The sequence below is a fragment of the Candidatus Chryseobacterium colombiense genome, from assembly GCA_029203185.1.
Lineage (GTDB): Bacteria > Bacteroidota > Bacteroidia > Flavobacteriales > Weeksellaceae > Chryseobacterium > Chryseobacterium colombiense.
The window spans coordinates 1-57,671 of sequence record CP119310.1; the positions used below are offsets into that span (position 1 = coordinate 1).

Annotated in this window: 48 protein-coding genes, 2 tRNA genes and 3 rRNA genes (1 of these 53 running past the window's edge); 23 read left to right on the top strand and 30 right to left on the bottom strand. The window is 35.7% G+C overall.

What is annotated here, in order from left to right; translation table 11 throughout:
• Positions 1 to 466: 466 nt before the first annotated feature.
• The 6 genes from P0Y62_00005 to P0Y62_00030 all read left to right on the top strand — a co-directional run bounded on the left by P0Y62_00005 (position 467) and on the right by P0Y62_00030 (position 7,491).
• A 16S ribosomal RNA gene (locus tag P0Y62_00005) occupies positions 467 to 1,983 on the top strand.
• A 271-nt stretch (positions 1,984 to 2,254) separates the two neighbouring features.
• Positions 2,255 to 2,328: transfer RNA gene (locus tag P0Y62_00010), tRNA-Ile, on the top strand.
• A gap of 83 nt (positions 2,329 to 2,411) precedes the next feature.
• Positions 2,412 to 2,485 (top strand) — tRNA-Ala (locus P0Y62_00015).
• A 158-nt stretch (positions 2,486 to 2,643) separates the two neighbouring features.
• Positions 2,644 to 5,396: ribosomal RNA gene (locus P0Y62_00020) — 23S ribosomal RNA — on the top strand.
• A 125-nt stretch (positions 5,397 to 5,521) separates the two neighbouring features.
• Positions 5,522 to 5,630, top strand: a 5S ribosomal RNA gene (gene rrf / locus P0Y62_00025).
• Together the 16S, 23S and 5S rRNA genes with 2 tRNA genes alongside form the textbook arrangement of a ribosomal RNA operon.
• 520 nt (positions 5,631 to 6,150) lie before the next feature.
• A complete protein-coding gene (locus P0Y62_00030; GenBank protein ID WEK69940.1) occupies positions 6,151 to 7,491 on the top strand; it encodes a T9SS type A sorting domain-containing protein in 1,341 nt (446 codons plus the stop codon).
• 74 nt (positions 7,492 to 7,565) lie between these two features.
• On the opposite strand, the gene P0Y62_00035 is transcribed toward P0Y62_00030, so the two are convergent.
• From P0Y62_00035 to P0Y62_00070, 8 genes are all read right to left on the bottom strand, one after another.
• Positions 7,566 to 9,842 carry a cation:proton antiporter gene (locus tag P0Y62_00035; GenBank protein ID WEK71764.1) on the bottom strand — a complete coding sequence of 759 codons (2,277 nt, stop codon included), beginning with the start codon at positions 9,840 to 9,842 and terminating at the stop codon, positions 7,566 to 7,568.
• 103 nt (positions 9,843 to 9,945) lie between these two features.
• Complete coding sequence (locus P0Y62_00040; GenBank protein ID WEK69941.1) at positions 9,946 to 10,335, bottom strand: hypothetical protein; 390 nt, start codon at positions 10,333 to 10,335, stop codon at positions 9,946 to 9,948.
• Positions 10,336 to 10,443: 108 nt separating this feature from the next.
• Entirely contained in the window at positions 10,444 to 11,154 is a 711-nt protein-coding gene (locus P0Y62_00045) for a response regulator transcription factor (GenBank protein ID WEK69942.1), read from the bottom strand.
• Positions 11,132 to 11,902: a histidine kinase gene (locus P0Y62_00050; protein ID WEK69943.1), complete on the bottom strand. Its 771-nt coding sequence runs from the start codon at positions 11,900 to 11,902 to the stop codon at positions 11,132 to 11,134. Before P0Y62_00050 ends, P0Y62_00045 begins: the two co-directional genes overlap by 23 nt.
• Positions 11,903 to 12,107: 205 nt before the next feature.
• Positions 12,108 to 12,479 (bottom strand): hypothetical protein, encoded by a 372-nt coding sequence (locus P0Y62_00055; GenBank protein WEK69944.1) that lies wholly within the window; start codon positions 12,477 to 12,479, stop codon positions 12,108 to 12,110.
• On the bottom strand, positions 12,479 to 13,672 hold the full coding sequence (locus tag P0Y62_00060; protein WEK69945.1) for an alanine dehydrogenase: 1,194 nt from the start codon (positions 13,670 to 13,672) through the stop codon (positions 12,479 to 12,481). Before P0Y62_00060 ends, P0Y62_00055 begins: the two co-directional genes overlap by 1 nt.
• A gap of 64 nt (positions 13,673 to 13,736) precedes the next feature.
• The gene (gene tsaE / locus P0Y62_00065; GenBank protein WEK69946.1) at positions 13,737 to 14,144 is read right to left on the bottom strand and encodes a tRNA (adenosine(37)-N6)-threonylcarbamoyltransferase complex ATPase subunit type 1 TsaE; all 408 of its coding nucleotides are present in this window, start codon (positions 14,142 to 14,144) and stop codon (positions 13,737 to 13,739) included.
• The gene (locus P0Y62_00070) at positions 14,144 to 14,755 is read right to left on the bottom strand and encodes a transglycosylase domain-containing protein (protein WEK69947.1); all 612 of its coding nucleotides are present in this window, start codon (positions 14,753 to 14,755) and stop codon (positions 14,144 to 14,146) included. Before P0Y62_00070 ends, tsaE begins: the two co-directional genes overlap by 1 nt.
• A 121-nt stretch (positions 14,756 to 14,876) precedes the next feature.
• Between P0Y62_00070 and dnaG the strand changes: the two genes are divergently transcribed.
• From dnaG to P0Y62_00085, 3 genes are all read left to right on the top strand, one after another.
• Positions 14,877 to 16,862: a DNA primase gene (gene dnaG / locus P0Y62_00075; protein WEK69948.1), complete on the top strand. Its 1,986-nt coding sequence runs from the start codon at positions 14,877 to 14,879 to the stop codon at positions 16,860 to 16,862.
• A 115-nt stretch (positions 16,863 to 16,977) separates the two neighbouring features.
• Positions 16,978 to 17,664, top strand: coding sequence for an ATP-dependent Clp endopeptidase proteolytic subunit ClpP (gene clpP / locus P0Y62_00080; GenBank protein WEK69949.1), 687 nt, complete (start codon positions 16,978 to 16,980; stop codon positions 17,662 to 17,664).
• Between the two features lie 153 nt (positions 17,665 to 17,817).
• Positions 17,818 to 19,080 (top strand): esterase-like activity of phytase family protein, encoded by a 1,263-nt coding sequence (locus P0Y62_00085; GenBank protein WEK69950.1) that lies wholly within the window; start codon positions 17,818 to 17,820, stop codon positions 19,078 to 19,080.
• A 44-nt stretch (positions 19,081 to 19,124) separates the two neighbouring features.
• Here P0Y62_00085 and P0Y62_00090 read toward each other — a convergent pair whose 3' ends face one another.
• The 5 genes from P0Y62_00090 to P0Y62_00110 all read right to left on the bottom strand — a co-directional run bounded on the left by P0Y62_00090 (position 19,125) and on the right by P0Y62_00110 (position 22,372).
• The gene (locus P0Y62_00090; GenBank protein ID WEK69951.1) at positions 19,125 to 19,421 is read right to left on the bottom strand and encodes a hypothetical protein; all 297 of its coding nucleotides are present in this window, start codon (positions 19,419 to 19,421) and stop codon (positions 19,125 to 19,127) included.
• Positions 19,422 to 19,447: 26 nt separating this feature from the next.
• On the bottom strand, positions 19,448 to 20,206 hold the full coding sequence (tpiA, locus tag P0Y62_00095) for a triose-phosphate isomerase (protein WEK69952.1): 759 nt from the start codon (positions 20,204 to 20,206) through the stop codon (positions 19,448 to 19,450).
• A gap of 84 nt (positions 20,207 to 20,290) precedes the next feature.
• On the bottom strand, positions 20,291 to 20,641 hold the full coding sequence (locus tag P0Y62_00100; protein ID WEK69953.1) for a TerB family tellurite resistance protein: 351 nt from the start codon (positions 20,639 to 20,641) through the stop codon (positions 20,291 to 20,293).
• Positions 20,642 to 20,694: 53 nt separating this feature from the next.
• Positions 20,695 to 21,804 carry a DoxX family protein gene (locus P0Y62_00105; protein ID WEK69954.1) on the bottom strand — a complete coding sequence of 370 codons (1,110 nt, stop codon included), beginning with the start codon at positions 21,802 to 21,804 and terminating at the stop codon, positions 20,695 to 20,697.
• A 1-nt stretch (position 21,805) separates the two neighbouring features.
• Complete coding sequence (locus tag P0Y62_00110; protein ID WEK69955.1) at positions 21,806 to 22,372, bottom strand: DUF1599 domain-containing protein; 567 nt, start codon at positions 22,370 to 22,372, stop codon at positions 21,806 to 21,808.
• Between the two features lie 112 nt (positions 22,373 to 22,484).
• Here P0Y62_00110 and folP point away from each other — a divergent pair, with 112 nt between their 5' ends.
• Complete coding sequence (gene folP / locus P0Y62_00115) at positions 22,485 to 23,330, top strand: dihydropteroate synthase (protein WEK69956.1); 846 nt, start codon at positions 22,485 to 22,487, stop codon at positions 23,328 to 23,330.
• A gap of 109 nt (positions 23,331 to 23,439) precedes the next feature.
• Here folP and P0Y62_00120 read toward each other — a convergent pair whose 3' ends face one another.
• The 5 genes from P0Y62_00120 to P0Y62_00140 form a co-directional block, all read right to left on the bottom strand.
• Positions 23,440 to 23,676, bottom strand: a complete 237-nt coding sequence (locus P0Y62_00120; protein ID WEK69957.1) for a hypothetical protein — start codon at positions 23,674 to 23,676, stop codon at positions 23,440 to 23,442.
• A 9-nt stretch (positions 23,677 to 23,685) separates the two neighbouring features.
• Positions 23,686 to 25,875 (bottom strand): hypothetical protein, encoded by a 2,190-nt coding sequence (locus P0Y62_00125; GenBank protein WEK69958.1) that lies wholly within the window; start codon positions 25,873 to 25,875, stop codon positions 23,686 to 23,688.
• Between the two features lie 123 nt (positions 25,876 to 25,998).
• Positions 25,999 to 26,670, bottom strand: coding sequence for a hypothetical protein (locus P0Y62_00130; protein ID WEK69959.1), 672 nt, complete (start codon positions 26,668 to 26,670; stop codon positions 25,999 to 26,001).
• The gene (locus P0Y62_00135) at positions 26,670 to 27,422 is read right to left on the bottom strand and encodes a hypothetical protein (protein WEK69960.1); all 753 of its coding nucleotides are present in this window, start codon (positions 27,420 to 27,422) and stop codon (positions 26,670 to 26,672) included. Before P0Y62_00135 ends, P0Y62_00130 begins: the two co-directional genes overlap by 1 nt.
• An 80-nt stretch (positions 27,423 to 27,502) precedes the next feature.
• Entirely contained in the window at positions 27,503 to 29,959 is a 2,457-nt protein-coding gene (locus tag P0Y62_00140; GenBank protein ID WEK69961.1) for a DUF5686 family protein, read from the bottom strand.
• Between the two features lie 337 nt (positions 29,960 to 30,296).
• Between P0Y62_00140 and P0Y62_00145 the strand changes: the two genes are divergently transcribed.
• Positions 30,297 to 31,058 carry a hypothetical protein gene (locus tag P0Y62_00145; GenBank protein WEK69962.1) on the top strand — a complete coding sequence of 254 codons (762 nt, stop codon included), beginning with the start codon at positions 30,297 to 30,299 and terminating at the stop codon, positions 31,056 to 31,058.
• A 227-nt stretch (positions 31,059 to 31,285) separates the two neighbouring features.
• Here P0Y62_00145 and alaS read toward each other — a convergent pair whose 3' ends face one another.
• A complete protein-coding gene (alaS, locus tag P0Y62_00150; GenBank protein WEK69963.1) occupies positions 31,286 to 33,889 on the bottom strand; it encodes an alanine--tRNA ligase in 2,604 nt (867 codons plus the stop codon).
• Positions 33,890 to 34,311: 422 nt separating this feature from the next.
• Between alaS and P0Y62_00155 the strand changes: the two genes are divergently transcribed.
• The 4 genes from P0Y62_00155 to msrB all read left to right on the top strand — a co-directional run bounded on the left by P0Y62_00155 (position 34,312) and on the right by msrB (position 36,811).
• Positions 34,312 to 34,866 carry a sigma-70 family RNA polymerase sigma factor gene (locus tag P0Y62_00155; protein WEK69964.1) on the top strand — a complete coding sequence of 185 codons (555 nt, stop codon included), beginning with the start codon at positions 34,312 to 34,314 and terminating at the stop codon, positions 34,864 to 34,866.
• Between the two features lie 33 nt (positions 34,867 to 34,899).
• Positions 34,900 to 35,154 (top strand): hypothetical protein, encoded by a 255-nt coding sequence (locus tag P0Y62_00160; GenBank protein WEK69965.1) that lies wholly within the window; start codon positions 34,900 to 34,902, stop codon positions 35,152 to 35,154.
• 78 nt (positions 35,155 to 35,232) lie between these two features.
• Entirely contained in the window at positions 35,233 to 35,691 is a 459-nt protein-coding gene (locus P0Y62_00165) for a DUF417 family protein (GenBank protein WEK69966.1), read from the top strand.
• A gap of 10 nt (positions 35,692 to 35,701) precedes the next feature.
• Positions 35,702 to 36,811 carry a peptide-methionine (R)-S-oxide reductase MsrB gene (msrB, locus tag P0Y62_00170; GenBank protein WEK69967.1) on the top strand — a complete coding sequence of 370 codons (1,110 nt, stop codon included), beginning with the start codon at positions 35,702 to 35,704 and terminating at the stop codon, positions 36,809 to 36,811.
• Between the two features lie 220 nt (positions 36,812 to 37,031).
• Here msrB and P0Y62_00175 read toward each other — a convergent pair whose 3' ends face one another.
• Complete coding sequence (locus P0Y62_00175; protein WEK69968.1) at positions 37,032 to 37,877, bottom strand: ABC transporter permease subunit; 846 nt, start codon at positions 37,875 to 37,877, stop codon at positions 37,032 to 37,034.
• A 2-nt stretch (positions 37,878 to 37,879) separates the two neighbouring features.
• Entirely contained in the window at positions 37,880 to 38,782 is a 903-nt protein-coding gene (locus tag P0Y62_00180) for an ABC transporter ATP-binding protein (protein WEK69969.1), read from the bottom strand.
• Between the two features lie 116 nt (positions 38,783 to 38,898).
• Between P0Y62_00180 and P0Y62_00185 the strand changes: the two genes are divergently transcribed.
• The 4 genes from P0Y62_00185 to P0Y62_00200 all read left to right on the top strand — a co-directional run bounded on the left by P0Y62_00185 (position 38,899) and on the right by P0Y62_00200 (position 43,615).
• Positions 38,899 to 40,260, top strand: a complete 1,362-nt coding sequence (locus P0Y62_00185) for an AAA family ATPase (GenBank protein WEK69970.1) — start codon at positions 38,899 to 38,901, stop codon at positions 40,258 to 40,260.
• 85 nt (positions 40,261 to 40,345) lie between these two features.
• Positions 40,346 to 41,515, top strand: coding sequence for an FAD-dependent oxidoreductase (locus P0Y62_00190; GenBank protein ID WEK69971.1), 1,170 nt, complete (start codon positions 40,346 to 40,348; stop codon positions 41,513 to 41,515).
• Between the two features lie 195 nt (positions 41,516 to 41,710).
• Positions 41,711 to 42,823 carry a peptide chain release factor 2 gene (gene prfB, locus P0Y62_00195; GenBank protein ID WEK69972.1) on the top strand — a complete coding sequence of 371 codons (1,113 nt, stop codon included), beginning with the start codon at positions 41,711 to 41,713 and terminating at the stop codon, positions 42,821 to 42,823.
• Positions 42,824 to 42,907: 84 nt separating this feature from the next.
• On the top strand, positions 42,908 to 43,615 hold the full coding sequence (locus P0Y62_00200; GenBank protein ID WEK69973.1) for a VTT domain-containing protein: 708 nt from the start codon (positions 42,908 to 42,910) through the stop codon (positions 43,613 to 43,615).
• A 196-nt stretch (positions 43,616 to 43,811) separates the two neighbouring features.
• Here the strand turns inward: P0Y62_00200 and P0Y62_00205 are convergent, their stop codons facing one another.
• Together P0Y62_00205 and P0Y62_00210 are read right to left on the bottom strand one after the other, a co-directional pair.
• Positions 43,812 to 44,684 (bottom strand): alpha/beta hydrolase, encoded by an 873-nt coding sequence (locus tag P0Y62_00205; GenBank protein WEK69974.1) that lies wholly within the window; start codon positions 44,682 to 44,684, stop codon positions 43,812 to 43,814.
• Between the two features lie 52 nt (positions 44,685 to 44,736).
• On the bottom strand, positions 44,737 to 45,099 hold the full coding sequence (locus P0Y62_00210; GenBank protein ID WEK69975.1) for a hypothetical protein: 363 nt from the start codon (positions 45,097 to 45,099) through the stop codon (positions 44,737 to 44,739).
• A 235-nt stretch (positions 45,100 to 45,334) separates the two neighbouring features.
• Here P0Y62_00210 and P0Y62_00215 point away from each other — a divergent pair, with 235 nt between their 5' ends.
• The gene (locus P0Y62_00215) at positions 45,335 to 46,222 is read left to right on the top strand and encodes a DUF808 domain-containing protein (GenBank protein ID WEK69976.1); all 888 of its coding nucleotides are present in this window, start codon (positions 45,335 to 45,337) and stop codon (positions 46,220 to 46,222) included.
• Between the two features lie 126 nt (positions 46,223 to 46,348).
• Here the strand turns inward: P0Y62_00215 and dnaJ are convergent, their stop codons facing one another.
• The 5 genes from dnaJ to proS all read right to left on the bottom strand — a co-directional run bounded on the left by dnaJ (position 46,349) and on the right by proS (position 52,544).
• Complete coding sequence (dnaJ, locus tag P0Y62_00220) at positions 46,349 to 47,464, bottom strand: molecular chaperone DnaJ (protein ID WEK69977.1); 1,116 nt, start codon at positions 47,462 to 47,464, stop codon at positions 46,349 to 46,351.
• A gap of 77 nt (positions 47,465 to 47,541) precedes the next feature.
• A complete protein-coding gene (locus P0Y62_00225; protein ID WEK69978.1) occupies positions 47,542 to 48,078 on the bottom strand; it encodes a nucleotide exchange factor GrpE in 537 nt (178 codons plus the stop codon).
• 129 nt (positions 48,079 to 48,207) lie between these two features.
• Positions 48,208 to 49,542 carry an Nramp family divalent metal transporter gene (locus P0Y62_00230; GenBank protein WEK69979.1) on the bottom strand — a complete coding sequence of 445 codons (1,335 nt, stop codon included), beginning with the start codon at positions 49,540 to 49,542 and terminating at the stop codon, positions 48,208 to 48,210.
• Positions 49,543 to 49,658: 116 nt separating this feature from the next.
• On the bottom strand, positions 49,659 to 50,942 hold the full coding sequence (locus P0Y62_00235) for an OmpA family protein (protein ID WEK69980.1): 1,284 nt from the start codon (positions 50,940 to 50,942) through the stop codon (positions 49,659 to 49,661).
• Positions 50,943 to 51,068: 126 nt separating this feature from the next.
• Positions 51,069 to 52,544 (bottom strand): proline--tRNA ligase, encoded by a 1,476-nt coding sequence (gene proS, locus P0Y62_00240; GenBank protein WEK69981.1) that lies wholly within the window; start codon positions 52,542 to 52,544, stop codon positions 51,069 to 51,071.
• A 178-nt stretch (positions 52,545 to 52,722) separates the two neighbouring features.
• On the opposite strand from proS, the gene P0Y62_00245 reads away from it, so the two are divergent.
• On the top strand, positions 52,723 to 53,724 hold the full coding sequence (locus tag P0Y62_00245) for a prolyl-tRNA synthetase (protein WEK69982.1): 1,002 nt from the start codon (positions 52,723 to 52,725) through the stop codon (positions 53,722 to 53,724).
• A gap of 52 nt (positions 53,725 to 53,776) precedes the next feature.
• Complete coding sequence (locus P0Y62_00250) at positions 53,777 to 55,195, top strand: hemin receptor (protein ID WEK69983.1); 1,419 nt, start codon at positions 53,777 to 53,779, stop codon at positions 55,193 to 55,195.
• 146 nt (positions 55,196 to 55,341) lie between these two features.
• On the opposite strand, the gene P0Y62_00255 is transcribed toward P0Y62_00250, so the two are convergent.
• Together P0Y62_00255 and P0Y62_00260 are read right to left on the bottom strand one after the other, a co-directional pair.
• Complete coding sequence (locus tag P0Y62_00255) at positions 55,342 to 56,067, bottom strand: ZIP family metal transporter (protein WEK69984.1); 726 nt, start codon at positions 56,065 to 56,067, stop codon at positions 55,342 to 55,344.
• 271 nt (positions 56,068 to 56,338) lie between these two features.
• Positions 56,339 to 57,064: a class I SAM-dependent methyltransferase gene (locus P0Y62_00260; protein ID WEK69985.1), complete on the bottom strand. Its 726-nt coding sequence runs from the start codon at positions 57,062 to 57,064 to the stop codon at positions 56,339 to 56,341.
• Between the two features lie 122 nt (positions 57,065 to 57,186).
• Here P0Y62_00260 and P0Y62_00265 point away from each other — a divergent pair, with 122 nt between their 5' ends.
• A protein-coding gene (locus P0Y62_00265) for a THUMP domain-containing protein (protein ID WEK69986.1) crosses the window boundary here: on the top strand, positions 57,187 to 57,671 show its beginning. It continues 682 nt past the right edge of the window; the window shows 485 of its 1,167 coding nt (coding positions 1-485); the start codon lies at positions 57,187 to 57,189; the stop codon falls past the right edge of the window.

Genomic DNA, 57,671 nt, shown 5'->3' on the forward strand with positions numbered 1-57,671 from the left:
TTTAATTTTATGTTAAGTAAGTTTGGAAGTGTAGGGTTAAAGTCTTTATCTTTGCCCCACTGAAAACGAGAGTATATCAGTAAGCGCAGAAGAGCCTTTAGATGGGCAAAAAGATTAAGAAAATCACTTTAGGATACGAAGAGAAACAATCAAAAATTTTTAGAAATAAAAGTTGCGGGAGTTAAAAATTTTTGTATCTTTGCAGTCCGGTAAAACGGGAAGCGCAGGAGTGGGATTGAATGGTAAATAAAGAAATTAAGGTCATCAAAAAACTTTAAAAAATTCTCAAAAAACATTTGGTCATAAAGAAATAATTTTTTACTTTTGCACTCGCAAATACGGAGCGCCACTGACAGAGAGAGTGCTTCGGAAAAAGCGAAAGATTGGAAGATCATTGACATACAATATAACAACCAAGTAAGGAAAAACTAAAGCGTTAAAAACTTTGAGTGAGTCAGACAAACATACAATGGAGAGTTTGATCCTGGCTCAGGATGAACGCTAGCGGGAGGCCTAACACATGCAAGCCGAGCGGTATTTGTTCTTCGGAACAGAGAGAGCGGCGTACGGGTGCGGAACACGTGTGCAACCTGCCTTTATCAGGGGGATAGCCTTTCGAAAGGAAGATTAATACCCCATAATATATTAAGTGGCATCATTTGATATTGAAAACTCCGGTGGATAAAGATGGGCACGCGCAAGATTAGATAGTTGGTAGGGTAACGGCCTACCAAGTCAGTGATCTTTAGGGGGCCTGAGAGGGTGATCCCCCACACTGGTACTGAGACACGGACCAGACTCCTACGGGAGGCAGCAGTGAGGAATATTGGACAATGGGTGAGAGCCTGATCCAGCCATCCCGCGTGAAGGACGACGGCCCTATGGGTTGTAAACTTCTTTTGTATAGGGATAAACCTTTCCACGTGTGGAAAGCTGAAGGTACTATACGAATAAGCACCGGCTAACTCCGTGCCAGCAGCCGCGGTAATACGGAGGGTGCAAGCGTTATCCGGATTTATTGGGTTTAAAGGGTCCGTAGGCGGATCTGTAAGTCAGTGGTGAAATCTCACAGCTTAACTGTGAAACTGCCATTGATACTGCAGGTCTTGAGTAAGGTAGAAGTGGCTGGAATAAGTAGTGTAGCGGTGAAATGCATAGATATTACTTAGAACACCAATTGCGAAGGCAGGTCACTATGTCTTAACTGACGCTGATGGACGAAAGCGTGGGGAGCGAACAGGATTAGATACCCTGGTAGTCCACGCCGTAAACGATGCTAACTCGTTTTTGGGGCTTCGGCTTCAGAGACTAAGCGAAAGTGATAAGTTAGCCACCTGGGGAGTACGTTCGCAAGAATGAAACTCAAAGGAATTGACGGGGGCCCGCACAAGCGGTGGATTATGTGGTTTAATTCGATGATACGCGAGGAACCTTACCAAGGCTTAAATGGGAATTGATCGGTTTAGAAATAGACCTTCCTTCGGGCAATTTTCAAGGTGCTGCATGGTTGTCGTCAGCTCGTGCCGTGAGGTGTTAGGTTAAGTCCTGCAACGAGCGCAACCCCTGTCACTAGTTGCCATCATTCAGTTGGGGACTCTAGTGAGACTGCCTACGCAAGTAGAGAGGAAGGTGGGGATGACGTCAAATCATCACGGCCCTTACGCCTTGGGCCACACACGTAATACAATGGCCGGTACAGAGGGCAGCTACACAGCGATGTGATGCAAATCTCGAAAGCCGGTCTCAGTTCGGATTGGAGTCTGCAACTCGACTCTATGAAGCTGGAATCGCTAGTAATCGCGCATCAGCCATGGCGCGGTGAATACGTTCCCGGGCCTTGTACACACCGCCCGTCAAGCCATGGAAGTCTGGGGTACCTGAAGTCGGTGACCGTAAAAGGAGCTGCCTAGGGTAAAACAGGTAACTAGGGCTAAGTCGTAACAAGGTAGCCGTACCGGAAGGTGCGGCTGGAACATCTCATTTTAGAGCGTCTTTAGACGTAAAACAAAATTAGTGTCCTAGACACAAAGTACTTATTCAAAGTAAAGCTTTAGTTTTTTGTTTGGTTGGTTTATAAGTAAAAAGATAAAAGTAAAAAGAGCCAAGTAATTGGATCGTAAAAAATTACTCATTACTAATTACTTATAAATATATAAAAAATAAAACCCACTAGAAATTAGTAAAAGGGAAAGAGATTGAGAAATGGACAGGAGGAAAAGGATTACTTATTACTCATCACCCATTGCTCATACAAAGTCTCGTAGCTCAGCTGGTTAGAGCGCTACACTGATAATGTAGAGGTCGGCAGTTCGAGCCTGCCCGAGACTACTAATTAAGGCGGCTGGCAAATGGCTTATAGCTTATGGCAAAAAAGCCCGAAGCAATTAGCAATAAGCCAACAGCAACTAGAGGGGGAATTAGCTCAGCTGGCTAGAGCGCCTGCCTTGCACGCAGGAGGTCAAGGGTTCGACTCCCTTATTCTCCACAGTTTTGGAAGACTGATTTAAAAGTTACGGATGGAGCCAAAAACAACATCTGTTCATCAGTCGGAAAAGAAGAAATTAAGATCATTGACATTAACGGTAAAGACATCACAAAGAGAAAACCGAGCACTTATAAGTGCTTGAGTAACCTAAAAATAGGAAAGAAATCGTTAAGGGCGTATGGCGGATGCCTAGGCTTTCAGAGGCGAAGAAGGACGTGGTAAGCTGCGAAAAGCTCGGGGGATTGGCACACACGAATTGATCCCGAGATGTCCGAATGGGGCAACCCGGCTAGTTGAAGACTAGTCACCTCGTAAGAGGAGCAAACCCGGAGAACTGAAACATCTAAGTACCCGGAGGAAAAGAAATCGAAGAGATTCCGTAAGTAGTGGCGAGCGAAAGCGGATTAGCCCAAAAGCTTTTATATGTTTAATAGAATGTTCTGGAAAGAACAGCCATAGAGGGTGATAGCCCCGTATATGAAAGGCATATTTGAGTGATAAATGAGTAGGGCGGGACACGTGAAATCCTGTCTGAATATGGGGGGACCATCCTCCAAGGCTAAATACTCCTGAAAGACCGATAGTGAACAAGTACTGTGAAGGAAAGGTGAAAAGCACTTCGAATAGAAGGGTGAAATAGAACCTGAAACCGTACGCCTACAAGCGGTCGGAGCCCACAAGTTGGGTGACGGCGTGCCTTTTGCATAATGAGCCTACGAGTTAATTTTACTAGCGAGGTTAAGGACTTCAGGTCCGGAGCCGGAGCGAAAGCGAGTCTGAATAGGGCGCATAGTTAGTAGGATTAGACGCGAAACCTTGTGATCTACCCATGGGCAGGTTGAAGCTCTGGTAACACAGAGTGGAGGACCGAACCGGTTGACGTTGAAAAGTCTTCGGATGACCTGTGGGTAGGGGTGAAAGGCCAATCAAACTGGGAGATAGCTCGTACTCTCCGAAATGCATTTAGGTGCAGCGTCGCAAATGAGTTTATTAGAGGTAGAGCTACTGATTGGATGCGGGGGTTTCACCGCCTACCAATTCCTGACAAACTCCGAATGCTAATAAATGTTCTGCGGCAGTGAGGGCATGGGTGCTAAGGTCCATGTCCGAGAGGGAAAGAACCCAGACCAACAGCTAAGGTCCCCAAATATATGTTAAGTTGAAGCAACGCGGTTGGACTGCATTGACAGCTAGGATGTTGGCTTGGAAGCAGCCATTCATTTAAAGAGTGCGTAACAGCTCACTAGTCGAGCGGTCCGGCATGGATAATAATCGGGCATAAACATATTACCGAAGCTATGGATTTGTATTAATACATCTGGTAGGAGAGCATTCTGTTTGCGCCGAAGCAGTATCGTGAGGTATTGTGGAGCGGACAGAAAAGAAAATGTAGGCATAAGTAACGATAAAGGGGGCGAGAAACCCCCTCACCGAAAGACTAAGGTTTCCTCAGCCATGCTAATCAGCTGAGGGTTAGTCGGGACCTAACGCGAACCCGAAAGGGGTAGTGGATGGACAATGGGTTAATATTCCCATACTTGCTCACACTAAAAAGGGGACGGTTCGACGTAGCTATTGAAGACGGACGGAAGTGTCAAGGCCTAGCCTTCGGGCGAAGCTGTTATAGTGAAATCGGATCCAAGAAAAGCCGAAGTGAAGCAACCCGTACCAAAACCGACACAGGTGGTCGAGGAGAGAATCCTAAGGTGCTCGAGTGAGTCGTGGCTAAGGAACTAGGCAAAATAGTCTCGTAACTTCGGAAGAAGAGACGCCAGCAGCAATGCTGGCCGCAGTGAAGAGGCCCAGGCGACTGTTTATCAAAAACACAGGACTCTGCTAAATCGAAAGATGCTGTATAGGGTCTGACACCTGCCCGGTGCTGGAAGGTTAAGGAAGGGCGTTAGCGTAAGCGAAGCGTTTGACTGAAGCCCCAGTAAACGGCGGCCGTAACTATAACGGTCCTAAGGTAGCGAAATTCCTTGTCGGGTAAGTTCCGACCTGCACGAATGGTGTAACGATCTGGGCACTGTCTCAGCCACGAGCTCGGTGAAATTGTAGTATCGGTGAAGATGCCGATTACCCGCAATGGGACGAAAAGACCCTGTGAACCTTTACTATAACTTCGTATTGACTTTGAGTAAGTAATGTGTAGGATAGGTGGGAGACTTTGAAGCTGGCACGCTAGTGTTGGTGGAGTCGACGTTGAAATACCACCCTTTACTTACTTGGAGCCTAACTTCTTTAAGAAGGACATTGCGTGGTGGGTAGTTTGACTGGGGTGGTCGCCTCCAAAAGAGTAACGGAGGCTTTCAAAGGTACCCTCAGCACGCTTGGTAACCGTGCGTAGAGTGTAATGGCATAAGGGTGCTTGACTGTGAGACCTACAAGTCGATCAGGTGCGAAAGCAGGACATAGTGATCCGGTGGTTCCGTATGGAAGGGCCATCGCTCATAGGATAAAAGGTACTCCGGGGATAACAGGCTAGTCTCCCCCAAGAGCTCACATCGACGGGGAGGTTCGGCACCTCGATGTCGGCTCGTCACATCCTGGGGCTGGAGAAGGTCCCAAGGGTTGGGCTGTTCGCCCATTAAAGTGGCACGCGAGCTGGGTTCAGAACGTCGTGAGACAGTTCGGTCTCTATCTATTGCGGGCGTTAGATGTTTGAGAGGGCTTGATTCTAGTACGAGAGGACCGAATTGAACAAACCTCTGGTGTATCAGTTGTACCGCCAGGTGCACCGCTGAGTAGCTACGTTTGGAAGAGATAAGCACTGAAAGCATATAAGTGCGAAACTCGCCTCAAGATGAGACATCTTTTAAGGGTCGTTGGAGATGACAACGTTGATAGGCTACAGGTGTAAAGTTGGTAACAGCATAGCCGAGTAGTACTAATTACCCGTAGATTTATAGCCTATTGGTTATTACTAAAACAAGCCTTATAAGTGCAACACTGGTTTTGCCTTTGTGATGAAATTTACCGATAAAAAGCTCATGGCCAATGGCAATCAGCCAATAGCCAACAGCTATATACAACCTTTAGGGTGGTTTTAGCGGTGGGGCTCACCTGTTCCCATTCCGAACACAGAAGTTAAGCCCACCAGCGCCGATGGTACTGCGACAAGCGGGAGAGTAGGTCGCCGCCAGTTTTTATTTAAAAGTCTCATACAGTTATGTATGAGACTTTTTGCGTTTTATACTATTTACTATATACATTAAACCTCATTCATTTATTTGAATGAGGTTGTTTGATTTATGCTATACCTTAACCTCCCTTTTTGATATCGCTACTAATCCGCATATCTCATCCTAAAATAAAAATCAAAACTATTTAGTAATAAAGAAAACTAAATACACAAAGAGAAACAAAAACTTAAGTTCGACTGGAGTAAATACCAATTCTGGATAACATAAAAGCCTAGTAGAACTTCTTTTACAATATGTAGTTTACTTTTTACATATTCTATTTTGTCAGATTCTTTATATTATTAACTCGATGTATATAAAAAATATCTAAATACTGTGAGATATTTATTGTGCAGATTGGTAATTATTTTTATATTTAGCAACTGCAGATTGCACACAATAAGCATTGATATTACAGAAATATGAATGTACTGTTTTTATTTTTTGTAATTGTAATTATCGAACTAAAACCTAAAAATATACATGAAAAAAATCTCTACATTCTTATTTGCTCATTTAGCATTTTTATCTTTTTTTTCCCAATCGTGGAGTGTACAAAATCAAGTAATCTCACAAAATACTTCTTTTGCCAATGGGATAAGTATTGTAAATAATGATAATGTATGGGCATATGATTCTGGCACGCCTAAAAAGTATGCAAAAACTACCAATGGTAATGCAAGTTGGGTTTCAGGAGAACTTACTGATATTAGTACATATTATAATAGTATGAATATATCGCCATATGGAGTTGGTTTAAATAGCTTTTCTGCTGCAGATCATATGAATGCTTGGGTAATGCTTCAATATAATGATCCATATATGCATAATGATATTTGGAAAACTTCTAATGGAGGACTTAATTGGCAGAAACAATTTACTTTTTCACAACAGAATATAGGTGGTAAATTGGTGCATTTTTTTGATGCTAATACAGGTATTGCTTTGTCTCTAAATACCGAAGGATTTTATCCAAATGACAAATATGCAATATACAGAACAACAAATGGTGGAACAAACTGGACTCCAATAATGAATAGCCCTAATACACCTGGAACGGCAGCACATTATTATTACGGATTAGGTGATGCCTTATATTTTTGGGACTCAAGAGTAGGTGGATATAAAATTTTTAAAACCATCGACAGAGGTCTTAGCTGGACAGAAATATCTCATACTTTTGGAGGAAGTGATTGGAATTTAACTGCCTGGAGTGATATGAGTAAAGGAATAGTCGTGGAACAAAACCCTACCATATTCACTCCAATGAAGTTTTTAAGAACAACAGATGGAGGAGTAACATGGAACGAATTTACATCAACCGGAATACCGCTTTCATGGATTGGAGATATAGCTTATCTTCCTGGTACAAATATTTTAATTGCAGTAGGTCAGGATAGTAATATATCAAGTACACAGGGTTCATGGATAAGTACAGATAACGGAAATACATTCACGGCCATTGATTCTGGCATTTTCCACAGAAATGTAAGATGTTCGACAGGTGGTGTTTGTTATTCTGCAGGTCATAATCCATCACTTATCAAACCTATAATGTATAAAATGGATCTATCCTCCTATCTCAATACCGGAGAGAGAAATTTTGAATGGGAAGGTATTTTTCCAAATCCTGTTAAAGACGAAGTAAATATCAAGACACAAAAGGGGATTAAAACTTCCTCTTTATATGATATTTCCGGGAAATTATTATTCAAAACAGATCAGAAAAAGATAGATATGTCTTCTTTACTAAAAGGTGTTTATATATTAAAAGTAGAATTTAAAGATGGGAATACTGTTTCAGAAAAAATTATAAAACAATAGTAATTATTATTGGATTGATAAATAAAAAGCACCTAAAAAGGTGCTTTCGTCTTAAATAATATTTTTTAATCTGATCACGGATTTGAAATAATCAAAGTAGATGGAATGTCAGATAGCCATAAGCTTTTGGTATCAATCAGATTTTTCCAGCTTCTACTGCTGATCAACATGAGATCCTGAGAGTTTAAAAACTCTTTCTCTATTTTCTTCTCGTTATATAGAGTAATATGGTTGGGTGCAACTTGTTCGATACTTCTTATAAGCTCTTTTACTTCAATATTATTTCTAATTTGTCCCGCAACATCCAGAATAATGATTTGAGAATTATTGTTATTGATTAACCTTTTAGCGTATTCCAATAAATAAAAGTCGCTTAGATTAAAAATCGGAACAAATACTTTGTCAGCAGATTCAAATTCTTTTTCTACCATGATACCCACAGGAATATGCGTTTTATCAAGAATTTGTAATGTAAAATCGTCAAACGGCGAATTGTTGAATATATTTCCTTTACCTTTTACCGTGTTCAAAAGCTTTTCCGGATTTATAATTTTAGTTGTAAATCCTAATAATCTCCCTAATAAACTTCCTTCATACATAGACTTTCCAAGCATGATGAGAAGCAGGTCATAATTTCCTTTATTTGAAATACTGGTCAGATCATTTTCGATATCAGTTGAAGCCTTAAATAGCGTGGTAACTTTTAGTTTGAGATCATGAGACGTTTCAATTACATTTTTGAACTGCTCGTTTTCATATTCATCAATATCATAAGCATGCATTTCATTTACAGGAGCAATATTCATTGCTGTAATACTTTTGTTCCCATTCATTTTATTCGTAAAATCGTGGGCAAGCTTCAGCAATGTACTTCCGGATTCCGGATTATCAAATGAAAGCAGTACGCGATATTTAGAATCATTTTCATCATGAGTTTCCTCAATAGAATTTTTCTTGGATTTAAAAATATAATTAATAAGATCTAAAGCAGGACCTGTCATAAACGTTGTAAATAATGCCATGATGACTAACATCGCGAAAATTTCAGGACTTAAAACTCCAAGATCATAACCGATATTCAGGACAATAAGCTCCATTAATCCTCTTGTATTCATGAGAGCTCCAATCGTTAAGCTTTCTTTCCAGTTGATACCGAGGAACTTCGCCGTCAAAGCACTTCCCGCGAATTTACCGGCAACTGCGGTTAAAATAATAAACCCGGTAATCATCCATAAATGTCCGTCATTTAGGAGACCAATCTGTGTACGAAGTCCCGTAAACACGAAGAATAAAGGAAGTAAAAGCACTAACGCTACATCTTCTATTTTATCAATGAAAAGTGTACGGAATTTTGTGTTTTCCGGCATGATTGCTCCCGCCATAAATGCTCCGAACAAAGCATGAATCCCGATCACTTCAGTAGTATAAGCAGAAAGGATAAGAGTAAGGAAGAAAATAGCAACCATTGGTTTGTTAATGGTATTTTTTCCTGCCTGCAGATCTCCAATTCGCTTTAAAAAGGGCCTTACGATTTTGATCATCAAAAATACATAAGCAATAGCCATAAGAATTACATAAATGGAACTTGCAAAAGAACCAGCTTTTACAATAGCAATTACGGCAGCAAGAATACACCAGGCTGTAATATCATCGGCAGCAGCACAGGTAATAACAATAGTCCCTAACTTTGTTTTCTGAAGATTTCGCTCCTGAACAATTCTTGCCAATACAGGAAATGCGGTGATACTCATAGAAATCGCTATGAATAAAGCAAATGATGTAAACTGTATTCCATTAGGTGCGAACTCATGATAGATATAATAAGAAAGACCGATTCCCAGTGCAAAAGGTATAATGATACTTGCATGGCTAATTACGACGGCATCATGCGCTTTTTTTCTTAAAACGCTCAGATCAAGCTCCATTCCCACGATATACATGAAGAGAATAAGACCAATCTGACTCAAAAACTGCAGATTTCCCAATGATTCTTTAGGAAAAAGAAAAGCGGAAAATTCAGGAAAATACATTCCTAAAAGAGAAGGACCTAAAACAATCCCCGCAATCATTTCTCCAATTACAGTCGGTTGTTTTATTTTCATACAAACCCATCCAAAAAGTCTTGCTACCAGAATAATGGTAACGATTTGCGCTAAAAGGAGTGCTAAAGGATGATGTAAATTGGTTTTAAAAGCCTCAGAAAAATTGTCCCAGCTTGAGCCGTTATTTGTTTTCGTAATAATATTTTCCTTGATTTCCAAAGTCTGTCCCTCTGTCATGAAAAAATACATCAGACAAGAGAAAAAAGAAATGGTAACCACGTAGAAAATCAAATTTCTGTATTTTCCCAAATTCATAATTCCAATATTTTATGCAAAGTTGATAAGAATTTAATTATAATAAGTATTCTTCTTTTTAAAATGTAATCAATGTCATTAATAATGTAATGAAAATCTATTTAAAAGAATAGCCGATTCCGATGCCTATTTTCCAAACCCCATTTTGAGTGGCTGTTTTCGTATTGTAATATACGGGAAGCTGTAATGCGAGCTTTTTGTAGACAGCTGTTAAACCAACGCCGAGATTCGGTGTAATGACACTGTTTTTTGTTCCTGCAGACTGATCTTCTTTAATTCTAAGAGAAGGAAGCATTCCCAAAATTAATTTTAAGTCTTTGTTTTTGAAACTAATATTAGGACCTGTAAAATTGATATAAGCTCCATGATCAACGTATCCTGCAACTGCAATTCCGTCAAAAAAAGATGCTTTGATCTTAGAACCTGTTTCTTGTGAAAAACAAAAGCTGGAAATGAGTATTCCACCAGCATAAAGATATTTTTTCATGTATAAATCATTTAACCGGATGCAAAAGTACATGGGTAAAATAATTTAAAATGAAGGGTGTAATGAAACGGATAAATTCTGTAATAAAAGCAAGAACGTCTGGAAAATTTATTTTCCAAACATTTCCATTAATGAGTTTTTATACGTTTCTCCAATTTGTAATTTCAGGAAACTTTCTCCTTCTGTAGCAATGGTTGTAATAATTTCGTTGGTAGAAAATACTTTAATGGAAGCTAAGGCAATAATTTCTTTTTTGTTAACCTGGGCAAAATCTTTTGAAGGAAGCATCTCAAGAAGGTTTTTAAAATTCAGATTTTTTAAAACAATCGTTGTTCCGTCGTTCAGGATGATATCTTTGTCTCTGCTGTCGATTTCAGAAGTTTTTATGTAAGCAATCTGTTCCGTAAAAATAACAGTCTTACCAATATTGGTATTCCATTCGATAAAATTTTTTTTAGGAGCATTTTGAAGTAGCTCCTCAGCTTTTTCAAAAGCCTGTATCAAACGTTCTTTTTTTATTGGCTTTCTTACATAATCAACAACATTCAGGTCAAATGCTTCGGCTGCATATTCTTTGTAAGCAGTCGTGAAAATGATTTTTTTTGAATCCGAAATTAATTCAGCCACCTGTAAGCCATTCATTCCGGGCATTTCTATGTCTAAAATACAGACGTTGCAATCTAGGTTATGAATTTCATGTAAGAAAACTTTAGGATCATTAAATGCTCTTACAACCTCTACATTGTCAATTTGTTCACATAGAAGTTTTAAATAGCTGATTGCCAGTAATTCATCATCAAGAATAACGCATTTTATCATAGAACTCTCCCAGGTTGATTTTTAATTCTGCCGTGAATATACCGTTTTTTGAATTTTTATGAAGAGAATAATGATCATTATAGATCATTTTTAGCCGTTGATCCAAAGACTGACTTCCGAAACCGCTTTTCTCTTTTTCCAGCATATTTTTTAAAGAAGCTTTATTACTTACCTTCATCGTAAAAATACGGTCCTCAAGCTCCATCTGAATGGCAATGAAGGAATCCTGGGCTAGAAAGTCGGTATGTTTAAAGGCGTTTTCAATCAGATCAACAGAAATAAGAGGTGCAAAAACTTTCTCTTCGTAAATCTCATCAGACTTATTGATCTTAGATTTTATTCTGAAATCAAAAAGAGGATTTACTTTTATTTTATTAATCTCAATCAAACTTAAAGCAAAATTCAGTTCTTCTTTAGGGCTTACAAATTTGTTGTTGCTTTCATATAAAATATAATCCAGAACATTGGCAAGCTTGTCCAGTGACATATAGGTTTGATAAGCATGAGACTGAACAGAATTTAGAATGTTTTTAAAAAGATGCGGATTAAGCTTTGTTCCGATATGCTCAAGCTGAACCTCATTCAGCCTTTGTTCAATTATTTTATTGGCTTCCGAAAGTTTTGCATTCCGGATCTTAAATTTCTGATTCTGGCTGAATAAATAAATGCTTACTGTTACAAAAAAGAAAATAGCAAATACTCCAATGAATATCAGATAATCATGAATCATGTAGTAATTGCCTTCCATAGTTTATTTTATTAATTGTAACGATGTCATGCTGAACGGAGTCGAAGAATCTCAATATTGTTCTACAATAAGCTTAATTCTAACCATTAAGAGCATTAAGTAAGAAAAATATCAGAAATATTTTATAAAATTATTGATTGTTATTTGATTAGAACAACTCTTTTTAGAGCTTTTTTAAAATTCTTATTGTTAGAATAAATGTTATTTATTTTAATTTCTTCAAAGAATTCAAGGTCACATTTTCCTCACACTTTTCATAGATGATTTCGTACGTAGGATTTTTTTCAGGATAGACTAAAACATAATCCGGGCAAGGTTGTTTTTGTGCGTGACTTCTGTCAAAATCTACTTTTCCAAGAGTAATGATGCTATCTTTTAAGAATTTTTCATCGATTTTTAGCGTATTCATTTCTGTTTTAAAAGTTTCGGAATACTTAAAATCTTTAGACAAAGTTTCGGCAATTACCCGACTGTTGGGAAGGTAACCGCTGCAGCTTGCTCCTTTTTTATTTAAGACAAAAAATACAATGGCAAGTCCCGGAATGAGACCTATTAAGTAGAATTTAAGTTTTTTCATTAGAAAATTAAAAGATTGATATCATGATAAGTAAGCCCGAAACGATCGCAAATGATTTTTTTCGTGTGTCTGCCTTTGTACATATAAAGGCTTTGTTTCATTTCATTTTTGCGAACCAGCATATTTTCGAAACCGCCTTCTTCGTCATAATTTAAGATATAGGATAGAAAGAAATTGGAGATGGCTTTTGTTGTTGTTCTCGGCATTCTTGAAGTAAGATTCGGAAGTCCGCAGTGGATTACACCATGTTTAATGATATAAGGATCTTCCATAGTGGTAAGCTCAGAAGTTTCGATCACTTTTCCGTTGTCGATTGTAATATCAATGATGACGCTTCCTTTTTTCATTTTCATGACCATGTCTTCGGTCACAATTGGAGTCATATTTAACCTGGGAAGTGCACCGATAACGACATCTGCACGTCTTAATGCTTTACGGAGCTCTTTCGGATCTATGATCGAAGTAGGAACTCTGCTGTCTACAATAGTATGAAGTCTTCTCAGTTTCGAAAGTGAATTATCAAAAACTCTTACACTTGCACCTAAACCGATGGCAGCTTTTGTAGCGAATTCACCCACAATTCCGGCACCTAAAACGACTACTTCAGCAGGTCTTACCCCTGTAATTCCGCCTAACATTAAACCATTTGATAACGCTAAAAGCTCAGAGGCATACAGAATGGAAACTGTTCCTGCAATTTCACCCACTAGTCGTACTAAAGATAACTGCTTATATTCATCAACGATAAATTCGAAAGCGATGGCATTTACTTTTTTCTCTGCCAGTTTTAAGAAATAATCCTTATCCCGAAGATTAATCTGAAGTGCTGAAACCAGATAGGTATTGGGTTTCATAAATTCAATTTCGTCTTCTGTAGGCGGATTGATTTTTAAAATTAAATCCTGTCCGAAGGCTTCTTTCGGATCTTTTGTGATTCTGGCACCTGATTCAGAGTATTGTATATCTGTAAAAAACGAACCTTCTCCGGCTCCGGATTCTATAATAATTTCATGGCCGTGTTCTACCAAAACCTGCACAGCATCTGGTGTAATACAGGTCCTCCTTTCATTAAGACAGGTTTCTTTAGGGACTCCAATACTGAACTGTTTACCTTTTTTTATAACTTCAAGCTTTTCTGCTTTGGGGATCAGTTCCTCCTCAGTGAAAGGGGTGAAAATATTCGTAGTACTCATTTTAAATTATATCTTACAGATAATTATTTTTCAATTGAATTCAATATGCAAAGATACATAATATTTAATCGAATGAGACTTCTCTGTTTTCTCCGGTATTTACAATACTCATTTCGTGGTATGTAAGCCCGTAAAGCTCATCTTCATATACTTCCGGCCATTCGATGATGCAAAGAAAAGCATTGTCAAGATATTCTTCAATTCCGATATCATAGACTTCTTCTATATTTTTTAAACGATACAAATCGAAATGATAGACTTTTCCTTTTGGAGTGTTATATTCATTCACAATAGAATAGGTTGGAGAATTGACTTCATCAGTACTTCCCAAACTTTTAAGCAAAAATTGTGTGAAAGTGGTTTTTCCGGCACCTAAATTTCCTTTTAAAAGGAAAATATTATGCTGTAACTGAGGAATAATGGTATCGACTATGTTTTGCCAGTCTTCTATTGTATGTATGGTGTAGTTCATTACTTATTATTTACATTTTTCTCGTACAAATTTAAGAAATGTCTGGCTCTTGCTTTCGCCTTTTCGGGGTTTCTATGTCGGTTATTTTGACTAGGGGCTTCGTAGAGTGCCAATATTTCCCCCATTTCTAGTTGTGTTAAATCTTTTGTTTCTTTATTAAATAGTGATTTTGAAAGATTGTGTACACCTTTTCTATTTTCTAAAAAATCAAAATGATTAAAGTTAAATTCTAAACAATCTCGTTGATTATAATGCTGCTCTAAATATCTTGCCACTAAGAATTGATCTATTGATTGTTTGTTTTTAATTTCTAAAATTGGAAATATCTTGTAAGCCATTTGATTGCATGGACATTCTTTTCTTTGTGAACTATCAGAATTCACTAAGGCTGAAAGGACATAATTCCAAGAATTTTCTGATAAAGAGTTGGGGAAAACGGTATTATAAAAATTTGAAAAACTAGCCGGAATTTTTTCACTGCTTCTTATTTCATAGGTGATCATTTTTTTGTCGGCATCATTAATAATAAACCTTCCTCCAAATTCGAAATACAAAAGAAAAATTAGTACTGAAGAAATTATAATGAATAAAAATCCTTTTAAATATTTCATGGTGTAAGTTTCAAATTTTTTCAAAAATAACTAAAAATAAAATTACTTATAATCATAATTTTACGGATAATGCAGAGTTTTTGATACTAAGATTCTATATAAAATTGTATATTTTTGTAGCATGATTTCCAAACAGACCATAGATAAAATATTCTCAACAATACGTGTAGAAGAGATTGTTGGCGAATATGTGCAGCTGAAAAGGGCAGGGTCTAATTATAAAGGACTCAGTCCGTTCCATGATGAAAAATCTCCGAGTTTTGTAGTTTCACCAAGTAAACAGATCTGGAAAGATTTCTCAACGGGAAAAGGAGGAACTGCAATCTCTTTTTTAATGGAAATCGAAAACTTCACGTATCCTGAAGCACTTCGTCACGCTGCAAAAAAATACGGAATCGAGATCGAAGAAGATCAGAAAGATTTTTCTGAAGAAGCAAAAAATGCACAGTCAGAAAGAGATTTATTATACAAAATTCATGAAGTTGCCAATGATTTTTTCCAAAATTTCCTTTGGGAGGTCGAAGAAGGAAAGGCAATTGGATTATCTTATTTTAAAGAACGGGAGCTTCGGGATGATATTATTAAAAAATTTCAGCTTGGATATTCTCCGGAAAAGAAAAATGCGTTTACAGCATATGCTTTAGAAAAAGGATATTCCAAGGAAATTTTAGAAAAATCCGGACTTTCCATCTTTCCGGAAAATACACCTGCTGGAGTTGACCGTTTTCGTGAAAGGGTCATTTTTCCGATTCATAGTTTTTCGGGAAGAGTATTAGGTTTTGGAGCCAGAATCCTGAAAAGTAATGTCAAAACTGCAAAATATCTCAACTCTCCGGAGACGGAAATTTATCATAAATCGAATGTATTATATGGTTTAAACCAAAGTAAGCAGGCGATTTCGAGAAAAAATAGATGTCTTTTGGTGGAAGGATATATGGACGTGATTTCACTTCATATGTCAGGAATTGAGAACGTTGTGGCTAGTTCCGGTACTTCTTTAACCACAGAGCAGATTAAGCTGATCAAAAGATTGACGGAAAACGTTACGATCCTTTTTGATGGTGATAATGCCGGAATTAAGGCCAGTTTCCGAAGTATCGATATGCTTTTGACAGAAGGAATGAACATCCGTGTTCTTCTTTTCCCAGATGGTGATGACCCGGATTCTTTCGCTCGAAAACATTCTCAGGAATATGTAGAGAAATTCATCGAAAATGAGGCGATGGATTTTATTGATTTTAAGGCAGAAATTCTTTTAAAAGAAGTTGGTAATGATCCTATTAAAAAGGCTGAAGCGATCAGGGATATTGTAAAGTCGGTGGGTTTTGTTCAGAATGCTTTAAAAAGAGAGGTTTACCTAAAAGAAGTTTCCAATAAATTTGGGCTTTCCGAGCAGAGTTTATTCAATGAGCTGGATGTTCAGCGCCAGGTGACTCAAAATCAGAATCAGCACGTTCAGCAGCAGAAGGAAAATGCAGCTCCTGTGAAAATGGAGATTGTGCCTTTGGATGAAGAAAAGGGAGATCCGTTTTTGTATGATGTTTTATTCATGGAAAATAAACTGGTAGATCATATGCTGATGTTTGGAGATGTGGTTCTGAAAAGGAAAGATGATCATAATGAAGAATATCAGATTACCGTTATAGAAGAAATTCTGCAGCATTTTGAAGAAGAGCATTATGAATTTTTAGTAAAAGGAAATGAAATGATCATTGGTCAGGTAAAAGAAGGCATTCAAAATGATGAACTGAGAAGCGGAAACTTTTTTGTATCTTTTATGGATGAAGAGATTACCTCAAAAGTTGTGGATGCATTAATCCCGTTGGATGATCTTGAAAACTGGGCATCCAGAAATATTTATCCGCCCAATTATGGTGATAAAATTGCTGAGCAGGTGAAAGGCGATGTACTGCTTCATAAATACAGATACATCGATTATTTAATAAAACAGACCGCTGTTGAGCTTGATGAACACAGGGATTCTGATCCTGTAAAGTATTTTGAGCTTATTCAGAAAATAACGTTGCTGAAACAGGCTTCCATACGTTTGAGTGATATTATTGAATATTCTCCGATTAAAGGAATCTATGGAGACAGAAAAAGATAATAAGACAAACTGCTTCATAATAGTTTCTCTTCTGTGACAAAAAGTCTTATATAATTTTAGGAATAAAAGTTGTAATTTAAACTTTGAAAAAATTTAAAATAATACCAATAGAAATATGGACATTAAAAAAGAATTCAGAGATTTCTCTGTAAAGCATTTAGGAAACAACGGTTTGGTAACCGATCAGTATATGGGAATGTATGGACCGACAAATCTGACGCCATACATTATGGAAGAAAGAAGATTAAATGTTGCCCAGATGGACGTTTTTTCACGCCTGATGATGGACAGAATTATCTTTTTGGGAACAGGTATCGATGATCAGGTTGCTAATATTGTAACAGCTCAGCTTCTATTCTTAGAAAGTGCAGATCCTTCCAAAGATATCCAGATTTATATCAATTCTCCTGGTGGAAGTGTATATGCGGGATTAGGAATTTATGACACCATGCAAATCATTAAGCCTGATGTAGCTACGATCTGTACAGGAATTGCAGCTTCAATGGGAGCTGTATTATTGGTTGCAGGTGAAAACGGTAAACGTTCTGCTCTTAAACATTCAAGAGTGATGATTCACCAACCTTCAGGAGGAGCTCAAGGGGTGGCTTCTGATATGGAGATCAATTTGAGAGAGATGTTGAAGCTGAAAAAAGAATTATACGACATTATTGCTGAACATTCAGGACAAACTTACGACTGGGTAGAAAAAGCATCTGACAGAGATTACTGGATGACTTCTGAAGAAGCAAAAGGTTACGGAATGGTAGATGAAGTACTACAGAGATCTAAAGAGAAAAAATAATTTTCTTTAAAGAAATAATAAAAAACACATCAAATATATTTGATGTGTTTTTTTGTCTAATTGTATGTAGAGCTAAATTTAAAATACAATTATTATTGAATTCAAGATAAGTTTATACTCATTATCTACTTTCGCATGCAATAAAAGTAAATAATGAAAAAATTCTTATTGCCTGTTTTTGCTTGTGTGGCTTTGGCTGCCTGTAGCAATGACGAAAATATGATCAATCAGGATATTGATTATTCTAAACTTCCGCAGGAGTTTCCTTTTTCAACATTAAAAACTTTGAATGGAGTAAATATCATTAATGGTGGTTTTGGTTCTGGAGCAACGGCACATCCGACTCAAAAAGGAGAATTCTATGTGATTACCGACCGTGGTCCGAACGTAGCCTACTCGAATGGAATTAAAATTCTGGTTCCGGATTTTACTCCTACTATTATGCATTTTAAAATCAATGCAGAAGGAAAGATTGAAGTGATTAAATATATCAAACTTAAAAATCCTTCAGGACAGCCGATTACGGGACTTCCAAATCCTGTAGGAATGGGAAGTACGGGAGAAATTGCTTATGCTGCAGACGGAAGTGTTTTAGGAACAGATAATTATGGATTGGACAGTGAAAGTATTGTTGCCGCAAAAGACGGAACATTCTGGGTTTCTGACGAATACGGACCTCATATTGTTCATTATAGCGCAGATGGAGTAGAGCTGGAAAGAATCAGTCCGATTGGTTTAAATACAGGAACTAGAAAACTGCCTGCTGTTTTTGCCAAAAGAAGACCTAACCGCGGAATGGAAGGAATGTGTATGACACCGGATGGAAAAATGCTGGTAGGAACAATGCAATCTACCATGTACGTGCCGACAAAAGCTTTGGCAACGAACACTACTTTAACAAGAATCGTGACTTTTGATCTGGTGACAGGTCAAACTAAACAATATTTATACAGACAGGATGGAGGAGCTTCAGATTCGGTTTGTGAAATTACACCTGTTACCAACACTGAATTTTTAGTGATTGAAAGAGACGGGAATTTTGGTTCTGCAGGTGGGCTTAAAAAAGTGTACAGAATCAACTTAGCTAATGCTTCGGATGTTTCCGGAACAGATTTAACGGCTGTAGACGGTATGAAGATCAATGGAAAAACCCTTGAACAATCTACCTGGGATGAAATCAGTGCAGCAGGATTAAAACCTGTGACCAAAACATTAGCGGTTGACTTGGTTGCGAAAATAGGGTATGAGCACGATAAGTTTGAAGGAATTGTGTATTTAGGAAATAATAAACTGGCTGTTTTCAACGATGATGATTTCGGGGTAGCAGACGACGGAAACGGAAATCCTAAAACAAAGACTTTACCTAAAACAGGTAAACAGGATAAAGGTGAAATGTATATAGTCGATATTCAATAATTAGATTTTTTGAATCGGCGGCATCTTCGATGCCGCCGATTTTGTTATATACTTTCGTTTTCGTTAAGTTTTTTCTTTTTAAAGAAAATTCTATGGACCAAAAAAGTTTGTAATAAAACATTTCCAATTAATGCTAATATTGATTGATAAACCGGGATCGGTGCATAAAATGGTAATAATTTGTTAAAAAAAATTGCTGGTGAACTGGCCAAAAATTTTATTAAAATAAAAGGATATTTCAGATAATTAGGTTCAATATCAATTAAAAATTGATCATACACAAAAACATAAATAATATCAAACAAAAGTATTCCGAAAAATAAGAAAATAAATTTCTTCATATTTTTGATTTAATAAAACTTTATTTTTAACTAAAAGCCTCAATAATCTTAGAGAAATCCTCTAATTTCAAAGCTGCTCCACCGATAAGACCTCCGTCAATATCAGGTTGAGAGAAAATTTCTTTTGCATTATCTGGCTTTACAGAACCTCCGTAAAGGATAGAAACTTCGTCAGCAACTTCCTGTCCGTATTTTGCAGCGATGATGCTTCTGATATGAGCATGAATTTCCTGAGCTTGCTCTGGAGTTGCAGTTTCACCAGTTCCAATCGCCCAAACCGGTTCGTAAGCAATGACTACTTTTTTAATTTCTTCGGCAGAAAGTGTGAAAAGAGCAACTTCAGTCTGGTTTTTTACCACTTCAAAATGTTGTCCTGCTTTTCTTTGCTCTAAAGTTTCACCGTTGCAGTATACAGGAATTAATCCTCTATCTAAAGCCAATTTTACTTTTCTGTTGCAGTGAGAATCTGTTTCACCGTGGTATTGTCTTCTTTCAGAATGTCCGATTAATGATCCTGTTGCATTGATAGACTCAAGCATATCAGCAGAAATTTCTCCAGTATAAGCCCCGCTTTCGTGCTCACTCATATCCTGAGAAAATACCCCGATTTCATCCTGTTCGAAGATGTCTTTTGCCATCATTAAATATAATGTAGGAGGAGCGATCCAAACTTCGCAGTTGGTCGTATTGTTGTTTTTATATTCCAGTAACTGAGTCATTAACTGTTGAGCATCAATTACATTTTTGTTCATTTTCCAGTTTCCTGCAACTATTTTTCTTCTCATAGTTTTTTATTTTGAAAGTTAGATTGTTAGAGGTTAGAAGTTAGTATTTTAACTAATTTCTACTTGTAATCTCTAAGTTCTCAATTAATTAATATTCCACAAATTTTTTAAAAGCTTATAATACGTATGCTCTGCATCAGTGACTACATTGTCCGCTTTTATTAAAGACTTTGCAAACTGTACAAATTTTTCACGCTCATCCTCTGTTGAATCTTCATGAAAGCATCTTGCGTGAAATTCAAAATGATCTTTCCATTCTTCAGGCTGTAAAAGAGCCAGCGTTTCAAGCTCATTATCCAGGTTCATTCTGAAAGGGAACTCATCTGCCAGATATTGCTGAATAAGTAGTCCTTCTTCAGGAGCAAATTCTCCGTCTACAGAAGAAAGTATCATTAATAAATGATAACCCGCAATAGGTTTATTTGATTTTTGCATTCTTACAATGTTATAATTAAAAATTAGTGTTTAAGTTTTGCTCATGCAGAGGATTAGTTTAGATAATCCTTTGCAGGAAGTTTGTCTGTAATTTTCCCGTTTTCAAGGATCAGTACAGAAGGATTGCTTCTGGCAATTGTTTTAATAGCTGTTCCGTCCATCATTGCATTCGGAATCGTTTTGAAAGTTGTGGCAATGGTCGAAACTCCGTACACAACCGTAGCTCCCTGGGATTTTGCTTTTGCTTCCACCTGTTTTAATAGTTCAGGAGAAACATCTTTAGGAGCATATGAAAATATCAGAATCGCTTTAGGAGCATGAAGAATGCTTTCAGTCAGCTCAATACCGGTAGGATCTTCAATCTTGAACTTTACAATTTCAGATTTATAGCCCTGTTTTATTAAAACAGATTGGTTTTTTCCTTCTTCAATTTTCCATGGAGAACCTTCTGCCCAATATTTGGTTTCTTTGATATAATCGTCCTGATTAATCTTTAAAACTTCTCCAGTTTTCTCATTTTTAAGGCTGTAAAAAGTCTTATATTCCGAAGGGTTTTTGCTGATTTTCTGTTTCTCGGCCTGTATGTCTGTTCCGATTTTGTAATCACGGAAATCGATAAGAGGTTCATGAATAATTCCGTGGGCTCCGATCAGGATCATTACTATGGAAAATAAGCCTAAAAGGATATATTTGAATGTATTGGATTCTTTCTTAGGATTGTAGCTGTAAGAATCTTTTTTCTTAAACTCTTTTCTGTATAAAATAAATACGACGATTAAACCGACTAAAAGCACGACATCTTTAATAAAACTTTGCCATGGAGTAAATTTTATTGCATCTCCAAAACATCCGCAATCCGTTACTACGTTGAAATAAGCGGAATAAAAAGTAAGGAATCCAAAGAAAATACAAAGCGCAATCAGTGAAGACAGCGTAAATTTTAATTTTAACTTCAATAAGAGCATGAAGCCTAATAAAAGCTCTAACACGACTACAATAATTGAAAAAAGCAACGCAAATTTCTCAAAAAACGGCATATTGAATACAGAAGGTGAGAAGTATTCTTCCATTTTGAAAGAGAAGCCCACTAAATCAACTGCTTTTACAAAGCCGGAAAGAATGAAAATAATCGCAATAACGAAGCGTAATAAAGCTTTCAACATATTAAATAGTTTTTGGTTCGGTTTTTTCTTCTTTTTCAGAGAATTTTATTAAACAAAAGACTGCATAATTAAGCATATCAAAATAATTGGCGTCTAAACCTTCCGAAACAATGGTTTTCCCCTGATTATCCTCAATTTGTTTTGTTCTTAAAACCTTTTGATAAATTAAATCGGTGATGGAAGAAATTCTCATATCTCTCCATGCCTCACCATAATCATGGTTTTTTCTTTCCATCAAAGCTTTTGCTTCATTGGAATACTTATCATAAAGGTTTAAAATTTCTTCTTTATTTTCGCTGAAATCATTGGCAAGACCTTTTTCAAGCTGAATAAGCCCGATAATGGAGTAGTTAACAATCGCAATAAATTCGTCTTCTTCACTTTCCTCCACCATTTTTTTATCAGTCATTTGTAAAGTGCGGATTCTGTTGACTTTAATATAAATCTGATCGGTAATTGAGCTGGGTCTTAATACTCTCCAGGCTGCACCATAGTCTTGCAGTTTTTTACCGAACAAATCACGACACTGACTGATAATTTTTTCGAATTGTATTGATGTCTTTAGCATAAATTCTCTTAATCTTTCAAAGATACAAAATAGGTTTTAGGTAGCAGGAATTGGTACTTAGTTTTTTAGGTGAAAGTTAGATTAGAAAAGGAGGAAGTTAGTATTTTTGTATATGCAAAATATTTCATCATCTATCCATGAACATTCTTTAAACTGTAATGGAAGATTAGTCGATTTGTCTTCGCCCAAAATTATGGGGATCCTGAATCTTACTCCCGATTCTTTTTCAGATGGCGGAAAATTCAATAATGAAACCTCAGCAATGAAGCATGCTGAACAATTATTAAAAGAAGGCGCTGAAATTATTGATATTGGACCGCAGTCAACACGCCCGAACGCAAAGTTTTTAAGCAGTAAAGATGAAATTGAAAGAATTGGAAATGTAATTTCTTTAATCAAAAAAGAATTTCCTGAAGTTCTGATTTCCTTAGATACTTTCTACGCCGAAACGGTGAAATTCGGTTATAATGAAGGCATTGATATTATTAACGATATTTCCGGAGGTCAGTTTGATGAAAATATGTTTGAAACTGCTGCTGAAATCAAACTTCCTTATATTTTAATGCATGTAAATCCTTCTTATGAAACCATGCATGATAAAATAAAATTTCAGGATATTACATTATCTGTTAATCAATATTTCTCTGAAAAAACAAAAGAATTATTAGAAAAAGGAATTAATGATATCATTTTAGATCCAGGTTTTGGATTTGGAAAAACAGTAGAAGATCAGATGAAGATGATTGAAGAGGTCAGATATCTTGGTTTTGGGGAATTTCCTCTGTTGATCGGAATTTCAAGAAAATCGTTTATTTATAAACCGTTGGGAAAATCTCCTTTGGATATTAACGAAGAAACACAGAAACTTCATATGAAAGTGCTGCAGCAAGGAGCTAAAATCCTCCGTGTACATGATGTAGCTGAAGCGAAGAAAACGGTTGAAGAGTTTTTGAAATAATTTTACTTAAAGGCACATTGTCATTCTGACAAAGGAAGAATCTATAGAATATCAAAAGATTCTTCATTCCACTCCGTTTCATTCAGAATGACATTGTACACAATATTTTTTAGTTTAAATCAGCTAGTTTATCAGCAAACTGCTTTGAGAACTCTTTTCTGTCTTCCTCCATTTTTTCTTTTGTGGAAGGAAGAATATAATTGAAAAGGATTTTGTCTTCACCATCAAGAAAAATAATTTCTTTCTCATTTCCATCAATCATCTGGGCAAAAATTTCCCACATGGAAGTGTCCTTTAATTTTAATAATTCGAAAAACTGATCTGCTTTTATTTCTATTTTCTGCATATGCTGATTTTAAAATTCTAATAATTTGAGCTTAAACTGTATCGCAAAATTTTGCTTAAAGTTTGGTGTTGTATAATAACCGACCCTATAAAATAATCCCAAGTTAAAATAACTGGAAAGAAAATTACTCCATTCCAATCCGACTTCCTGATACAATCTGTTGAGTGTTCGATATCTGAAATCATGATATTCGGGATGTTCCATATTACCGATGGTTCCTCGAAGTACAAAGTCGAAACTTGAAATATTCTGCCCGAAGCTTTTAAAATACCAGGGAAGCTTGTGGGTTAAATAATACGCTGCAAATTTGTCAGTATAATATTTTCCACCTTCAAGAGTTGCAAAACCAAGATAGGAGGTAAGGTTGAAGTTGAAGTCATTTCTTGTGGAAGCCAGTCCGTTCATTGTAAAGTTCTTCCAGATCGGAGCTCCCCCAAACACCATTCCTCCGTAAAGCCTTAAGCCCGTAGTTCCCAACATGGTTTTTAAATTGTAGAGAAAAAGCAGATCAAAACGGGAATAATTAAGATCTCCTCCGAACAATTTGTAGCTTTGTTCATAATTCAGATAAAATTCAGGATACTTCTGATCCAATAACGATTTTCCCTGCGGAGTCATAATATTGGTAGAGTTCGGAGAATATTTTAAAGTGACCAAAGTATTGAAGTTATCAAAAGCAGCGCCTTTGTCTCTGAAGTCGTAATCAAACATTGCTCTTTCTGAATTTCTTCTTACTGTGGAAACCAAAGTCACTGCATTGGTTAAATCATTTGTATAAGAGACTGAGAGCCCTTTAAACTCAAAATATCTGCTGTTATTAAGATTATTCCCATAGTTTGAAGTCCGCATCTTGAAGCTCCAGAGTTTTCGGTAAAATTCCCCCGAAGCCGTTACATCATTATAATGTTCAATACGGAAAAATGAATTCTTTTCTAAAGTAGTTTTAATGTCAAGCCCAATTCCATATTTCCACTGATCATCTTTGAAGCCATAAGCAAAATAATAGTCGGGAGAAAAATAAGGATTGAAATTTTCATTGAGTTTTGCTTTTAGTCCAACCCTAAATCCTTCATAAGCGTTGTAATTGACAATTTCATCAATCGCAAAGTCGAAGTTTCCTATCCGTATCTGTCCGTTTAACAGTCCGGATAAGATCTGTGCTTTATTGTCAATATTATAAATCTTTCCAAGGCTGTCTATCGTTGCATAGGTATTGGTTTCCCTTTCAGTCAAAGGATCTGTTCTGTATTGGTTTAATGTTTTTCCGTCTGCATTTTTTACGGTAAACGTATAGCCTTTGAAATCGCTTTTGTTTTGCTGGATAGGAGACTGAAAATCAAAATATCTGGAAGTCAGAAAAGCATAAGTGCCAAAACTTTTTTTATCCTTTTTCTCATGTCTTTCCTTGTTCTCTTCTTCCATGACCATATTGCTCATCTTCAGCTTTACAGTTTCCTGGGCGAGAAACCATTTATTGCTGTAGAAAACCCATGTACTGGTAACGATACCGTCGTTTTTGTTTTTACTGAAATTTTCAATCTTTTTAATACCATAAGTTTCGGTATCAATATATATGGCTCCGTTGTATTTTCTTTTTTTGTCGTTTTTCTTATAATTAACTTCCCGGAAACGGATGACAAAATTTTTTCTTCCGTCCATTTCTACCGTGTCAGTAAGGAAAAATCTATAAAGTCTCCTGTTTTCGTATTTTATCTGATCTGGAACGACATCTCTGTTACTTTGCTGAAGCGCAAGCATTTCGTAAATGGGCTGCTTAAGACCGGAGATCCTGTTGTCCAGAATATTAATCTTTTCGCCATATTTTTTAGAGTACAGAAATTCCTGAGCTCTCTCCCAAAGGAAAAGTTTGCTTTTTGAAAATATCTGTCGAACGGTAATATTATTGAGAGAATCCTGTTCTCTTTTCTTCTTAAAAAGAGTATTGTCAAAAAATTTTTTAAACTGTGAAATACTGTCTTCATCGATGTCTAACGAAACTTTTTCGTAAGATTTATAAGAATAAGAATCCAGCGATTTGGGAGAGTTTTCTCTGAAAAGGGCGTTTACTTTTTTTAAAATTTCTAAGGCTCTAGGATCACTTTTATCTTCAATGATAACGGTTTCAATGGATGTGATTTTTGATTGTGAATAACCAAAAACATACATGAACAAGCATAGAAACAATAAAATCCTTTTCATAAAAAACTTTTCAAAATTAGTGATATTTATGGTTCTGGAAAAGTTTTGTTAATTGATATTAATATCATGTTTTATAGGAATTATCTTTTAAAAATAAAATACTCCCGGATTTCCGGGAGTATTTTATTTGGCGATCTGAGAAACAAAAGTAATTGCTTTCATCTGGAGATCTTCCTTCGATAGCTTATTATTTTCGAATTCAAGGGAGGTAAACTGTCCGTTTTCTCTTGCCAGTAAGGCATAGCCATTATATTTTTTTCCTCTGTACTGATAGGTATATCCTACGAATTTGGAATCGGGTTCATCAAGCTTCAGTTTTATATTGGCAATATTTTTTTTCTTTTTTAATGCTTTAAAATTATCCATCATACCATCTTTAGAAGAATATGCATGGAGAAATATGCTTGTATTATCAGGAAGCTTTACGGCCAGTTGTAAAGAATCATCATGATTTTTCTGAATAAAGCTTTTAGGTTCTACACTTATTTTTGAAGTAAGGTCTACAGGAACCAAAGTATCACTTTTCACCTTTACAACACGGAAAATTGCTTTTTCTGCTTCATTAAGTTTATTGATACTGTCATAATTTTCGTAAAATAAATCATTGGATTCATCAGTATTACTTTGCAAATCCTTATTTCTGTAATTCTGAATAAGAGAATTTACATTCTCATAGCTGGTATCAGAATATGAAGATCTGTTTGAGGTTTTACTGCATGTGATAGCAAGCCTTATCACCGCAAATAAACAAACAGCAATACTTAAAATCGTTTTCCAAACGGGTCTTTCATTCATTATTTCAGATCTTCTTTAGTGAGGACGATTTCTTTAATGCTTTTTCCCTGGGAGTCTGTGTATTTATAGATAAGATTTTTTACTCCCAATCTCTCGGTTTGGGAAAAAATCTGCTGAATCTGCGGTGATCTCAGCATTTCATCTTTCACAATCTGTTCAGCACCTTCTATCTTCAGCAATTTTTCGAAACTTTCAGGAACCTGGGCTAAATAAACAATATTACTTTCTTCATCTGCTTTGATGCTCATGATTTTTATTCCCGATGACGAATCCTCAGACGGAAGATTTTTATTGAAGATATCAAGAACAGCATTAAGTTGATCAGGTCCGGAGCTTCCTTTAGCAATCGATTTGAGTTCGTTTCCGGCATCTCCTTTTATATTTTTGTTGTCAAGCACTTCATCTGCCAGAAGTCTTGCACCAACACCATAAATTTTAACATTAAATTTTACTCCTTTGTTAAGAAGCTCCTTTCCTATGGGCTCACTTTTAATAGCTTGCCCTATCAGTTGCGGAAGTGATGTCTTGATCATATCAGCTTGAATATCGTCGCCTGCTTCATTGGATGTATTGACTTCTATGGTGATTTCATCATTGCCGGAATTGATGGCTTTGGTTGACTTGATCATGGAGTTGGTCATCATAGAAGATGATCTGTTGTACATGTCTATAAAGTTCCTGATTTTGTCATTTTTGGATTGACATGCTGTAATAAGTATGGCTGTGAAACAGACAATGATTATTTTTTTCATGATTATTTTTTTGAAAGATAATAAAAAAACAGAAACCGGCAAGTTTCTGTTTATAATTTTACTCTTTATGAGAGATAAGCTTAATTTAAAAGATTAAATTTAATTTTTATCCCAAAATTATCTTTAAACTGAGACGTCTGATAATAGCCTAGTCTATAAGAGAAGCCTACTCCAAAGCTTCTGCCCAGGAATCTATTCCAGGTTAATCCGACTTCCTGATAATAATGATCTAAAACCTGAAACTGGAACTGATGATTTTCTCTGTTTTTTAAATTCCCGATAGCAGCTTGGTATTCAAGATCGATACTGGAATATCTTGCTCCGATAGTTTTGAATCTGAATGGTAGTGACTGCGAAATTTTAAAGGCTGCAAATTTATCAGCAAAAAATGTTCCTGAAGGCATCGTTGCAAATCCTAAATTGGAAGGTGTACTGATGTTGGAGTACCAGTGGTCTACGTTCGCATCATTTTGTCCCGCAATTTCAAAATTTTTCCATATCGGGGCATTTCCTGAAGAAATTCCTCCGAAAAGCTTAATATTGGTATATCCTAATTTAGATCTGAACTGGTGGATAATTAAGGCGTCCAATCTGCTATAATCCAAGTCTCCGCCTAAAGCTTCAAATCCTTTTTCGTAGTTCATGAAGAGTTGAGGATATCCTTTTTCATAGGTATATTTTCCGCTTGGTGTCATGATATTTTTATCATTCGGAGCGAATTTTAAAGATAATGTTGCACTTGTGTTGTCAAAACTGTTTCCCAGATTCTTATACTGATAATCGAAAAGAGCTTTTTGTTTTTCTTTATTTGCGGTAACTTTCACACTTAGCGAATTGGAAATATCATACAGGAATGAAGCTCCCCATTTCTGATTCTTATAAAAAGTACCATTGTGAAGATCCAGATTCATATCCGAAACTTTCATCATCATATCCCACATATTGTTGCTGAATCTTCCTGCTGCGAAAACATCATCTACATAATCAATTCTGAAAACAGAAGTTCTTTTCTGAGATAATTTTACATCTAACCCTAAACCGTATTTCCAGGTATGATCTTTGAATCCGTATCCGAAATAACCATCAGGAGAAAATGTTTTGTTGAAGTTTTCATTCAATTTCAGACCTGCACCTAAACGTACCCCTTGATATTTATCGTAGCTGAAAAGCTTCGTAATATCAAAATCAATCATTTTATAACGGATATTTCCTCGCATCAACTGCGTTAAAGTGTTCAGTTTTTTTTCAAAATCGTTCTTCTGAACAAAGCTGTCAATTTTAGTATATGTTGCACTTTCTCGGGCGGTAAGGCTGTCTGTTCTGTATTTTTCCAAAAGGCTTCCGTCGGAATTTTTCATTTCAAGAGAATAACCTTTAAATTCAGAAGCTTTTTGTTCTGCATTAATGTCAAAATCAAAGAAACGATTCTTCACATACAGATAGTTTCCGAACTTCTTTTTATTATACTTAGGCTTCTCTCCGGGCTTTAAACTGTCTTTTTTTGAAGTATCAAAACTCTGGTCTCCCATTTTTAGCTTAATGTCTTCAGAATCTAAAAACCATTTTCCATTGATAGGTTTCCAGACGGAAACAATATTGCCTTCGTTCTGTTTTTTGTTGATACTTTCAAATTTCTTTAAAGCATAGGTTTCAGAATCCACATAGATTTTTCCATTGAATTTTCTTGGGTTTTGCTTCTTCTTGTCTGTAATTTCCTTGAATTTAATCAAATAAGTTTTTCTTCCGTCAAGCTGTACTGTATCGGAAAGGTAGAAGTTGAACAGCTTTCTGTTTTCAGGTCTCAATTGTCTAGGAATTCGGTCTAAATTGGAGATATTAATTGCTAAAGCTTCATAAATTGGGTTTTTAAAACCGGACATTCTGTTGTCGATAATATTCGTTTTTTCACCGAAACTCTTTGAATATTTGTATTCGGTTGCTTTTTCCCAAAGGAACATTTGGCTTTCCTCCGATGCACTGATGAAATCTTCTGCAATCAAAGAATCTTTTTTATCTTTTTCTTTTTGTTTGAAATCTTTTTTATCAACTTTTGAAAGCGAATCCTTTCTGACCGCCAGGAAATTTTTATACGTATCAATAGAATCTTTGTCTACGTCAATAGAAAATTTAGAGTACGATTTAAAATTGTATGAATCTAAAGATTTCGGAGAGTTTTCCTTAGCTCTCTTATTCACCTCATCCAAAATTCTTAGAGCTTTCGGATCACTTTTATCACTGATAATCACTTTATCAATATTATCCATTTTCTCGGATAAAGGCTGCATAGAAATTTCCATTGATTTTTTTACATCTGCAGAAACATCTTCATAATTACTGGCAAGAATTTCAACCTTTTTACATTTTGTTTTTAACGATAAGTTACCGTTAAAATCTGTTTTACCAAGAAGTTCGTCATCACAATATACTGCTGCATTATGTATGGGCTGTTTATTGGATTTATTGATTACTTTGAGCTGGGTCTGCCCAAAAATGAATACTGCTGAAAATAGAAATAGAGTAGATAAAAGTTTTGACATTAGCTTTTTTTATATATAAGACAAAACTATTGATAAGAAAGTTACAAAAGAATGCAAAAAAATATAATCTTTTGTTAAAAATAAAACCCACTGTATTCGAATGGGATACAGTGGGTTTTATTTATTCAATTCACAATTTAATGAAAAATGGATTTTTATTTAAGACTTTTTAAGTTCTAAATTTATTTGGTCTTTTCATTTAGGTTTGAAAATAAAATTGTTTTGTGTATGGATATTATTTATTTTTAATAAAATTATAGTTTGGATTAATTCATTGAATAAAACCAAAGGTTAGCGGCAATTGTATCACAAAGACTCTCTTAAATTCCAAAAGTTAATGAATGAAATAAAAATTAAACAAAGAAAACAAGACAAAAATTCAGAGGCTTGGAAACAACTATGCGATTACATTGAAAGAATAGAGAGAACAAATGCTGATGAATTTTCTCCATTTGAAGATTTAGGCCCTGAATTATTTTCGCAAATTTACACTCTTCCTAAAAGCATAGGAAAATTAAAAAATGTAAAAAAAATGTGGCTCTATGGTAGTAAATTACAAAGTTTGCCTCCCGAAATCGGAGAAATGACTTCACTTGAATATTTTGACCCCTACACTTCTTACGATTTACATTGGTTTCCTTATGAAATAATAAAATGTTTGAAATTAAAAGAGAGTAGAGTAAGCACAAGGGCACTTTATGGAAATTTTAAAAATAGAAAGGCTTTTCCAGACTTAACAAATAACCCTGTAAAGTATGAATCAGAAATAATAAGGTGTAGTGTTTGCGAAAAGGAAATAACTTACGAACAGACAAATCAAAAATGGATTACATTGAGGGTTGGAACTGATGACTTACCATTATTGGTGAATTTATGCTCAATTGAATGTGAAGATAATCTTCCCGAACCTAAAAAAGGATATGTAGGGAAACCTCATAAAGGAGGATTAAATTTAAAGCAGCCAACTTATGAAGAGTGGGAGAAGGAAAATATAATAACTTTTGAAGAATGGAATGAAAAAGAGAAAGCAAAAAATAAAAGTAATGAGAATGAGCCTATAAAATTCTTAACATTGATCAGAAAAATATGGAAAAAATAACAACCTTTTTTGTTCAAGTGTTTCGCTTATGCCTTCAATAAAAAAATAGCATATAAAACCTAACCTCCTAACTCTAATCTCATTAATTCCAGTCAAAAATATTTTTATATTTATTTAAATACAATAGTAACAGTAGAAATAAAAATCCCTTTCAGTTTTGAAAGGGATTTTTATTTAAAATAGTTTGTATGATAAAACCTTGCAGAATTGCAAAGCATAAATGTTTACTAAATATTCAAGGCTTTCTGATAAGCATTTTCCAGTCCATCAATGTTTTTTCCTCCTGCAGTTGCGAAACCTGGGTTTCCACCGCCACCGCCTTGGATTTCTTTTGCTAAATCTTTAATCAATGCTCCGGCCTGATAAATCCCTGCCAAATCATCGGAAACACCAACGGAAATCATGGGTTTTCCGTCTGCATCGGACAGAATAATCGTGATGGAAGTCGGGATTTCTCTTTTCAGCTGGAAGACGATATCTTTTACAGAACCGGCATCCAGAGAAGTTCTTTTTACTAAAAGTAATTTATCACCTTTTTGTTCGTAAGCTCCTTTCCATTCACTGATTTCTCCTTTTGCTTTTTCTTTTTTAAAGGCTTCAACCTCAGCTTTCAATGATGTGTTTTCTTCGATTAATTTTTCTATAGAACGTACCACATCTTTAGATTTTAACAGCTGAGAAAGTTCAGTGATCTGCTTTTCTAAATTTTTGAAGTATTCCTCAGACTTATCTCCGGAAATTGCTTCAATTCTTCTGATTCCTGCAGCTGCAGAACTTTCAGAAACAATTTTAAAATGACCGATTTCACTTGTATTTTTCACGTGAGTTCCACCACAAAGTTCTTTTGAACTTCCAAACTGGATCATTCTCACACTGTCACCATATTTTTCACCAAATAAAGCCATTGCGCCTCTATCCAGAGCTTCCTTGATCGGAATATTTCTGAACTCCTGTAAAGCTATACTTTCTTTGATTTTTGCATTTACTTTTTCTTCTACCAAAGCCAATTCTTCTTCCGTCATTTTGTTGAAATGAGAGAAGTCGAAACGAAGATAATCAGGACCAACGTAAGAACCTTTTTGCTCAACGTGAGTTCCCAACACATCTCTTAAAGCTTCGTGTAACAAGTGAGTTACTGAGTGGTTAGACTGAGAGTTTTTTCTATCTCCTGCATTTACTTTGGCATAGAAAAGAGCACTTGCATCTTTTGGAAGTCCATTGATTAAAGAGATAATCAATCCGTTTTCCTTTTTCGTTTCCAATACTTCGAAACTTTCAGCAGCGTTTTCAAGAACACCTTTATCACCAACTTGTCCACCACCTTCAGGGTAGAAAGGGGTATTGCTCAATACAACCTGGTAAAATTCTCCGTCTTTATTCTCTACTTTTCTGTATTTTGTAATATGTGTTTCTGCTTCAATCTGGTCATAACCAACAAAGTTGGATTCCTGATCTTCTAAAACTACCCAGTCATAAACTTTTTGAGCAGAATCAGCCTTTGAACGCTGCTTTTGCTCATTTAAAGCAATCTCAAATCCTTTTTCATCGATTGTTAAACCTTTTTCCTCCGCAATAATTCTTGTTAAATCATCAGGGAAACCGTAAGTATCATATAATTCGAAAACTTCTTCTGTAGGTAAAACTTTAGCGTTATTGGCAATCGTCTGCTGAATTAGCTTTTCAACTCTGATTAATCCTGTTTCAATCGTTCTTAAGAAAGATTCTTCTTCACTTTTGATTACTTCCGTTACTAAAACGCCTTGTTTTTCAAGTTCAGGGAAGAATTTACCCATTTGCTCCTGAAGAACAGCCACAAGCTTATAAAGGAAAGGCTCTTTCATATCCAGGAATCTGTAAGAATAAGAAATTCCTCTTCTTAAAATTCTTCTGATTACATAACCGGCTCCTCCGTTTGATGGCAATTGTCCGTCTGCAATCGCAAAAGAAACTGCTCTGATATGGTCTACCACAACACGAATCGCAATATCTTTTTCGTTTTCTAAAATTCCGGTATATTTTTTACCTGAAAGTTCTTCAACTTTAGCAATTAAAGGTGTGAAAACATCCGTATCGTAGTTGGAAGATTTTCCCTGAAGTGCCATACAAAGACGCTCGAAGCCCATTCCGGTATCAATATGCTTTGCAGGAAGGTTTTCCAGGCTTCCGTCTGCTTTACGGTTGTATTGCATGAAAACCAGGTTCCAGATTTCCACAACCTGAGGATGGTCATTATTCACCAATTCAAGTCCGGAAACTTTTGCTTTTTCTTCATCAGTTCTTAGATCAACATGGATTTCAGAACAAGGTCCGCAAGGTCCGCTTGCTCCCATTTCCCAGAAGTTATCTTTTTTATTTCCGTTGATGATTCTGTCTTCGGAAATATGTGATTTCCAGAAATCATAAGCATCCTGATCTCTATCAAGATTTTCAGAAGTATCACCTTCAAAAATGGTTACATAAAGGTTTTCTTTCGGAATTCCATAGACTTCCGTCAGCAATTCCCAGGCAAAAGCAATAGCATCTTTTTTGAAATAATCACCGAAAGACCAGTTCCCCAACATCTCAAACATGGTATGGTGATAAGTATCTCTACCTACATCATCCAGGTCATTATGCTTTCCGGAAACTCTTAAACATTTCTGAGTATCGGCAATTCTTGAGGCTTTAGGTTCTTTGTATCCTAAAAAATAATCTTTGAACTGCGTCATTCCTGAGTTGGAAAACATAAGGGTAGGGTCGTCTTTCAGTACGATAGGAGCTGAAGGAACGATAAGGTGGCCTTTACTTTGAAAATAATCTAAAAATTTTTGACGAATCTCTTGTGATGTCATAATGATATATTGCTTTGCTTTTTACAAATTTTTGATAAGATGCAAATTTAAGGTTTTTAAAGTAATGTAAAAGAATAGTTTTATGTTTTAATGGTTTGTGAGTTATTGTCATTTCGACGTAGGAGAAATCTGCTACCTTAATCTTGTAAACCTTCATTCTCCAGTCCCCAATTTCTTATTTAGTACCTTTTTCTATGTTTTTAGTTTCGGGCGGCAGCTTTGCTGCAGCCCGAAACTAAAAAACGAACTGAAACAATTGTTAAAATCTAGCAGATATGATAATGTTGTAAATCACCCCGTCAAAAATTCTTCCGAATTTTCGCCACCCCTCAAAAGAAGGGGAATTTTATACAATATATTTTCTTGTTCTTTTCCTTTTAACTTATTATCTTCGTTATTATCTGAAAAGATAAAAATTGGGTATGACAAAAAACGAAACAATCAAAAACTGGATAGAACAGTATTCGGGACCATTGTTGAGAAGAGCAGTACATCTGCTTTCAGATAAAGTTGAGGCGGAAGATGTGGTGCAGGAGGTTTTTGTTTCGGCTTTTTTGTCTTACGATTCTTTTGAAGGTAAAAGTCAGCCATTAACCTGGCTGATGACGATTTTAAGTAGAAAAGTTACTGATTTTTACCGGAAAAAATATAAATCCGAACCAATAATAAAACTAGACCATTTTTTTGATGAAACCGGTTCGTGGAAAAATGATGATGTTCTTAATGACTGGAATGTTGCTAATAAAGAAACGGAGCTTCTCGATGACAAAGATTTTAATAAAACATGGGAAGACTGTATTGAAGATTTACCCTTAAGATGGAAGATTCCGATGAAAATGTATTATCTTGAAGAAAAAAAAGCACCCGAAGTGAGTCAGGAATTGAATATTTCTACGACTAATCTTTGGAAGATTTTACAACGAAGCCGACTGCAGTTGCGAGAATGTTTGGAATTGAACTGGTTTGCAAAATCATAAGGATTAAAAAGAATGTTAAAAAAACTAATACATATGATCTTTTTACCATGCAGTGAAGTGACTTTGCTCATGGAAAAACGCAATGCGGAAAATATTTCTTCCACAGAGAAGTGGAAACTTTCCCTACATCTTAAAATTTGTAAATGGTGCAGAGCTTACAAACAAAAACTGGAAATTTTGGATGATATTTTAAAAAGAAAGCTTTCTCAGGAAGAAAAAGTTCAAATTAATGATTCTGAAATTCAAAGGTTTAAAGAAAAGGTTGTTGAAAAAATAGATATTCAATAAAAAACCTTGTCAGGATTTTAAAATTGTTCCGACTATACTTTTGAAAATAAACAAAGTATTACATCAAAATCATTTAAGATGAACGGAACTGTACTAAAAATTGACAAAGAAAACCGAACAGGCAGGATCGGATATTACATTTCGCTTTTCGGGGCTGCATTGATTTTGCTCTGGATCGGAATATTCAAATTTACCCCGACAGAGGCAGAAGGGATAAAACACTTGGTAGAAAACCATTTTCTCACTTTTTTCGTATATGATATTGTAAGTGTTCAAACAGTGTCAAATGCTATCGGAGCGATAGAAATTATCATTGCTTTACTACTGGCATTTAGTGTGAAATTTGCATCACTTCGAAAGTATGCTGCCATCGGAATGATTGTAACTTTTCTTATAACATTAAGTTATTTATTTACCACTCCTGGAATTTGGAAAATTGTAGACGGAGTTCCGGTTACAGACTTTTTTATCTTAAAAGACATAATGCTTTTGGGATTGGGTTTAATGCTTTTAAATGAAAAAAATGATTACAAATAAAAAGATAAAAATGAAAAACATATTAATACTGCTTGGAGTAATTCTGGGTATAGCAGTTTTTGCTACAAGTTGTGGAGATTCTAAACGGAAATCCACAGAAATTAAAGGGAAAAATGAGACCGTTATGAACAATAAAAATGTAAAAGAAATCTATTTTGCAGGAGGATGTTTTTGGGGAACTGAACACTTTTTTCAACAAATTCGCGGAGTTGTAGGTACAGAGGTGGGATATGCCAATGGAAATAAAGTGAATCCTACCTATGAAGAAGTGGTAAGCCATACCACAGGTTTTGCGGAAACTGTAAAAGTGAAATATGATCCTGAGCAGGTAGACTTAAAACTATTAATTGATTTGTATTTTAAAACCATTGATCCTACGAGTTTAAATAAGCAGGGAAATGACAGAGGAGATCAGTACAGAACAGGAATTTATTCAACAGATAAAGAAACGGAAGCTATTGTAAAAGCTGAGGTTCAAAAGTTAGCTAAAAATTATAATAAGCCTGTTGTTGTAGAAACGATTCCTTTGAAAAATTTCTACAAGGCAGAAGATTATCATCAGGATTATTTAGATAAAAACCCAGGAGGATATTGTCATATTGAACCAGGTTTATTTGAAATGGCAAGAAATGCAAACCCGCTTCCCAAAAAACAGACTACAGAAATGAAGTATCAAAAAAAAGATAAAACTGTATTAAAAAAAGAATTAACAGCTGAACAATATAACGTAACTCAGGAAAACGGAACGGAACGAGCTTTCCAGAATGAATACTGGGACGAAACCCGTGAAGGAATTTATGTGGATATTACAACTGGTGAACCATTATTTATTTCAACAGATAAATTTGAATCAGGTTGTGGATGGCCAAGTTTTTCAAAACCGATTTCAAAACAATTGATTGACGAAAAATTAGATCGTTCTCACGGAATGACAAGAGTAGAAGTGAGAAGTAAAACAGGAGATGCACATTTAGGGCATGTTTTCAACGACGGACCAGAAGACAAAGGCGGACTTCGTTACTGTATTAATTCAGCCTCTCTGAAATTTATTCCGAAAGCGGAAATGAAAGCCAAAGGATATGGAGACTATATTTCTTTACTTGAAAAAGATAAGAAGTAAATATATAATTAAGTAAGGTGTTTTAAGACTGTCGAAAGGCAGTCTTTTTTTAATTATAAATATTTAGCACTTTGTCATTCAGAATGAAGCGCAAGAGGAATGAAGAATCTATTTGTTAGCTTAACATTGCAATTGAAATTAGCAAGATATTTAAGAGTAATAAAAAAGTGATCCGTTTGGATCACTATAATATTTAAATTCTTCAATCTTTATCAAATACTTACCAGTCTCTTTTTCTTAAAATCCAGTACGATCCGAAGATAAAAATGGCACACCAAACCAGGCAGGCAATAAGGCTTTCTGTTGGATAATGGAACTCATATTTTAACCCCATTGCTTTTGCCATATTCAGCCTTACCATAGGATTGGGAATTAGATTAGACATACTTTCCAAAGGAAATAGATGAGAGAAAAAGAAGTCATTTTGTAAAACTTCATTTCTTTGAGGTCCCTGTAATCCTTTTACTTTCATGAAAACTTCTACGGCTGATAAAACACTTTCGATAATCCAGAAAACAAAAAATGCCAGAAATACAAAAACGGATTTTCTCAGCAATATGGAAAGAAACATCAGAAAGCAGAAAAAGGTAAACAGTTTTATAAAGTAATTTCCGATAAAGAAAATTTCTTCAAAAACCTTTGCAGATTCTGTCGTATTAGAATACTTATACCCCAAAAGCATAGTGATGGCCAATACAATTATTGTTGATATAATCGTGAAAATACTGATCGTTAATAGTTTTGAACCAATAAATTCCTTTCTGCTTAATCCGTCAATTGTATTTTGCTTAAACATCCTGTTACTGAATTCCTGAGAAATTGAAAAAACAATGATTAATCCTAAAAAGATTTTCAATAACCCGACAATCCATGTGGTAAAGTTCCAGATTTCCGGGAAGTTGTAAATTCCTTCTTGTTTTAGATTAATGGTTGCACCAAAAAAATCAAAATCAACCAGTCCAATAAAAAGTAAAGCAATAAGAATCGCAAAATATAAAATAGTGAAAACTCTGAATGGCTTGTAATTCAGGTTTTTGTAGTATTCAAGTTTTAATAGTTTTGTCATGATTAATTGGTGTTTTTTACAAGTTCAAGGAATTGTGATTCTAAAGACAGTTTTTTCTTGTTCAGGTGCGATAGGAAAATCCCTTTCTCTACAAGTTTCTGATTCAATGTTGAAGCGGAAATTGAAGCATCATCACGAACGTGAGCTTTTATCATATCTTCTTCCTGATTGATTGATGTAAACCACTGAAGCTCATTTAAAGCACTTAAAAGTTGTGCATTGTTGTCTGCTTTTAGTTCAAAATAACCATTGTTGGAGGTCATTTCATCCACTCTTCCGCAATAAAGAGAAGTTCCTTCCTTTAATACAATAACGTGGCTGCATATTTTTTCAATCTCATCCAGCAGGTGACTTGCAATGATAATGGTGATGCCCTGTTTAGCAATATTGCTGATAATTTCTCTGATTTGGATAATTCCTTCCGGATCAAGTCCGTTGGTAGGTTCATCTAAAATAAGGACTTCAGGATTATTCAGCATCGCGGAAGCAATCGCAAGACGCTGTTTCATCCCTAAAGAAAAAGTTCTGAAGGTATCTTTTCTCCTTTCATATAAACCCACGGTTTTTAAAACCTCTGCAATTCTGGAATAAGGAGTATGCTTAATTTCTGCTACAATTTTAAGGTTGGTTTCAGCACTCAGATAAGGATAAAAATTGGGCTGTTCAATAATCGCTCCGATTTTCTTTAGTGTATCAGGATCGGTTCCTTTTTTACCAAACCAATACCAGTCTCCGCTTGTAGGATTAATAGTGGAAAGCAGCATTCCGAAAGTAGTGGATTTTCCGCTTCCGTTGGGACCTAAAAGTCCGTAGACATTTCCTTTTTCGACGTCAAAAGAAATATTGTTGACCACAACTCTTTTGAATTTTTTCGTCAGATTCTTTACTGATAAAATCTTTTCCATGTAATTTGTTTTACATAGTAGTAGTCTATATAAATTAGAAAATGTTACAGAATTATCCTAAATCAATTTACATTTAATCCTAAATACATTAAATTTGATAGCATTAATCAGTCACTATGAAGTTAATTGAATTAGCAAAAGAATTGAAAGTTTCGGCAGAAGCAATAAAGCATTTTATCCAGGATTTTGATCTTGAGTTAGGTGCATGTATCAGTACCAATTTTGAAGTCAAAGAAGACTTTGAAAAATTTGCCAGAGAAAATATTGAATTTTTAAAGCTTTATGAAAAAGATTTAGATAAAAATAAGACCTTAGAACAAATTGCAGAAACCATCAAACAGCCCAAGGAAAAAATAGAAAAAGCAATAAAAGAAACTCATCCGAACATATTTGACAATGGTTTTTTTAAATCTTCTATTTCAAGCTATGGAATCGATAATAAACTGGGCGGGAACTACGAATTTGTCTATAATTATTTTGGACACAAAACGAGTCTCAGACAAAGAGATTTTATAGGATATAGAGACCTTTTCTTCTATATTTCAGGTGTTTTAGAACCCTTTTTAAATCCGCAGCAGATTAAAGATTGGGGAATCAATAAGCCGGCGGGAATCGTTTTGTATGGTCCTCCCGGAAGCGGTAAAATATTTTGGGCCAATAAAATAGCGGAAATTATAGGCTATAAGTTCAAAGAAGTGAAAAAACATTATCTGGGAACTTCTTTTGTAGACGGAAACAAAACTAATTTTAATGATTTTCTTTTAACCATGATGAAAGAAGATAAAGTATTGCTGTTCCTTGAAGATTTTGAAGAAGTGATGATGGAAAGAAATCCAGAAAACAATGTTGCTTCATGTAATCTTGAAACACAGGAAATTATTCTTCATTATATCAGTAAATTTGAAGAAGAAGATTTATTAATGGTAGGTTCGGCAAACTCTGTATCAGAAATTGATGAAGAAATTTTAGCTCCGGGAAGATTCGATGTAATGGTTCCTGTATTTCCGCCTAATGCAGCTGAACGTTCCGAAATTATTTTGTTTGCTATGACCAAAGGACTGGAAAATGATTCTCTGTTATACAAAATTCTTAAAAACAATAAAGCCGATAAAGTTCCTTTTTGGCGGGATATTGCCTCTCAAATGAAGGTTTTCAGCAATACCATGCTCATTGATTTTACGCAAAGCCTGAAAAAAAGAATTAAAAACCTCTATCAGAGAACCAAAAACGAAAATTTAAAAATAGATCAGAACTTATTGAACGGTGCATTAAGAGATGCTGCAGGAAAGCTGACCGAAGAATATCTGGACCAGGTTGCCAGATTTTTAAGTGATGTGATTATTAATAATTACGATCAGTTTCAATACAGAGTACAAGGCTTAAAATCAGAATTGGATGCGTATAGAGTAGTGGAAGCTCCAACCAGAGCCATTGGCTTTCATCATAACGGGGAAGAAGAGGAAAATAATAAAGAATAATTTGATGAATGCGCTTCGCTTGTGAGTTTTGCTTCGCAAGTTAATTATGAATGATTAAACAGATAAGAAAAGAAAAAATTCACAAGTGAAGCGTATTGACGATTCACTATTCACAAAAATATTGCTCATTACCAATTATTCATTACTCATGATCAGCGTTTGGGAACTTGAAACATTTTACAGAAAACGGGATGTAATCATTATCGGAGCCGGTTTTACAGGATTATGGACTGCGATTTCCATCAAAGAAAAATATCCTGAAAAATCGGTTTTGATTATTGAACGAAGTTCTGTTCCATTGGGCGCTTCAACAAGAAATGCCGGTTTTGCGTGCTTTGGAAGTCTGACGGAAGTGATTGCCGATTCTGAGAAAATGGGTTGGGAAAAAACACTGGATCTTGTAAAGATGAGATTTGAAGGGTTGAAGAAAATCCAGACTTATTTTACAAACCCGGAAATCGATTTCGAATTAAACGGAGGTTTTGAAATTCTTAATCACGATAAACCTTTACATAGAATTGATGAGGTTAATGAAAAACTGAAACCCATTACAGGACTCAAAGAAACATATTTTCTGAATCAAGGTAAAATTAAAGAATTCGGATTCGGAAAATCTGAGTATTTAATTGAGAACCCATGTGAAGGAAGTTTGCATTCAGGAAAGTTACTACAGAAATTAGTAGAAAAATGTCATGAATTAAAAGTGGAGTTTCTCTTCGGAAAAGAAGTGAAAAGTATTGCTGAAAAGGCAAATGGAATTGAAGTCCAGCTGCCTGAAAATATTTTGATTACATCCAATCAATTGATTCAGTGTACAAATGCTTTTGCTTCCCAATTTTTAGAAGATGAAGAAATTATTCCGGCTCGAGGGCAGATTATTTTAACTGAACCTGTTGAAAATTTAAAATTAAAAGGCACTTTCCATTATGATGAAGGGTTTTGTTATTTTAGAAATCTCGGAAACCGAATTTTATTAGGTGGTGGAAGAAATCAGGATTTTAAAACAGAAGAAACCATCGCTTTTGAAACTACAGAATTTCTGCAAAATCACTTGGAAAACTTTTTAAAAGAAGTTATTGTACCTAATCAGAATGTGAAAATTTCGATGCGTTGGTCCGGAATTATGGCAATGGGTACAGAGAAAACTCCCATAGTAAAACAAATTTCTGAAAGACAATTCTGTGCAGTAAGACTTTCCGGAATGGGAGTGGCACTGGCTCCGAAAATTGGAGAGATTGTTGCTGAAATGATTTGATTTAGATTAAAGAGATCCTTCGATTTCGCTCAGGATGACACCTGCAAATTATTCTGTATGTTTTTAATAGTTATTATTAGAAATGTCGTCCTGAGCGAAGTCGAAGGATCTAACTTCTGTAATTCATTAAATCAGTATTTATAATATCTGTTGCCTTAAAACAAATATGCTTATTTTTGCAAAAAATAAACAATCGTGATCAACAACGACCAGATAAAAGAAATTCAATCGAGGATTGAAGATTTACATAAATATCTCCAGATCGATAAAAAGAAGATAGAAATTGCCAATGATGATGAGAAAACGGCAGCACCGGAATTTTGGGACAATCCGAAAACGGCAGAAGCGTTTTTAAAACAACTTCGTTCTAAGAAAAAATGGGTGGAAGCTTATGATGAGATCAATACTCAGTTTGAAGATCTGCAGGTTTTAATGGATTTCGCCAAAGAAGATTCGGATTCTGAAAAAGAACTGGATGAAGCTTTTCCTCAATTGGTAGAAAAAATAGAAGACCTGGAATTCAAAAATATGCTTTCCAATGAAGGAGATGAACTTTCCGCGGTACTTCAGATTACAGCAGGAGCAGGAGGAACGGAAAGTTGTGACTGGGCTTCTATGCTGATGAGAATGTACACCATGTGGGCTGAAAAACAGGGATATAAAATCCGTGAACTGAACTTCCAGGAAGGAGATGTTGCCGGAGTGAAAACTGTAACGTTAGAAATTGAAGGAGAATTTGCTTTCGGCTATTTAAGAGGAGAAAACGGAGTTCACCGATTGGTAAGAATTTCCCCTTTTGATTCCAATGCAAAACGTCATACGAGTTTTGTTTCCGTATATGTTTATCCTTTGGTGGACGATACAATTGAAATTAACATCAATCCTGCCGATATTTCATTTGAAACCATGAGGTCTTCCGGAGCAGGAGGACAGAACGTAAACAAGGTAGAAACTGCCGTTCGTCTTCGTCACGCACCGACAGGAATAATCATCGAAAACTCAGAATCCCGTTCACAGCTTCAGAACAAGGAAAAAGCAATGCAGTTGCTTCGTTCAAGACTTTATGAAATGGAATTGGAAGAGCGTATGAAAGCCCGTAACGAGATTGAAGCCAACAAAATGAAAATCGAGTGGGGAAGCCAGATCAGAAACTACGTCATGCATCCTTATAAACTGGTAAAAGATGTACGCTCAGGTTATGAAACATCAGATGTAGATTCTGTAATGAACGGAAATCTTACCCCATTCCTGAAAGCATTTCTAATGGCCGATGGAACGGCAGTTTCAGAAGATGATCTGGATCTGTAAATCGTATCTGAATTTTCGTTAAAATATGCTAATATATTTCCTTTTGAATTTTATTAAGCTTATTTTTGTTACACATCAATACTTATGGAAGATTTCAATAGCTGGAAGGATTTATTAAACCCTGAGTTTTATATAAATAATGGGGGATTTTGGCTTATTTTATTTATTATTTTTGCAGAAACGGGTTTATTTATAGGATTTTTCCTTCCCGGAGATTCTTTGCTTTTTGTGTCGGGAATTTACGCAGTGAAGATTATTTCGGAAACTTTTGGTTCTACAGGAAGTGATTTCCTTGATACCACGGTTTTAGCTTCGGCAGTTGCCTTTGCTGCCATTATTGGTAATGAAGTCGGATACTATTTCGGACGTAAAGCAGGACCGGCTTTGTATAAAAAGAAGGATACGATGCTTTTCAAGAAAAAGCACTTATATCAGGCGCATGAGTTTTTCGAAAAAAATGGAGCTTTGGCTATTATTATGGCGAGATTTTTACCTGTTGTAAGAACTTTTACTCCTATTATTGCCGGAATTGTGAAAATGGATAAAAAAGCATTCCTCAGAGATAATATTATAGGGGCTGTTTTATGGTCTTTTCTGTTGATCTTTGCAGGACATTATCTGGATAAACTGTTTATGGATCAGTTTGGTATTGATCTTAAAAAGAAACTGGAGCTTATCATTATTGTCATTGTTTTGGTAACAACAGTACCAGTTATTGGAAAGTTTTTATTTGGAAAGAAAGAAGACCTTTCAAAATATGAAAACCATGATTTTGACGAAGACGTTAAATAGAAATTAATAAATATACAGATAGCTCGTTTTTTAACGGGCTATTTTTTTTTGCACACGATTCTTCTTGTCTGGATCACTGTTATTTGATTGTATAGACTGTCATTCTGAAAGTAGCGGAGCGAATTGAAGAATCTTTATGTAAAAAAAGCAAAGTTTAGAATATAAAAAGATTCTTCCTTCGTCAGAATGACAAAGATTATCTTCTAATCCATTCCAGGATATTAGGAAAAATAATACTGTCTCTTTTTGTTTTGCTAAAAAATCTAGGTGCATGACCTGCATTTTTCATAAACACAAGTTTATGGGGAATATGTTGAGCAGTTAAAGCAGAATCCAGTGCTAAACCTTGTTTTTGGTTCACTAAGAAATCCTGATTCCCTTGAAAAAGTAGAGTAGGAACGTTTGAGATATTGGCAATCGGGCTTGCTTTTTTAAACTCTTCGGACAGATTTTCACGATGAAATTTTGTTCCCACCATTTTTTGTATCGTAGGAGAAGAATATTTTGAATAAAAGGAATGCAAATATTCAGGGGAATAAAAATCTGTAGGACCACTTAAAGAAATGATCTTTTTGATCTGATCGGGATTTTGATAGCCATATAATAAGGCTAAATGACCACCTGCACTTTCACCTAAAAGAATATAATTATTGGGGGAAAGTTCTGCCTTTTGAGCTAAAGAATTAAATTTTGTAATTGTCAGACTGATATCTTCCAGTTGTTCTCTGTACGTTATTTTTTTTGACTTTGAAACCAGCCTGTAATTCATGTTAATGCTTGGAATGTTATTCTTGAAAAGCATTTTCTGAATCTGGATCATGTGTTCTTTTTTTCCTAAAGTCCAGGCTCCGCCATGAATGATCAGGACTACCGGAGAATTTTCAGGATAATCAGAAGGCAGGAAAATATCCATTTTCTGGCGTTGATGTTCCCCGTATTTTAAATTATAAATTTTCTGTTCATTATCGGTTCCCACCCAGACTTTGAATTTTCGTGTATTGCATGAACTTAGAACAAAGCCAATTAATCCTAAAACAAAGTAATGGTATTTAAGAATCAGCTTTTTCATGGTATAAAATTACAGAAAATAAAAGCTGAAAATACATTTTGAGAAATGATTTTTACCATTGCTGAATGATGATCCCGATCTGTTCATCCATTAATGCAAATTCCTTGGCATTCCATGGTCTTAAAGTAATTGCACTTAAGTTAGGATGTAACAATTCAAGAAAATTTTTGCTTACCTTTTCATAAACTTCTTCAATATTTTCAGTAACCAATCTAAATTCAGGATGGTCTTTTTCTGCAAACTCTTCATTCTGAAAGAGATTGATTCTCAATCCGTCCTTTTCCAACACACAAAAAGGCTGATGAGCATCCAGCTCACTATGGCCGATTTCAAATTCAAGACAATCAACAAATATCTTCAGTCCGGTATTAATGTCTTTGTAGAAAACATTGGGCACTAGTTTTGTAAAATTCATATACGTTTTTTTATTTTAAAATGTATTCTCCGTAACACTTGTTATTAATCCAAGTTCGTAATATCCCTTTCTTTGCAGTTACAATTTTCGGCAAAGTTATACCAAATCCCTCAGTATCTTTTACTACATTAATTAATAACATAAATTCTCTTAAAACCTTTCATAATCATAGAATAAATCGAATTAAATAGTTATTTTTGTTCCTTAACAATTATTTAAAAAATATTAAAATTTTATGGCATCTGGTTTTTTTGCGATTTTGGATGATATCGCAGCTTTGATGGATGATGTGGCGGTTACAAGTAAAATAGCAACCCAAAAAACCGCAGGGATTTTGGGGGATGATTTGGCGGTAAATGCTGAAAAAGCTACTGGGTTTCTTTCTTCAAGAGAAATTCCTGTATTGTGGGCGATCACAAAAGGATCATTCATTAACAAATTGATCATTCTGCCTGTCGTATTTTTATTAAACTGGTTGTATGCTCCGTCAATCAATTATATCTTGATTTTGGGAGGACTGTATCTGTCTTTCGAAGGGGTTGAAAAAATTATAGAATTTCTTTTTCACCGTGATAAAAAAGGCCATGAAGTCGTGGAAGAAGATAAAAGTGACGAAGAAATAGAAAAAACAAAAGTAAAATCTGCCATCACTACAGACTTTATTTTATCGATTGAGATTGTAATCATTGCTTTGGGAACAGTATTGGAAGAAAGTCATCCTTTTATTACCCAAATTTTGGTGACGAGTTTTGTGGCGTTTGTTGCAACGGTCGGGGTTTACGGAATTGTAGCTCTGATTGTAAGAATGGATGATGCCGGATTTAAACTAATTAAAAAGAGTAACGATAAAGGATTCTTCGGAAAACTGGGGCATTTATTAGTAAAAGCTTTACCAATTGTAATTAAAGCTTTAGGAGTGATCGGTACGATTGCTTTGATTATGGTAGCCGGTGGGATTTTTGCTCATAGAGTAGAATTTCTTCATCATTTTTTAGAATCCTGGTCGTCCAATAAAATTCTTACGATTCTGAAAGAAGTTATTCTCGGACTTGCAGGAGGGCTGCTTGCAGTTGCTCTTTTCAGCATAGGAAAAGGAGCCGTTTCTTTAGTTAAACGAAAATAGAAACTTGATAAATAATAGAACAGATCGGGGCTTCAAGAATTGAAGCCCCGATCTGTGTTTTTAATAAACTTATACATAAAGTTTTATGATAAAAAAAGAGACTTTAAAAAGCCTCTTTTAATATGATTAGTTGAATAAATCTTTCACTTTATCAAAGAACGTTTTTTCCTTTCCGGATGGTTCTGCAACCATTTCTCCGCTGTTCATTTGATTTTCGAAAAACTCCTTTTGTTCTTTCGTTAATTTTTGTGGAGTCCACACATTGATGTGGATGAACATATCACCTTTGCCATAGCTGTCAATACTTGGAAGGCCTTTTCCGGCAAGTCTTAAGATTTTTCCGGACTGCGTTCCTGGATCTACTGTGATTTTCACCTTTCCGCCAACAGTTGGAACCTCTTTTTTAGTTCCTAAAGCTGCTTCTGCAAAAGAAACATATAATTCTTGGTGAAGATTATCACCTTCTCTTTTGATTACTTTATCGACTTCTTCCTCAACAATCACCAATAAATCTCCCGGAATACCGCCGAAAGGGGCATCGTTACCTTTACCTCTTACATTTAACTGAATTCCGTCTCTTGCTCCTGCAGGAATATTGATGGTGATTTCTTCCTCATCTTTTACTAAACCTTGTGCATTAGCTCCTGCCGGAATTTTATCAGCAACTTTACCGATTCCCTGACAAGTTCCACAAGTAGTCTGGGTTTGCATTTGCCCGAACATGGTGTTCATCACTTTCATCTGAACTCCGGAACCACCACAGGTAGGACAGGTTTTTGAAGTAGCCCCTTCCGCTACTTTCATTTTTTTAACTTTAATGGTCTTCTGTGTTCCGTTTACCATTTCTTCAAGGTTCAGCTTGATTCTGATTCTTAAATTCGAACCTTTCACTTGCTGACGACCACCGCCACCACCAAAACCACCGAAACCTCCACCGAAAATATCTCCAAACTGGCTGAAAATATCTTCCATGTTCATTCCGCCACCGAAACCACCGCCACCAAAGCCGCCGTTTCCACCCATTCCTGCGTGGCCGAACTGATCGTATCTTGCACGTTTCTGTTCGTCGCTCAGAACTTCATAAGCTTCGGCAGCTTCTTTAAACTTTTCTTCAGCTTCTTTATCACCCGGATTCTTATCTGGGTGAAATTTGATAGCCATTTTACGGTATGCTTTCTTTATTTCGTCGGCCGAAGCAGATTTGCTGATCTCAAGAACCTCGTAATAATCTCTTTTTGACATTTTTTTATGGGTAATTAGTAATGAATAATGGGTAATATCAAAAATTGCTTATTACCCATTACTTATTGCTTATATTTTTAATTTCCTGTTACTACTTTTGCAAAACGAATTACTTTATCACCTAAAGTATATCCTGTTTCGATTACGTCTACGATTTTCCCTTTTAATTCTTCTGATGGAGCAGGGATCTGGGTAATTGCTTCATGGAAATCTACATTAAAGCTGTCTCCGGCTTTTACTTCCATTGCTTTTAGTCCTTTTTCAGTCAGTTTACTTTTGAATTTGTTATAAATCAATTCAACGCCTTGTAGATCGGCAGGATTTCCGTTTTTAGCAATCTCTTTAATCGCTCTTTCGAAGTCGTCTAAAACACCAAGCATAGAAACCATCATATCCTGATTGGCGTATTGGAAAAATTCCATTTTCTCTTTGCTAGTTCTTTTTTTATAGTTTTCAAATTCAGCGTATAATCTGATGTAACGGTCTTTTTCTACTGCCAAAAGTTCCTCTGCAGTCGGTTGTGCTGTCACATTGTCTTCAGATGTTGCTTCGTTTTGAATCTTCGTATCTTCTTGATTATTGATGCTTTCTTCGTTGATATCCTGATTTTCCATAATTCAATCTTTATTTTCCTATGTATTCGCAAAGATTCTGCCAAAGGAAAAAGCGTGACATTTCGGCAGAAAAGATTTTTAATTCAAATTGTGAACTAATGTTTTTGATGTTGATGTTTGTTTTAATGACTATTCTCCGAAGAATGTCTGATATAAGAGATAAAGATTTAAAATAATAATCACGAAAGAAATAATCCAGACACAGGTTTTCATAAAAGGTTTATTCACAAATTCTCCCATTTTGGCTTTATCACTTGTGAACATCACCAAAGGAACGACAGCAAAGCTTAATTGCATGGATAAAATGACCTGGCTTAAAACCAATAATTCTGTAGTGCCTTTTTCCCCGTATAATACAGTTACAATTAAAGCCGGAATTACTGCGATTAATCTTGTAATTAATCTTCTCAGCCAAGGCTTTAATCTGATATTTAAAAAACCTTCCATTACGATTTGTCCGGCAAGAGTTCCGGTAAGCGTTGAGTTTTGTCCCGACGCTAATAATGCAATGGCAAAGGCAATACTTGCCATGGAAGCTCCTAAAATCGGAGTCAGCATTTGATAAGCATCGTGAATGTCTGCAACATGTTTATTTCCTGTAATATGAAAGGTTGCTGCGGCTAAAATTAAAATGGCTCCGTTGATGAAAAAGGCAAGCATCAAAGAAACGGTACTGTCTAATGTCGCAAACTTTATAGCTTCTTTTTTTCCTTCTTTAGTACGTTCATAATCTCTTGTCTGGACAATGCTGCTGTGTAGATACAAATTGTGCGGCATTACAGTAGCTCCCAAAATTCCAATTGCAATATAAAGCATAGCCGGATTTTGAATGATTTCCGCTTTTGGAACAAGACCTCCTAAGACTTCATTGATAGCAGGTTGCGAGATGATCAATTCATAGACAAAACATGCTAGAATAATAAAGATTAATCCGCCTACAATACTTTCGATCCATCGGAATCCCTTTGACTGAAGCAAAAGAATAAGCAAAACATCGACTGTAGTAATCACAATTCCCCATGTTAAAGGAATTCCGAACAATAAGTTTAAAGCAATGGCAGAGCCTATCACTTCGGCGAGATCACACGCAGCAATAGCTATTTCACAAAAAGTCCAGAGAATGAAATTGGTTGTCGGACTAAAATGATCACGACAAGCCTGCGCCAAATCTCTTTCTGCGACTACCCCCAGTTTTACAGATAAATGCTGCAAAACCATAGCAAAAATGTTCGAGATCATAATAACTGATAGTAGAGTGTAGCCAAATTGTGCTCCACCTGCAATATCTGTTGCCCAGTTTCCCGGATCCATATATCCTACAGCAACCATTAAACCAGGTCCTGCAAAGGCAAGGTATTTTCTCCAGAAGCTGGCATTTTTAGGGACTTTTACAGAAGAATATACTTCCGATAAAGAATGTGAGGTTTTATCTTTTCGCCAGGCGTTTTTTAAATTAAAATTCATAAAATGTTAGGAATGACTAACAAATTTAATTAAATATATCAAAATTACAAATTTAAGGACACGAAAAAATCCCAAAAATAACTTTTGGGATTTTATTTTTATAAGTTCTAAATATTTTATTTAGCGAATCTTACCGCCATTTTTCTGTCTACGGCTCTGGCTTCATTAGAGGCGCTTGCATCTACTGTTGCAAATTTACTTCCGTATCCGTCTGCGGCGATTACCTGAGTTCCGACTCCTTGTTTGCCTAGCCAAGCTTTAATATAATTAGCTCTGTCAGCAGATAGTTTTAAATTTTTAGCTTCATCGCCGGTTTTGTCTGTATAACCTCCAATTTTGATTTTAGCTTCTGGGAAAGCTTTTAAAATAGCTATCAAGTTTTGAAGCTGTCCTTCTGAACCTGCTTCCAGTTGATCTGCACTTCCTATTTTAAAGTTTACATGGTCAAAATCATACCATTTATCTTTTAGGGCATCATCATTGGCGGCATTTTTATAGCCGTCAGATTTCAGGAAGGCGATCATCTGATCTTCCATACCTCCTTTATAACCTTTCAGCGCTGTTCCGTTCAGATCAATATTTTCATCTACTTTTGTAACAGTTGTTACGGTAGTGTCCGAAGGTGTAACAGTTGCTGTACTATCAGTAGTTACAGTTGTTGATGTCGTGGTGGTTGTGTTTTTCTTTTCACACTGCTTCCAGATGAAATATGCTGCCGCAATTAATAATAGCAGCGGAAGAAGCCATTTCCAGATAGATCCTCCACCTTCATTATTTCCCTGAGTATAAGTTTCGGTAGGCGTTGTACTTCTGGTAACATCTACTTTAGGCTCTTCTGCAGCAGGTGTTTTTATAGCATCGTTGTCATTGTCAAATTTATATCCTTTTGCCCAATCTCCTATATTTAATGAAGCTAAAGATAAACCTGCAGGTAATAATGAGGAAACGATTCCTTTCTGGTCGTTTAACAAGCTGGAAATTCCAGATTGACCTAAATTATTATCTGCTGCATATTTTCCGATTGAGCCTACAGTAGCTCCTGTTACCAAATTGAGTAATGAGCTTGAGGAGTTATTGCTGATTCCGGCAAAAGTAGCTATTGAATTGACTAATCCACTTAGTTTATCGCCAAAAATAGTGGATAAAAGATTTGAAATAACAGAATTATTAGAAGATTCTCCTAATAAATTTCCCAAAATTCCGCTTGATGAGGCATTGGTAATTGCATCTAGAACCTTGGGATTATCCGAATTGTTTGCGAATCCACCTACTACAGCAGGCAGTAAACCTCCAATTGCTTTTGAAATACCTGATTCACTTTCTCCAAACTGCGCAGCAGTCTGTGATACTAAGGCAGGACCTAATTGTCCTTTAATTAAATCAATGACATTTAAAGACATAATAAATTATTTTGAGATTAATGTGTTATAAATTTATAAAAAAATATCTTTAAATAGTGAAATCAAAAAAAAATCTTTAAAAATCACGTAGATTTTTAAAGATTTATCAAATTTGTTGTATTAATTTTAATAGGCTTTTGCGAATAAAACTCGTCTCTTAGATGGTTTTCCTGAAATTAAAGAAACACCTTCTTCAATATCATCATCCAAAGGAATACACCTGATGGTCGCTTTTGTTTCGTCCTTGATTTGTTCTTCTTCCTCAGCAGTTCCATCCCAATGTGCGTAGATAAAGCCTCCTTTTTCTTCAAGAACCTTTTTGAACTCTTCGTAAGTATCTACTTTAGTAATATTATTTTTTCTGAATTCAAAAGCTTTATTATAAATGTCCTGTTGGATTGTTTTCAATAAGTCTTCGATATAAGAGTCTAACCCGTCAATAGAGCGTACTTCCTTCGTCAAATTATCTCTTCTTGCAATTTCAACGGATCTGTTTTCAAGATCTCTTGGTCCCATTGCAATTCTTACAGGAACACCTTTCAATTCATATTCAGCAAATTTCCATCCCGGCTTGTTTTGAGTATCATTGTCGAATTTCACTGAAATTCCTTTGGCTCTTAATTTAGCTTGAATATCCAACGCGACTTCGCTGATCTGCTGTAATTGCTCTTCACCTTTAAAGATCGGAACAATCACTACCTGAATCGGAGCCAATGTTGGAGGCAATACCAATCCGAAATCATCAGAGTGAGTCATAATTAAAGCACCCATCAAACGGGTTGAAGTTCCCCATGAAGTTGCCCAGGCGTGTTCTATTTTACCTTCTTTGTTGGTGAATTTTACATCAAAAGCTTTTGCGAAATTCTGACCTAAGAAGTGAGAAGTTCCTGCCTGTAAAGCTTTTCCATCCTGCATTAAAGCTTCAATACAATATGTTTCATCAGCTCCGGCAAATCTTTCAGAGGGAGTTTTTAAACCTTGGATTACCGGCATTGCCATAAAGTTTTCTGCAAAATCTGCATAAACCTGATTCATTTTTTCTGCTTCTTCTACAGCTTCATCTTTTGTAGCATGAGCGGTGTGACCTTCCTGCCATAAGAATTCTGCTGTTCTTAAGAAAAGACGTGTTCTCATTTCCCAACGAACAACGTTGGCCCATTGGTTAATTAATATCGGTAAATCTCTGTAAGATTGAATCCAGTTTTTATAAGTATTCCAGATGATAGCTTCCGAAGTTGGTCGAACAATGAGTTCCTCTTCCAGTTTTGCATCCGGGTCTACAATCAGTTTTGAAGGGTTGTCAGGATCTGTTTTTAATCTGTAGTGAGTAACTACTGCGCATTCTTTGGCAAAACCTTCAGCATTTTTTTCTTCAGCCTCAAATAAGCTCTTGGGCACAAAAAGCGGAAAATAAGCATTCACGTGACCTGTTTCCTTGAATTTTTTATCCATTTCATCACGCATTTTTTCCCAGATTGCATAGCCATATGGTTTTATTACCATGCAACCTCTTACTCCTGAGTTTTCAGCTAAGTCAGCTTTCACCACCAACTCATTATACCATTTGCTGTAATCTTCGCTTCTTGAGGTTAATTTTGCCATTATTTTTTTTTGATTTTTTTAACTTTTTCTTATTATTGTTATCTAAAAATAAAAATCTATTTTTGATAGATATTTGTACATGGGTTTTGGTACATTTTTAGTACAGATTGCAAATATAATTTAAATTAAAAATTTTTACGTTATCATGAAAAGAAATATACATAAAAATTTGCTTGGTATGTTAAAATCAAAAGGAGTTTTAGCAATAGCAGGCGGATTATTACTCGTGTCTTGTGGCGCCCAAATGGGTGGATACAGTGAGACAGATGGGGTTTACTATGATCCTAATAAAGATACACTACCAGAAGGAGTGATTATCAATGATGGCGGAAACAGAGTAGGGGAATACTACGACTATAATGATGGTTCTAATATCATTCAAAATGCAGAAGCAAATTCCAAACAAGGAAAGTATGATTCTTGGAATGATTATAATTGGAATACCAATAACAATGCAACAGATTCTGACTGGGGAAATTTCGCAGGCTCTCAGACGAATTATTACGATAATTCCTGGGGATGGGGATATCCTTGGGGATGGGGAGGCTATTACGGAAGTCCATATTGGGGTATGAACAGCGGATGGGGCTGGAACTTTGGCCTTTCTTGGGGTTGGGGAAGCTCTTGGGGCTGGAACGGATGGAACTCTTGGGGATACCCGTATTGGGGAGGTTATTATAATCCTTACTGGGGAGGATATTACGGAAGTCCATATTGGGGCTGGAATGGTGGCTGGGGTAATTATTACGCAGTACCATACAAAAGAAGAGGAGCAGACGGAAGGTTATATAACAGCTACAATGGAGGATTTGGAAATAGAAATGGTGTAAATTCCGGAGGGTTCAGAAATAATGTAAATTCTAATAACAGCGGATTTAGAAACTCAAATACTGGAGGTTTTAGAGGATATAATAATGGCAATAACGGAGGTTTCAGAAACGGAAATAATAACAATGGCGGATTTAGAAACCAGGGAGGATTCCGTAATCAGAATTCACAGCCAAGACCAAATTACAATAACTATCCTCAACAATCTCAGCCAAGAATGAATGATGGGGGCTTTAGAAGTAACAGTGGAAGTTTCAATAACTCTGGCGGAGGCGGCTTCAGATCTGGTGGATCTTCAGGTGGCGGTTTCAGATCCGGCGGTGGAGGCGGCGGCTTCAGAGGTGGTAGATAATAAAAATTAATAACTATTTAAAAAAATAATGTTAAAAAAATCTTTAATAGTAATGAGTATTTCTGCAGCATTTTTTGCGCAGGCTCAGGATATTTCGATCTTAAGGAACTCTATCGATGTATATTCTAATACGACGATGTTCGGTTCTTCAAAATTTAACGCAATGGCAGGTTCCAACGGAGCCTTAGGAGGGGATGCAAGTTCTTTGCTTACAAACCCTGCAGGTTTGGGGGTTGCTATTTCGGGAGATGTTTCCGCGACACTTTCTATCAGTAATAACAAAAACAAAAGCTCATTAGCTGGTTCCTCAATAGATTATAATATTAATAAAGTAGATATCGGAAACGTCGGAGGTGTAGCAGCTTTTCAGCTTATGACCGAAAGTGGTTGGAAATTTCTAAACGTAGGGGTTAATTTCTCTAATCAATCTATTGAAAACTATATTGAGAGCCCGGGAAACTCCAAGATTGTGATTCAAAAAAGTCTTATTGACTCTAATAATAATCCCGTTACAGGAAATCTGACGTATTTAGGTCATGCCTATAACAGATACGGAACAAAGTCTAAAATGAATATCGGGGTTGGTGCGAACTATGAAAATTATTTATACTTCGGTGCCGGTCTTAATTTCCATTATGCAGACGTTGAGCAATGGGATACTGCAGCATTTGGTCTGGATCTGGATAATTCAGTTTCCAGTTATAATAAACAATATACTCCTTATACTGAGAAATCAAATGGTTTTTCAGCTTCATTCGGGGTAATTGGAAAAGTGGGTAAGGAATTAAGATTAGGAGCAACTATTGAAACGCCTACATGGTGGAGAATGGACAGAGTGTATACAGAATATGCTTTGGATAACCAAGGATATATGGGATCCGGAGCATACAGTGAAACGGTAAACTTCAGAAGTCCTATGAAAGCAACCGTGAGTGGTGCTTATGTTCCGAGTAAAAACCTTTCTTTCAACGTAGATTATACATTAGGTATTACAAAACCTAAATACAAGGAAGAAATAGATGCAGATAAAGAACTTAATAATTTCTTTACCGATAACTACAAAAACCTTTCGGAAGTAAGAGTAGGGGCGGAATACAGAATTAAATCCTTTAGATTAAGAGGAGGGTATTCTTACGCTTCAAGTCCTTTCGATTCGGGTACAGTGAGTGCTTATTCTAATTCAGGAGCTGCAGGTAATACAAGTTATAATAACTGGACCTTGGGTGAAAGAAATACTTTCGGTGCGGGTTTAGGATATGACTTTGGTGCTTTTTATATTGATGCTTCTTATCAAAATGTAAGTTCAAAATATAACAATCCATTCTTGTATGGTAAGGTTATCTCAGGAAACCCTTATTATTCTACAGGATATAGTTCTTCAGACTTTGATGTAGCCAATGAAAGCTATGCGGTATCTGAAGTGAAAAATACTTTTAACAACTTCTTTATTACATTAGGATGGAAATTCTAATTTCCAGATTGTGTAATGAGTGATTAAATTGATGCTCCGGATTTTAATCCGGAGCTTTTTTATTGATGAAATTTAAAATCAAAAAACATAAAAAAGAGAGACTTTATTTGGAGCCTCTCTTGTATATTTTAAAATAGATCATTGATTTAATGATGGTGACTCATAGGAGAATGGTCGTGGAAAAGATGCATGATCAAAGCTAATGAAACGCCCAGAATTACCAATCCTATTTTTACCCAGTCAATATTGTGATTTTTATTGCTTTCAAAGATAATGACTGAAGAAATATGTAAGAAAATTCCCCCTACAATAGCTAAGAAATATGGCTGTAAATCCGGATTGAAATAATTACCCAGCAACATTCCCATTGGAGAAGCCAAAGCAAATAAGGCTACAATTAAGATTGACGGGTAAGAAGTTGTAGACTTACCTTCCTTTCTGTTAAACAGGAACGCTCCCAAAATAAAAGAAATAGGAAGGTTGTGAAAAACAATTCCCAAAAGATAAGGAGATAATTCATGTTCTTCATTGGCTAAAGGAATTCCTTCAATAAAAGCATGAATGAATAACCCAACCATTAAAGCAACAGGAAGAATATTATGATCGTTGTGATGATGAAAGTGACCGTGCTCAAAACCTTTGGTTAAAGCTTCTAAAATCATCTGTAGCAGAACACCTGCAATGACAAAAATTCCCAAGCTGCTGCCTGTTTCAGCAGTATAAACCTGAGGGAACACTTCATTTAAGCAGATCGTAATTAAGAATCCGGCACTTAAAATCAGTAGATTTTTTGCCAGCTTTTCTTTTTTACCAAAGTACTTTCCCAGTAAAACTCCGGCAATGACGCTTAATATCAGTAAAGTAACAGTCATATTAATTTAAAAGTGGTGAGAAACAAAGTAAAACAATTATAAGATTCACACTTATGATGATGAGGTGTAAGTTATAGTTCGTTTTATTTTTAAATATTATTTTTCTAAAAAAAATTAAAGGTATTCCAATAATTATCAATAAACTGGAAATAAGGAATTGAGGAGGAGGAGTATGACTATCAAAATGCCCGAATTTAATTCCGGAATAAATTGAAAAAAGGGTCGCTAATAAAAATACAATATTAATATTCATCCTCAAGTCAATTTCAGCTTATTTTTTCTTAAACAGATTAATACAACGGGGTGATTTTTCGGCATTAAATTCCGACAATTGATAATCTCCCCATATTTTTATCCTTTCAAAACCGCATTCTGTGGCGTAAGCGTTTATGGTTTCTAATGTATGTAATTTTACTTTTTCAAAAAAATGAAAAGATTTACCCTCTGTTTCAAAACGAATATCTTTAATGATGTGTCTGCCTTCAATCTTTTTTGTAATATTAAAATCAATTCCTTCTCTGTGTACTACCATTTCAGGAACCAACATTTCTCTTACAAATTCTTCACTCAGATAATCCAGTACAAAAAAACCTCCAGGCTTTAAAGCATCATATACCGATTGAAAAACGCTTTTGTCATCTTTTTCGTTATCAAAGTAGCCAAAACTGGTAAAAAGGTTAAAAACAGCATCTACAAGCTTTGAATCAATGGGATTCCGCATATCATGAACTTTAAAATGTAAAGTTTCATTTTCAAACTGCTTATTGTGCTCTATGCTTTGCTTGGAAAGATCCAAACCAAGGACTTCATAGCCTAATTTGTTGAGAAAAACAGAGTGTCTTCCTTTTCCGCAGGCAAGATCAATGATCGTGCTTGAGGTTGGGAGCTGAAGCTCTTTTGTAAGTTTTGTGATAAAATTTTCAGCTTCAGTATAGTCTCTATTACTATAAAGCAAATGATAATAAGGGGTATCAAACCAAGATTCAAACCATTCCATCCTGCAAAAATAGTGTTTTTGATTGATGGAACATCGTTGTTGCTTGATGGTTTTTATAATATACAGCGATTTCTATCAACTATAAACTGACAACCAACCACTAAAATCGCTATTTTTGCAAAATGGATATAGATAATCTACAGATACAGATAAAAACATTCTTTGGTCTTGAACAAATTTTGGCGGAAGAGATCAAAAAACTGGGCGGAAGAAAGGTCGAAGTTAAAAACAGAGCGGTAAACTGTGAAGGAGATTTAGGTTTTTTATACAAGATCAATTACTCTGCAAGAACGGCTTTGAAAATTTTGGTGCCGATTCATGAATTTAAAGCATTCAACCAGCATCAGTTTTATGACAGACTTTTTAAGTTTAATTGGGAAGAATTTATGGATGTGGATCAGTCTTTCGCGATTGATGCAACGGTAAACTCTGAAACCTTTAAACATTCCCAGTTTGTAACTCTGAAAATGAAAGATGCTATTGTGGATTATTTTCAGGAAAAATTTAAAAGACGTCCCAATGTAGAAACCAGAACTCCTGATATCAAATTCCATTTGCATATTGATAGAGAATTAATTACCATTTCTTTGGATTCTTCGGGTGATGC

What these genes read in the sequence shown, in the direction of transcription:
- P0Y62_00030 (WEK69940.1), top strand. Translation starts at nt 6,151, where the DNA reads ATGAAAAAAATCTCTACATTCTTATTTGCTCATTTAGCATTTTTATCT.
- P0Y62_00040 (WEK69941.1), bottom strand. Translation starts at nt 10,335, where the DNA reads ATGAAAAAATATCTTTATGCTGGTGGAATACTCATTTCCAGCTTTTGT.
- P0Y62_00045 (WEK69942.1), bottom strand. Translation starts at nt 11,154, where the DNA reads ATGATAAAATGCGTTATTCTTGATGATGAATTACTGGCAATCAGCTAT.
- P0Y62_00050 (WEK69943.1), bottom strand. Translation starts at nt 11,902, where the DNA reads ATGGAAGGCAATTACTACATGATTCATGATTATCTGATATTCATTGGA.
- P0Y62_00055 (WEK69944.1), bottom strand. Translation starts at nt 12,479, where the DNA reads ATGAAAAAACTTAAATTCTACTTAATAGGTCTCATTCCGGGACTTGCC.
- P0Y62_00060 (WEK69945.1), bottom strand. Translation starts at nt 13,672, where the DNA reads ATGAGTACTACGAATATTTTCACCCCTTTCACTGAGGAGGAACTGATC.
- tsaE (WEK69946.1), bottom strand. Translation starts at nt 14,144, where the DNA reads ATGAACTACACCATACATACAATAGAAGACTGGCAAAACATAGTCGAT.
- P0Y62_00070 (WEK69947.1), bottom strand. Translation starts at nt 14,755, where the DNA reads ATGAAATATTTAAAAGGATTTTTATTCATTATAATTTCTTCAGTACTA.
- dnaG (WEK69948.1), top strand. Translation starts at nt 14,877, where the DNA reads ATGATTTCCAAACAGACCATAGATAAAATATTCTCAACAATACGTGTA.
- clpP (WEK69949.1), top strand. Translation starts at nt 16,978, where the DNA reads ATGGACATTAAAAAAGAATTCAGAGATTTCTCTGTAAAGCATTTAGGA.
- P0Y62_00085 (WEK69950.1), top strand. Translation starts at nt 17,818, where the DNA reads ATGAAAAAATTCTTATTGCCTGTTTTTGCTTGTGTGGCTTTGGCTGCC.
- P0Y62_00090 (WEK69951.1), bottom strand. Translation starts at nt 19,421, where the DNA reads ATGAAGAAATTTATTTTCTTATTTTTCGGAATACTTTTGTTTGATATT.
- tpiA (WEK69952.1), bottom strand. Translation starts at nt 20,206, where the DNA reads ATGAGAAGAAAAATAGTTGCAGGAAACTGGAAAATGAACAAAAATGTA.
- P0Y62_00100 (WEK69953.1), bottom strand. Translation starts at nt 20,641, where the DNA reads ATGCAAAAATCAAATAAACCTATTGCGGGTTATCATTTATTAATGATA.
- P0Y62_00105 (WEK69954.1), bottom strand. Translation starts at nt 21,804, where the DNA reads ATGTTGAAAGCTTTATTACGCTTCGTTATTGCGATTATTTTCATTCTT.
- P0Y62_00110 (WEK69955.1), bottom strand. Translation starts at nt 22,372, where the DNA reads ATGCTAAAGACATCAATACAATTCGAAAAAATTATCAGTCAGTGTCGT.
- folP (WEK69956.1), top strand. Translation starts at nt 22,485, where the DNA reads ATGCAAAATATTTCATCATCTATCCATGAACATTCTTTAAACTGTAAT.
- P0Y62_00120 (WEK69957.1), bottom strand. Translation starts at nt 23,676, where the DNA reads ATGCAGAAAATAGAAATAAAAGCAGATCAGTTTTTCGAATTATTAAAA.
- P0Y62_00125 (WEK69958.1), bottom strand. Translation starts at nt 25,875, where the DNA reads ATGAAAAGGATTTTATTGTTTCTATGCTTGTTCATGTATGTTTTTGGT.
- P0Y62_00130 (WEK69959.1), bottom strand. Translation starts at nt 26,670, where the DNA reads ATGAATGAAAGACCCGTTTGGAAAACGATTTTAAGTATTGCTGTTTGT.
- P0Y62_00135 (WEK69960.1), bottom strand. Translation starts at nt 27,422, where the DNA reads ATGAAAAAAATAATCATTGTCTGTTTCACAGCCATACTTATTACAGCA.
- P0Y62_00140 (WEK69961.1), bottom strand. Translation starts at nt 29,959, where the DNA reads ATGTCAAAACTTTTATCTACTCTATTTCTATTTTCAGCAGTATTCATT.
- P0Y62_00145 (WEK69962.1), top strand. Translation starts at nt 30,297, where the DNA reads ATGAATGAAATAAAAATTAAACAAAGAAAACAAGACAAAAATTCAGAG.
- alaS (WEK69963.1), bottom strand. Translation starts at nt 33,889, where the DNA reads ATGACATCACAAGAGATTCGTCAAAAATTTTTAGATTATTTTCAAAGT.
- P0Y62_00155 (WEK69964.1), top strand. Translation starts at nt 34,312, where the DNA reads ATGACAAAAAACGAAACAATCAAAAACTGGATAGAACAGTATTCGGGA.
- P0Y62_00160 (WEK69965.1), top strand. Translation starts at nt 34,900, where the DNA reads ATGATCTTTTTACCATGCAGTGAAGTGACTTTGCTCATGGAAAAACGC.
- P0Y62_00165 (WEK69966.1), top strand. Translation starts at nt 35,233, where the DNA reads ATGAACGGAACTGTACTAAAAATTGACAAAGAAAACCGAACAGGCAGG.
- msrB (WEK69967.1), top strand. Translation starts at nt 35,702, where the DNA reads ATGAAAAACATATTAATACTGCTTGGAGTAATTCTGGGTATAGCAGTT.
- P0Y62_00175 (WEK69968.1), bottom strand. Translation starts at nt 37,877, where the DNA reads ATGACAAAACTATTAAAACTTGAATACTACAAAAACCTGAATTACAAG.
- P0Y62_00180 (WEK69969.1), bottom strand. Translation starts at nt 38,782, where the DNA reads ATGGAAAAGATTTTATCAGTAAAGAATCTGACGAAAAAATTCAAAAGA.
- P0Y62_00185 (WEK69970.1), top strand. Translation starts at nt 38,899, where the DNA reads ATGAAGTTAATTGAATTAGCAAAAGAATTGAAAGTTTCGGCAGAAGCA.
- P0Y62_00200 (WEK69973.1), top strand. Translation starts at nt 42,908, where the DNA reads ATGGAAGATTTCAATAGCTGGAAGGATTTATTAAACCCTGAGTTTTAT.
- P0Y62_00205 (WEK69974.1), bottom strand. Translation starts at nt 44,684, where the DNA reads ATGAAAAAGCTGATTCTTAAATACCATTACTTTGTTTTAGGATTAATT.
- P0Y62_00210 (WEK69975.1), bottom strand. Translation starts at nt 45,099, where the DNA reads ATGAATTTTACAAAACTAGTGCCCAATGTTTTCTACAAAGACATTAAT.
- P0Y62_00215 (WEK69976.1), top strand. Translation starts at nt 45,335, where the DNA reads ATGGCATCTGGTTTTTTTGCGATTTTGGATGATATCGCAGCTTTGATG.
- dnaJ (WEK69977.1), bottom strand. Translation starts at nt 47,464, where the DNA reads ATGTCAAAAAGAGATTATTACGAGGTTCTTGAGATCAGCAAATCTGCT.
- P0Y62_00225 (WEK69978.1), bottom strand. Translation starts at nt 48,078, where the DNA reads ATGGAAAATCAGGATATCAACGAAGAAAGCATCAATAATCAAGAAGAT.
- P0Y62_00230 (WEK69979.1), bottom strand. Translation starts at nt 49,542, where the DNA reads ATGAATTTTAATTTAAAAAACGCCTGGCGAAAAGATAAAACCTCACAT.
- P0Y62_00235 (WEK69980.1), bottom strand. Translation starts at nt 50,942, where the DNA reads ATGTCTTTAAATGTCATTGATTTAATTAAAGGACAATTAGGTCCTGCC.
- proS (WEK69981.1), bottom strand. Translation starts at nt 52,544, where the DNA reads ATGGCAAAATTAACCTCAAGAAGCGAAGATTACAGCAAATGGTATAAT.
- P0Y62_00245 (WEK69982.1), top strand. Translation starts at nt 52,723, where the DNA reads ATGTTAAAATCAAAAGGAGTTTTAGCAATAGCAGGCGGATTATTACTC.
- P0Y62_00250 (WEK69983.1), top strand. Translation starts at nt 53,777, where the DNA reads ATGAGTATTTCTGCAGCATTTTTTGCGCAGGCTCAGGATATTTCGATC.
- P0Y62_00255 (WEK69984.1), bottom strand. Translation starts at nt 56,067, where the DNA reads ATGACTGTTACTTTACTGATATTAAGCGTCATTGCCGGAGTTTTACTG.
- P0Y62_00260 (WEK69985.1), bottom strand. Translation starts at nt 57,064, where the DNA reads ATGGAATGGTTTGAATCTTGGTTTGATACCCCTTATTATCATTTGCTT.